A 57,671-nucleotide genomic window follows, 5' to 3' on the forward strand; every position below is an offset into this window, starting at 1 on the left:
CCTTTAGAAATCATTGCTGATAGAGGCAAGGAAAAAGGAATGAAGGTTAATGCTTCACTTAGAATGGACACATTTTATAGTCCATTAATTAACGGATTTTTAAATGGTGCTATGTATAATAAATATTGTAATTTTACTCAAACTGGAAGCTTTTACCTAGACTATTACTATCCAGAAGTCAGAACTTACATAAAAAATGTACTAATGGAAGTAGCATCTTTTAACAACGTTGGAGGCATAACATTAGATTTTTGTAGGTATCCTACAATCTTCGGCGAAAATCGTTCAAATGATGAAAAGATACGCATTATGAATGAATTTTTACGCGATTTAAGGAAAGACCTACCAAAAGACAAGACCATTAACATAAGAACACCTTGCAATGACCCTATTAGCTATGGCTATGATATTAATACTTGGATTAAAGAAGGCTTGCTTGATAAATTAATACCCTCAAGCGTTCGTAGCGAGGAATATTTCAACATTAAACCTTATGTAGACATGGTTAAAAACACAAATGTACAATTATATATTGGTATTTCTGCAGATGTTAGTGGGCATGATATAACAAAACAAGAAGAAGAATTAGTAAAACAAGGTCTATATGTAAATAATAAAGTTTATTTAAATGTCCAACAGTATTTGCTACGAGCTTATGAAGTATATAAAGCTGGTGCTGATGGAGTATTTTTATTCAACTCAAGTTCTAGCCTTCTTGTGGATAACAATGCGCCAATTGAATCAACCTTCATAGGTGATAAAGCATTAATTCAAAAGTGGCGTGAATTTGATTATGTATCAGGCTTTATGATAAATAAAATTAATGTTCAAAAGCCCACCTTTTAAGTACGATATAAGGATTTATTTATTTTCAATAATATACGGATTATTATAAGCATGCCTTATGATGATTCGTATATTTTTTTATACAAAACTTAAATCTCTTATTTCACAAAAGAAGTCCTTGACAGTTTATGATTAGCATGATATATTAAGGTCATAAACTAGTTGCATGCAATTCAATTTTATATATTTAAATTGATGCAAATTAATATATTGCTATATAAGAAAAAACATATATAAGGAGGATTATTAAATTATGAATATTTATGACTTTAAATTTAAAACTATCGATGGAGAGGATGCAGCCTTAGATAAATTCAAAGGCAAAGTATTATTAATTGTAAATACTGCAAGTAAGTGTGGTTTTACACCTCAATATAAAGATTTACAAAAACTATATGAGAAATATAATGCTAAAGGCTTTGAGATACTAGGTTTTCCTTCTAACCAGTTTGCAGACCAAGAACCTTCAAATAATGATGAGGTAAAAAACTTTTGTGAAATTAATTTTGGAGTAACTTTCCCACTTTCTGAAAAAGTTGACGTTAGAGGTAATGATGCACACCCAATATTTAAGTATTTGACACAGCAAGTAGCCTTTGGAGGCTTTGATATTAATAACCCAAGCGGTAAAATGTTACATGCATTTTTACAAGAAAAATTTCCTGAATTCTTATTAGGTGATTCAGTTAAATGGAACTTCACTAAATTTTTGATAGACAAAAGTGGTAATGTTGTAGAAAGATTTGAATCTCCTATAGAACCAATGGATATTGAAGAGAACATTAAGACTCTTCTATAAAACCCATTAAATTTATCCATCTCATTAATTTTACTAGTGTGGACGTAAAACATATTTTTCAAGCTATAATATATGTTTTATGTTCATACCTTTTTTTATTTTAACTACATTTCAGAAGGAAAGTCTCCCACTTCTATAAGTGGGGATCACATACTACAACAAAGAGAAAACTTCAGCGGGGGGGTAACAATTGAGAATTGTTACCTACTCCAGAGGACTACAAAGGGGTAAATCTCCTTCTGAAGTCGTTAATATTGCAGCATCGCAGATGATGATTTAATGACATTTCTAAAGGAAATCCGCCTACTTCTATAAGTGCGTGTCATTAATATTACAGCGTCGAAGATGATGATTTAATAAACCATAAAGGAAGTGATTAAAGTGAACTATGAACCACTTAAATTGGATAACCAATTATGCTTTGCTCTATATGCTTGTTCTCGTGAAATAACAAAATTGTATAAGCCCGCCCTAGATAAACTCGGTATAACCTATACTCAATATATTTCTCTTTTAGTATTATGGGAGAAAGATAATATAACAGTAAAAGAGATGGGAAAAAAATTACATCTTGATTCTGGCACCTTGACTCCACTATTAAAAAAATTAGAGTGTATGGAGCTAGTAAATAGAACTCGAGATACCGTAGATGAAAGAAAAGTATTTGTTAAGTTAACCCAAAAGGGTATTGAATTAAAAGAAATGGCCATTGAAATACCAAATAGAATTCTTTGCTCTACAGGACTTACCCTTCAAAGTGCAGAACTTTTGAAGGAAAATATCACTTCACTATTGCTAAGTTTAACTCCTAGCTATAATAGCAAATAAAAAATATACGGTGTGTTTAATGTATTTACTACATTAAGCACATTGTATATTTTTTTACATTCATAACTTTCTTCTCATTTAGAATTACAATTGATACTGCTTTCAATGCATATTATAGCATCATGAATTTTTTCAAATATGATCCCAGCCACAATCCACACTGGTGCATAAGCCAATGTAATTATTCCACCTATTGATAATGTTTTATTTTCATAGTTCCAAGGACACACACCTAAAACAGATCTAAGCAGTAGTCCGCAAACTAATTCTACTGCAAATATAAGAACCATGTATATACCTCCCCGAGCTATAAGCGGAAGATGTTTTATCCTATAATGCACCGGTTCAAGAAATACAGCAAGCCCATATATAGGAAACATCCAAATACAGGTAGTGCCCCTAAGTAAAACATCACCCCTAAGCATTGCGCCAAAACCATTCCACAAAACCTCTGCGCAGAGACCTAAAAGTCCGTATATAATAAATCTTTTCCACATAAATCTATTGTTTGTATTCCTTTATAAAATATACTGCTAACTTTATTTATTAGTTTAAAAATAAAAATATATTTTTACATTTGCAGTAGATGATACTATAATAAATTTACCATTACTTTTAGAATCAACATATTTATTGTAATATAATGAGATAACGCAAATCATATATAGGTATTTATTCAAACGTAATTAAACAAGGGGCGGATTAAAATGAAATTTAATGCTAGTGTATCGATAATTCCCAAAGATCAATTATGTATATGCGGAAGTGGATTGAATTTTTCTGATTGTTGTATGAAAAAAAATCATACTTATGAAGCGATATTGTTACCTGATACTGGAAGACAAATCATTTATGATCAAACTGAAATTATCACAGCAGTACAAAAAATAAATGGATTTATTGAATCTAGAATTGATTCAATAATTTCTGGATTATCTCCAGAGGAGGCCTCTAGGAAACTCAGACGCCTTTACGAAAAACTTGATAATGCATTAAAGCCTATAGAGAAAGTTACTTCTTGCAAGCAGGGCTGTAATCATTGCTGTTTTTTACCAATATTATCAAGTCAACTTGAAAATGAATTAATAAAAGATTACATGAGTGAGCATTATTCTAAAGATATGATGGCTGAATTTAATTATAAAATCCACCAAAACAAAGAAACTTTATCACGCCTTGTGCATACTAACGGTAGATTTATGGATGAAAATTATAAATTATATGCAAACGCTAATATTCCTTGTGCCTTTTTAGATAGCAATAGCAATTGTACAATCTATTCTGTAAGGCCTTTTATATGCAGAAAATATTTAGTTTTTAATGAGCCAACCCTTTGCGAAAACACTTTAAATAAAACTGATCAGTATTATTCAACTTACCTAACTAAAGTAAAAGATTCTATAATAAAACTTAACGAGCTAACCTATGGTGAGAATTTTCAATACAAACATATATTATCTTGGTTTGTTTAGGCTTAATAATTTTAAAATACCTAGCAATTATAAAGGTTTAGAAAAGTGAAAAGGTCCGCTCCACCTTAAGCTGACCTTTCCAAATCTTTCTCTATATAAGTTTTTCACTAAATATATTAGTTAAATTTAATTTTTCTACTTTTCCCTTTATCTTATCTATATCCAAAGTATAAAGTCCCATTTCCAGCATTCTATTAAAATACTCCGCTCCTGCAAAAGTATATCTATTTGTTCTTCCTTCTTTAGAATTTATTTTTTCATTTGCATAGGCAATTATATCTCCAACGGCTAAGGATCTTGGTAATATAAGTAGTGGCATGCCTAAATAATTTCTTATTGCATTATGTCCAGCTAAAGCACCAGTTATAATGGCTTCTGTATGACCTACAAATAATCCAGCCTTCTCACCTGCACAAAACAAATTATCGAGGCCTACAACCTTCATACTGTTTGTTCTTGGGGCTACGGATAGATACCTTATGGAATTTCCCTTTCCTCCTGCATATGGATCTATATATTTTGCGTTTTCAAGTCCTTTAATTTTTCTTAATTTTTCCAATGGATAATACGAAGTCATTAATTTTGCATGTGCTATGTGAACAGAACTGCAACCTATAAAAAAGTTTTTAAACCCTTGAAAAGTCATAGTTCCACTATGCACTCTTTACTACCCGAGAATACAATAGCTGAAAAAATATACAAATTAAGAATTAGTGGTGGTTATACTCGACGTAACTTTGCGGAGATATGTAACATTGGCTATAGTTCCATTTGCAAATATGAAATAGGTTTATCAACTCCAAATGAAAAAAATATATATAAAATAAGCAAAGCGCTAAATATTGATTTAAATTATTTTATATGTTAAATTCATTTTCTATTTTTAATGTATGGTATTAGACAATACTGAGAATTGATACGTATAAAATTGGCTTGTCTATTCACGGCAACCCAATAAATTTTCATCTATGATTTGCTTAGAAATGATTAATATTAGACAGCAATACAAATAATAGTTAAATCATCACCTGTGGTGCTGCAATATTAACGACTTCAGAAGGAGATTTACCCCTTTGTAGACCTCTGGAGCGGATAACAATTCTCAATTGTTATCCCCCCTCTGAAGTTTTGTCTTTGTTATAGCGTGTAACTCCCACTTATAGCAGTAGGAGACTTTCCTTCTGAAATGTCGTTAAATGGGGATTGCATAGTCAAAATTATGATAATAACCTATATTACCGTATGGGGTACTTTAAAATAAATGTAAATGATCGTTTAAGTACTCCTGTATATTTAAGTACAAACTGAATTTAGCAATAAGGGTAGCTAAATTCAGTTATTCCAGATTGTGCATCTAATTTAGCTATTTGATTTAAGAACTACCCATTAACAAGAATAATTAGAAGTTTAAATATTAAACCTACGTTTAGTAAAATTATCTTAATAAGCCAAATAATGTAGATACCCATTCTTTAGCTATTTACTTTTAATATATAAATTTTTTAATACATCTTTAGCTCTATCTGCTAATTTATATGTATTTGGTGTGATCTCCCTATTCCTTTTTACATATCCATCTTGTGCTAATGATTTACAAATCCCTGTTATAAGTTGATAATTATAATCAATTTCTCCACTTATTACTTTTACTGTAACATTATCCTGAAATTCTTGAGAAAGCATGTTTATAGCATTTATTATTTCAAATTCTTGATTACTCCAAACTGCATTATTACTTTCTTCAATAGCTTTATGCATTAACTTATCATCAAATTTTATTTCACATATCCCTGTTGGACATTCCATACATTTCATTCTAAAATCCTGAATAACTTCTAACTTTTCTATTGGATATATATGTCCACAATTCTTACATATTATTTTTTTATTGTTATTTAAAACTGCCATAATAACATCATCGTATAAGAAACACCTTTGTTGATAATATTTACTATCTGATGTTTTAGGCCTTCCATATAAAACCTTTTCCTCTATACATAGGCCATAATCTAAGGCATAAAGGTAATTAGTTTTATTTTTATACTGTTCTTTTTCTCTACCTTTTGCTGCTAATTTATTTTATGAATAAATCCATTAAACTCCAATTCTTCGATATATGTGCTCATTTCATCAGACAATGTAAAATGACTAGTATATGCTTCTTTAACATTGTTAAAGTATGAATTATCTTCTTTTTCCATCGGTAAATCATACCTATTTTTTTGAGCCATTCTTGTTAATTCTTGTATAATACTATCTTGAACAAACATATCTACTTTTGCTTCCTCAGTATCATACCTTACCCCAGGTTGTTTATTAAAATTAATTCTTACATATTCATTATAGTACTTTTGGCTAGCTTGATTAATAACTGAAATAGTTATTGGTTTTTCATATACAATAGCTTTTGAATAGCAATTATGTAGTATAATACCTAATACTCTTGGTACATTTTGAGATACATAATATAAATATTTAAAATAATCTTCCATACTAGCACTTTTTATATCAAAATATGAATCTATACCATCTTTGCAAAACACAGTTATACTATTTTTTAATATTTTTTTTGTATATTCTATTGCTTTCTGTTGTATATTTGCAATATTATGATCACTTCCATAAACTTCGAATAAATCTATCTGAGTAATTAAATATTTTGCTTTTTCTAATTTTATTGGTTCTACTTTATTAGGATAGCATGCTATTTTAAAATGTATCTTATCAATACCTATATCATACATTGGTAATATAATTGTATCCATAAATACTGTTCTTTTTTGTATATCCAGTTCAGAATAATCATCTATAAATATATATATTGATTTTCTACGACAAATTTTTAGTATATCTAAAAACTTAGTTATTATATTCCCTACTTTAAAAACTCTTGCTAAAATATTTGTATTTTCAGTCTGATTTTGATAACTATCTTCTTTTTTTGCTGAAAATCCTAAATCTAATTCTTTCATCGAACCATTAATCTCTAAACTATCTTTTGATGAAGTAACTATATTTTTATTACTAATATATAGCTTATTTATATTTTCAAATACTTCTGAATCAAGCATATCTTCTAGTTCCATAACAAGATATTCTAAATTAGAATCTCTAAACTTGTTAAGTAACTTTTCGTAAAAGCGATTATTCTCATTTTTAAGTTCTGTTGTCATTCCCTCAATTAAATTATTAATAATATCTTTTATTAATGTTATCTTATACGTTCTTCATAACTACAAGCTAAGTCATTATTTCCTATGTCTATTAAATTTAACTGAGCTTTTTTAAATATTGTCTTTGCATTTATATAAACTGATAGATTTTTCTTTTCTTTATGTATTTGATACTGAGATCTAGCAAAGATAGTTGATTTGCCCGTTCCTCTTCTACCAACCAAAAACGTAGTTTTTTCTTCTAATATAGATTCTAGTATTTCATTATTAGGTAATAAATCTACATATAATTCTTCAATAGCTCCTTTTTTAGATTTATTATCTATATATAATTTATCCTCTGTTATTCTATGATATAAGCTTAAACTTTTTGATACTTTTTTAAAACCACTAACATCCATACCAATATCCCCCTTTAAAGTAATGTATATTACTTAATTTAACCCTCATTATTTTATCCACTCGAGCTACCCATTATTAGGCATAACATCTCATAAGTTACACCCGTTAATTTCATTATTCAAAAAATTAACTTAAATTCCTTTTATGTTTTAAAGCTTTGCTATTACGAAATAAATCTAAAAAAATAAAACGCTCTAATTCTAACCTGAATTTTCAGAGTTTATATGTCTTTTAAACTAAATACTTTCTATATTAAAAAATATCGTAATATATAAAATTGATGACATCTTTTAAAATTTAACCCTATAAAACAACCAAAAATAGTCTGTTAAGTTCTGACAAAATCGAATAAGTTCGTCTCTAACTTCCATCGAAATAAATCCCAAAAAATTTGTGCTTTTCCACATAAGTGGATTTTCTATATTCTTATCATCATCCAGCAAGCCAATACCCCAAATTTTATCGTAAGTACTTTCTTCAATCAGCACTCTATCCTTTGCTGTCAATAAAGATCCTATAAGAATATCATTTTGAATAAACTTTGCATAGTTGCCATTCAATATTAATGAAAAAGGATAGTTCACTAATAAAAAGTGTTAGAGAACTATCCTTGATAATATTTAGAAATTTATTTCTCATTAATTTTACTGTACTTCACTGTCTCTTTTATATAATTATTTTATAACCAGTAGACCCATTTATGGAAGGTATCTCTATACCCCAATTTCCGATAGTTTGTAATATATTATAATTTACATTTTTCAATTGATTCATATGATCACCATATGGATGTCTAGGATTATATGAATTATCACCAGCTGAGATTATCGCATAATTTACACTATCAAGGGTCCTAGCTAATGAGAAACGTTCCATTTTGGAGCAATGGTGAGGAACCATTAAATAATTATAACGCGTTGTTGAAAAGTTTAATCTACTTGGAAACATTGTATATTCACAATCTCCAGGTAGAAGCATACGATTGTCCCCTATTAGTTCAATAATCAAGCCAAAATTATTTGCCTTATTCAGCCCATGCTTCGGTGATGCTGTATTATTACGCCCTATTCCTCTCCATAAATTGAAACCACGTCCACTGCACACTAAATTGCCTAGGAAGCTATCATCAACTAAGTATAATTGATTTTTCCAAAAAAGATATTTTGCTAATCTAGCAGCACTTGCAGATATTTTGGATAATTCATTTAAATTTGGAGCAATCCAAGGATGATCAAACATATTATTTTGTGCAAATGTAACCCCTATAATATGATCCATATCCCAATGGGATAAAATATTAAGATGTGGTTTCATATGCATAATGGAAAATTTCGATCTAGTAATATGATAATCATTCCAATCAGATGAACCAGGATTTTTATTATAGCCTATGTCAAATAGTATTCTCTTATTTTCACTGGTTCGGATATATACACAATTCCCCTGACCAACATTATAAATCCTAGTAATAAAATCATCACTGCTCATAGTTTCATCTATAATTCGGCTCATTTCAATATATTTAGTTGAACTTGGTGAAACTACTGCACCTGAAGTATCATATGTGCTTAAATATTTTGTACTGACTTCAACTGGTACTGTTTTATCTGTAATAGTGAGATATTTACCTGCTATTTTAAATGGGCTGGCGCTAAAGAAAACATCTCCAGGAATAGTATAACCACGTTCATTATGTGGTTTTTCATCACTATAGAATTTCCCAGTCATCCATTTACCTTGGCTTTCCATAAGAAAAGAAAGCGCATTTTTATCAATAGAACTAGAATGGGCATAGAACTCATAAAAATACGGTCGATAATATGCGTCCTTATCCTCTCTCTGAAAAAAATCAGCGTCATAATTTAGCATATCTTCATTAATTAATGATATGTGTATAATATCATCTCGGTTGCTTCCTTCTCCTTTATCCCTATAATTCGAGTCTTTCAGATTATCTTGGTTCACCGTTGGCACGTTAACAACCTTAACATATACTTTTTCACTTCCACCAGGATAAAAAGGATATGGTCTTATTTTGCTTAGAAGTACTTTATGTTCTTTCTTTCTTACTCACTCATCTTTCCCCCTAAATATAAACGCGTTAGTTAATAAGTAGTTTTCTATTATAGACATTAATACTCCACAATAATTTATAATCTGTTAAGTACTACCTCTAAAGTTATTCCATTATTAGCTAATCGCTATAATATTACGTTTTTATCCGTATTTGTTCCGCTTGTTCCAATTTCAATGTACGTATTATTAATACTTTCGATTTATATTATCTAATACTCTTTGATGATATGCTGGATTTTCTTCCTCAGCATCATAAATAACTTGTCTCGAAAAAAACTCTGAGAACTTTGAATAATCATAATCTAAATTATCCGTCCATGAACACAATAATATTTTTTTAATATTTTTATGTTCGAATAAGTTACTAATGGCTTCTTTCTTCATACTTCTGCATAGAGCATCAATTGGATAGAAGATTGCAAAATCAAAGGTACTGCTTGTCCTACTCCAAGTAGATGACGTATTAAAACTATCAAATTCATAATAGTTATTTCCCATTTTAAGTTTTGTTCCAGCAGTGGTTTTTTTTGATAAGCCTATAAAAGCATCATCTGTAATATTATTCATAGAATTAATTCTAAAGAGTATACGAGCATTTTTATAGCTCTTGTTTAAAATATTCATAATCATTTTATGTTTCTCAAATTGATGTGTACCTGTGATTAACATACATTTTTCATCGGATTTTAAGAAATCTACTATCTGTTCTATCGCTTGTTGCTTCCCGTTCATTTATAAGTCCCCCCCTGTACCATTCTATAATATATTTTCTGTTGCTCTAGTCATAGCAGCATATGCTGTCTTAATTTCTCCACTTTCTATAGATTTTGTATTTGACATATTACTGGTCAATTTACCATTCTTACCTATAAGTAAACTTATAGCTTCAAAACACATTCTTTTATAGCATGTATTCTTGAATTAAGATAGTTTTTGATAAATCTCTTTGCATAGAAATATTTTATTGGCTGTTGAAGAAAATCTTCTAGTTTTGTATCTCTTGTTGTAATTTTAATTTCTGAGCCTAATAAAATATTAAGATTGTATTTTTGTTTAAATTCTGAAATCAATAACATGATTCGTTTTTTCCATAAGCGAAGATGTATGTCTGGACATGGCATATTTTTACAAAAATCAAATATAACTTTTCCCCACTGGTTTGAAGTCATAATCTTCTCTATGCGCTGTAATCTATATCATTTAAAATTTGTGAACCTTAATGAAAATTTGAAACAATGCTTTACTTACAATATTAGTAGCTCTTTTAATGGATTTATAATCAGAATCATATGCTGCTTCTGAAAGTAGTTTTGCTGTTTGATATTGCCACGAATTATTTATTTAACTATAATCTTTTTCATTTAAATCACTAAGGAATACAGTTCTATCTCTAAGTTTATTATTATAGATATTACTTACAATTTATAAGTATACTTCCTATAATACTATTATTCTACAAATAATATTAATTTCCTTTGAAATATATAAGTTTCTGTATTTTTAAATATTATTACCAAAGAAAAAAAGAGCTATCACGTTCTAAAAATTACATTCTATTTTGAGACATCTCTCTATTTAAAGACCAAAAGTTAAACCCTATTTAATTCATTTTTTTGTAAAAATGTCAATGTACTGTAGAAATTTATATCGTTCACGTAGTATAATTAGATAACAAGTTGAGAGGAGTGAGTGAGTGAATGAATATTATTATGAGTATAAAAAATAAATTAATTAAGGTTATAAGTAAAAGGAATAATATAACTAAAAATGAGTCTCCTTTTAACATTACCAATAGTGAAGTAAAAATAGCATCTATAACATCTGAATATAAAGATTCTAATGACACAATAGCTATTGCTAAAAACCCTTTTATACTAACGGCTGAGGATTTTAAAAAGATTGCACAAAATTATGATAGTTCCAAATCAAAATTTTCTGTTTCAGTTATGAATGATTGGCAGAAATATAAGAACCCTTACAGTCGAACATTGATGCAAGCAAAACGCATATGCAGGCAACATGGCAAATAAGCTATTAAAATTTTAATATTATAAAAAGAAGTATTAATGGGACGTTAATTGAATTCCCACTACTATTTCTTTTTTTAGCTATAAGTTGTCTGTTTCTATTGATTTGAAATGCAATTAAAGTTCTGCATATACACCAATGCCAACTTTGTACATTAGTTGGCATTGAGTAAATTCCGCATAACTATTGATATGACTATGTTTAAGTAGGTTTTATAAAGTATTATTAGCATTTCAATTATATCCAATGCCTACTAGTTGTATAATTTTCTTATAAGTTAGCATTTAACAGATTTGTTAATATGGAAGTAAATAACAAGACAAGTAGAGGAATTAATAAGGCTGGGTAAGTTGAACTAATAAAAAGTATTAAAGATATATCAGATGTGTACAACCATCTAAATTTATGAAGAAGGCAATAGCACCTTCTTTTTTTATTGCGTTGAATTATATTATAAATTAAGAACTGTGACATCACAATTTTATAAAAATACTGATTTTGTTACGACCGTGGCCAAAAGTGGCAATGGCACAGAGGAAGTCAACTTTCACCAAGATGGTATGTACTGCAATTCACCAATTAGGTTGGAATTGTAAAACACTCCTTCAGTTGATAACCTAAAAAAGGAAAGTTGCAGAAGATGTAACTATGTAATGCTTTATAGTAAATCATATATTTAAATAATTATTCTATATCACTATCTTTTAAAAATTTACTTAAAAATCCAAATATTATATTTCTATCATCCTCATAAGCATTTTCAATAATTTTAATTACTTCATCATTAGTATATTTTATAACTTTATTATTATTATATTCATTCTCAGTAAGCAGCCAATCAATTGAAACCTTAAATGTTTTAGATAATTCTACAAGTATTTCTGCCGATGGACTTACTTCATTATTTTCAATTTTACCTATGCTACTTCTCGCAACCTTAATCGATTCTGAAAGCTCTTTTTGTGTTAAATTGTTTTTTTTTCTCAAATATAATATTCTTTCACCTAACGATTTCATGGAATATACCCCTTAATTCTAATATTTTAGATTTTAGTATTGATTATTCTATTATTTTAGATTATACTATTATTATCGTTAATAATAATTACCACTACAAATAATACTTTACTCAATAAACACTTAATTAATTCAATACATTAAAACCCAACTTTATTTTACCATACCTATTCATAAATTAAAACATGAAAGGAAGATGATTACATGACAAGGTACAGTAATTCTCATACTTATAATATTTTATATAGGAATAACAAGGGAGGTGTTTAATGTGGCGAATAACATTATTAAAGCTAATATCAATGTAGAAGGTACTAGAACATTAATATGGAATAGGTTTAGTGAAGATCGTTTAGATGCAAAAACTAAAAAAAGTGGTACCAAAGGTAATGATCCTAACGAATGGAAAAAGACAGTTCTATTGACGAAAGATAATCAGCTTTATATTATGCCTGAAAGTATATTTAGTTGTATAAAAGAGGGCGGAAAATACACTAAAAACGGTAGGGGCACTATGCAAAATATTGTTACTGCAACCCTACAAATAATTGATAATATAATTCTAACAAATAGATTTTTGCCCGATGAGCTTACAAGAGATCCAACTGAAGATGTATATCTCGACGTGAGGTCAGTACGGAATCCAACTACACGTGGCCGTAATATGCGATATCGCGTTGCTACTAAACCAGAATGGAAAATGGATTTTACAATAATGTGGGATTGCTCATTGATAAGTGAAGAACTAATTGAATCTATAATCATTGACGCTGGGGATTATTGTGGTCTTGGAGATGGGCGAAATATTGGTATGGGGCGCTTTACCCTTAACAAATTTGAGATTATAAGTGAGGATGCTAAAAATGCCAAAAAAACGACAGCCTAGATGTGTTTGGAATAATACGCGTAAATCAGTGTGGGAAAGAGATAATCATAGCTGTAAGCATTGTGGAAAAGAAATAGCTTTAAATAAATGCCACATAGATCATATCAAAAGTGGTAAAAAGGGTTCAAATCGTTTAGATAACTTGCGTACCCTTTGTCCAAGATGTCATGTCCTTAGGAAAGATTTTAGACACAGAGGCATGACCGCTTGGGCAATTAAAAAAGGTTTAATTCCTCCAGATTGGCGTAAGTTAATTTGGTAGGGTTAATATATATATAACGCGGCGAGTACGGGGCTGGGTATGATGCGTCCTGGCTAGGTAAGTTACGGCAAGGCAAGGCATATTATTCACTAATATTCTTAGCTTTTATAGATGTGTTTTCTTTAAATGCTCAATGGGGTTGATTGGCCCCTTTAAAAAAATATTACTCAAGGGAGATTGATGTAAATGGCAAATTTAAATATGAAAACAGTAACACTGAATGCTGAAAATAATAGGTTAATGAATGTTTTTAAAACTATTATAAATAAAGAAGAAACTGCAAATATTTTAGCTAATAAAACTGTTACTAAGGGTATAGAAGAAAACTCCCCTGTTCTACAGCATTTTTATGGAGAAGATGAACCTGCTATTGTTACAGCATCTTGCATAAGTTTTGGCTTAATTAATTTTATGGCGGAGGATTTTTATACTGTGAAAGAAGTACTTGGATATAATTATGTGCTTAAATTATTACACGGTACAAAGAACTTTATCAGTATAGTTAAGTAATTACTAAAATGGCACACAAGTTAGCATTTGACTGCACCACTAGTGCCATTTTGTTACCTTTAAATTATCATTCAAATTTTACCTTTAATATTCTGATAAAATAATTTATCCCCCGTCATTAAGCTTATGCATTCACACGCCATTAATAATAACCTCTTTACATCCATTCCATTATCTACTTCTATATTAATAGTACTTCTTAGCATTCCCGATTTTCTTATATTTTCTTGGTATTCTTTAAATATGGCCTGTACCATTTCTTCCTGCATTTGTCTCTCTTTCATAGGATTATATACATATTCCGTCTGTTTTGGATCTTTTTTTATCTCTTTTACAATTTTAATACCACTCGGTAATTTCATCAATATGTCATTTATATCCATCATCTTTTGACGTTCACTTCCTTTCTATCTTTCATGCCAGTTTCAGCAAAATAATTAAATAAACAATAATAATCAAATTTTATTGTTTTACCTGTAGCTCCATTCCTGTTTTTAAGAATTTTTAATTCAACTTTCCTCACCTCCTTTTCTTTTTCTTTATTTACATCAAATTCTTTTTCTCCTTGATTTTGAAATTGTAGTCCTAATAAAACATCCGATGAATATTCTATAGCCCCACTCTCTTTAAACGCTGCCATACTTATATCTTCATTATAATTTGCTCTATTTAAGCTAGATATTGTAACTACTGGTATTTTATATTCTCTACTTAATCTTTTAAGTTCAAAGACGGATTTATCTGTGTTTTGCTTATCTGTTGCTCTAGCATCAGAAGGTTTTAATATTTGCAAATAATCTATTACTACAATAGGTTTATTTCCCGTTATCTCTACATGTTTTTTAACTGCTTCTTTTATTTGGTCCACTCCAATATCTCCTAACCCTTCACTTAAATATATATGTTTTGCATAACTGCTATATTTTTTTATGGAATCCGCTATTAGACTTATTTCTATTTCACAATAATTTTCATATTTTTTTCCTGCTGTAATTCCCCTAGTAGTTTTTGCGTGATGCTTATTTGTTGCATTTAAAAACGTTAATCGTGAAATACTCTTTGCAATTAGTTCTGTTCTAGACATTTCTAAACTAAAATATAGTATATCTTTCTCCTGCATAGCTATTTGATCACATACTTGTAAAATAAAAGATGTTTTCCCTAAGGATGATATAGCTCCCAATACATAAAGTCCCTCATAGAATCCTCCATCAAGTGTTTCATCTAAATTATCAAATGCTGTTGAAATAGCTGGAGTATCAACACTATCATTTATTTGCCCCGTAAAGTTTTCAATGTATGCTGCTGCAGACATTTTATTATATTCTTCTATTTTTTTCTTCCTTTTCTTTTGAATTTCTACTATTATTGTTAATATTTGCTTATTAATACTTATCCTAAAATCATTTTCATCACTCAAAAACCAATCATTTATATCATTAATTTCATTTGGTAATTGTATATTATAGTAATCATATTTCTCAGTTTCTTTTTTTCCAGCAGCATCGTTGTCAAAAGCAGTTAAAATTAGAATATCTTCTCTTTTGTTCATTTCAATAAATCGTTCAAAATTTTTTATTCCTCCAATAGCTATAGATTTAATTCCAATTGCTTCCAAACTTAATGCATCGAATTCACCTTCAGTGATTATTATGGTTTCACTTTCTGTGGCTTTTTTTAGATAATCTATATTAAAAAATGTTGCATTTCCTGGTGCTTTGTTATATCTTCCATATTTTTTTTCTTGTTCAGGTGTTAATGCCCTTGCATTATAATAAATAGCCTTTCCATCTTGCCATATAGGTATTACTGCTCTTACTCCCCCATATCCTTTAATATCTCCAATACATAACTTATATCTATCTATTAGTTCATCTGTCATACCACGTTTTTTAAAATATCCTTTGTCTTCTTCGGTTTGATTGTTGTACAAGTTTAATATAGTATCCGTGTAATCATTTGCTTTTTCCTCTACTAATGCTTTAGTCTTCTCTAAATTTGTTTCACTCTTTTTATGTTCTGTCGGCTCACCTGCAAGCCTTTTTAATTCTTTAAATGCATCATTTTCATTCATTTTTTTTACCTCCATTAAATATTTATACACACTTCCACCATTACAGCATCCATTAAAGCTAAAATAAGAATTAGTTTTAGAATATATCGTAAAATCCTCTTTTCCTTCACATATTGGGCACGGACTAACCCTATAGGTATCTACTCCCGCACCCTTAACCCTGCAATCTCTTTTAATTAAAGATAATAAATCAATTTTGCTTTCTAATTGTTCTATTGTCATAATTCAACAAATCCTTTCTTCATTTTGTCTATTATAATACACACCCTAAATGTAAATTAGGGGTGTGTATCCTATAAGTATCTATATTACATACATACTTATCATACTAAACTGATATACTTGTAAACGTTGGTACCACTTGCTTTAAATATGTTTTTTTATTTAATTGAATAGATACTTGTACTTGGTATAATAGACACTTATACTTGGTATAATAGACCTTTATACTTGCCGTAATAGATACTTATACGTGGTAATTATTAATAAAATATAGCTATTCCTTTATAAGTTTTACCCTCTTTATATTCCGCAAAATCTTTAATATAGTTTTGTTTTTTCCAACAACTAATTATTTCTCTAACTGATCGTCTTACTTTTTTAGTTTTATCTGCAAATGCCTGGTCCTTAATACTTATTTTTAATCCCAGTTCTATAAAAATACTAATGTAAAGAATTTTATTGCTTTGCTTATTATTATTTTTTAAAGTTTCAATACGTCTAATAAGATATTCCCTAATTACAATTACATCTTCAGTGTTTTTTATAAATTGCTTTGTTTGCAATAATGCAATTGGTATAGTAATTACTTGCTTTGTTTCTTGTGCATACCGATATAATATTGGCTTATCTAATAATTTGTAAGCTTCAGTCATTTTTCCACCAGTTGTTACTATAATTTTTATGGTTGCTAAAATATTTCCTTCAACTATAGCATTTTGTATATTAATTGCCCTAGATCTAGCCTCCTGCGTCCAATCTATTTTGCACCTTATCCTGCTTAATTTATCTAAACTCTTTGTTACTAATGAAACAGCTTGCGGACTTACTTTTTCATTGTTTTTTAGTCCATTCATTGATCTATAGCACATAGCTGCAGTAAACTCATTGTTCTCTGATTGATATAAACTGCATACCGCATTGTGTACAACCCTGTCATATGCAGTAAATTTATAGGTTTTGTTATATATTTGTATCTCTTCAGACCCATAATTTAATTTTACGGTTGTTATCACCTCCTTTTTACATCCCTTACTACTTACGGTTAAATCAATTTCACCTATTCCTACAATGTTTTTCGTTATTTGATTGCATAGCTTATTATTCGGAATTATAAATTTATTTGGTACAATGCTTTTAAGAAATCCTATATTATTCTCAATTATCTGTTCCATTTTTCTATCTTTCTCTCCTATTCTTACGTTATTTTTTAAAATTCACTTCTATATATCAAGTAGGAGAAAAAAATATAAAATTCATCATAATATTTCGTATTGCATAATTCGACATAATATTTAAAATACAAAAAAAGTAGAGCAACTTATATTGTTGTTCTACTTTTTTTCTATATTTCAGTTTAGTTATTAGACTTGATTATTTTTAATAAATATTGATGTATAAGCCAAATAAATAGCTTAACTATGTAAAATTAAAATCATTTCTTAAAGCTGATACTCAAAAATGAATATCAGCTTTTCTAATGAACTATATAAGCTTATTTATGCTTACTAAAACCAAATTAAAGCAAAGTTATATTTTTGAGCCTTAAATAGAACCACGTACTCAATCGCATATTCCAAATTAAAAATAAAGTTTACTTTTTAGCCTAAAAATGAAACTTTTAGTGGTTAACATAAATTTTGAGACCTCGATTCAGCTATTGTTCGTATAATATCTTGCCATTTGAGGATAGCCAGTATAACTTTTGAGCCTTAAGTTATACTCCATATAACATTTCAGCCTCCAATTGAGCAAGCAGTATATCTTCTATATCTTAACTCAATACATATTTTTACAATATAACTCACATTTAAGTTCCATAAAAAATATTTAGCAGTTTTTTATATTATTTATAGTTTTGTTATATATACAAGTAAGGGAGGTTTCACAAGATTGTAATTTGAAAGGGTGAAGTTTAAAAATTAGAGTAAGACATACTGCTTTTAGCTTACACACACAGCTTATGTTGCTAGCTTAGGCAGTAACATAGATCTTTTCAATACAGCCATGACAAGAGGCTTAATACCTTGTACAAAACATTTGAAGGAGATATAAAATATGAAAGAAGATATTGAAGAACAGTTTTTCAATGAATTAGGTAAATATACTCTGTATCACACATTGCTGGATGAGTTAAACAAACATCCCATTAAAACAAATCAGGATATAAATATACAATATTATCATAATCTTTGCGAAAAATTTGAAACAGTCAAAACTAATTTTATAGAAGAAATGATTCATCAAAATAAATTGCAAATTATATCAGATACGGTATTCGAAAATGCCTTAGATCCACTAATTCCCAAGTGCAAATATGATAATAAAACTGAGATTTTCACAATGGATTTTAACTTTGTCCCATATCTAAAAATAGACTATTTAAAAAAATTTGTTAAGATCAAAAATGCCCTTATGTACTTAATCATGGAAGGTATAAAGAGAATGGAAGAGAAACCAAATTATTATAAACAGCCAGTACTTATTATATTCTCTATTGCAAAGCCCATACTATTTGATGTAGACAATATAGAGATTAAATACATCATAGACGCCATGAGGTATTCAAACTTCTTCTATGATGATAGCTATAATTATGTATCCTATTTAGTCCAAGGAAAAGAAACAAAAGAGCACGGTCTTATGACTGTTACAATTGTTAAAAAAAGTGATATAAGGTACATGATATAACAGTGCATAAGTGGTACTATTTTTAAAAACCATTATGTACAAGTTATTAGCTAACGAATAAGCACTACCATTACTCTAAAGCTAAAATGAAGGCTAACCGTGTAATAGCCTTCATTTCAGCTTTGTCCAACACAACTTATTTCATAATAAAATATAGATGAGTGATTTAAGCAAATAATAAGGGGGCTTTTTTACTTTAAGCGTTGCACCACAATAAATTCCTACCACAACACCTCAACAACGCGAACCTCTGTTACCTATAAAACTTTTTGCTGACAAAAGATAAATATTGAAAAATAAATACCCCTATTTTTTATATTAAAAAAGAAAAATGAATATATAAATATGTAAAGAAAAAAAGTGATTATAAAGATAGGAAAGTGGCTGATACTCTCTAATTTATTTTGATATATAGTTTATAAATTAAAAAAGAAATGAAGATATATTTACAATTTGTTTACTAAATAAATAAGAATATGCTTATGTAAATTGTTAAAGAAAAACATAATGTAATAACAATAAATAGAAGGAAATTAATAAAAAAATTATTGAAGGACTTATAGATTAATTTTCTCAAAAATACAAACAAAAAAGGAGATAAAAAAATGATAAAAATAACTGAAAGAGATAAGGAATTTCTGCTGATTCTAAATGAAACTGGTGCTTGTAATTCTAAGATGCCTTTAACTATTTACCCTAACAGATATTGTAGAAGTAAGCTAGAGAGAATGGAGGAAGAAAGGATAATAATTAGGAAATATGATTTGATAATACTAGGTATAAAGGGTAAGGCTTACCTAGAGAGTATAGGTGTGGTTCCAAATATAGTAGCCACTAAACCAGTAGCCGCTCAAAGGCGATTAGCTAGAGCATTGGAGCTAAGGCACCTCCTTTCAAACATGAGGGTTTACACCTCCTCTGAATATAAAAAGGAAAAGAATCTAAATAGGGGAATGCAATTTGTAGCTGCTGCAACAACGGTTGATAAAATAACTTACCTGATCTATGATGTTCCTAAAGTTTTAACAACTGAGGCAAAGACACAAATATTAAGGGAACTGAAAAATAAAAAAAGTCTGATAAACAATGTAATAATATTCACTAGGAATATGGATTTTGTCCAAATATTATCTATAAGTAATATTTATGTGAATGAGCTTTTACTACTACCACCAAGTGATTTCTGCATAAATCTTCTAAATTCAATGGCTCAAGGAGATTTTGATAGGAAAGCAATAGGTACTGCCTTCCCACAATTACTAGAAAATAATGTTTTTTATAAAAAACAAAACCAATATATAGTAGGTGGGCATACGTATATGAACTTAGTTGTAAATAATATTAGTGCCTATAGCATGTTGAGTAATATGGACAAACACGCAATACAAACCAATAATAATTCCAACCAAACTTATAATATCGTGTGCCTAGATTGTCAGGAATATTTCATAAAAGATATAATATCAAAATTGAATTTTAAAAGACTGAATGTCCAAATAAAAACTATAGTTGCTGGTCAAACTTCTTTTTATTAAGAAATTATATGCTTATAGCAGTACAAATAAGATTTTCGTAGAAGCACAAGTAGTCAAAATGATCTTACAAAAAACTAAAAAGCCTGAACAAATTAGGTTCAGGCTTTTTTACCATTTATTAGAACATTTATAATTGCTTATTATCTATAAGTATAGAAATTTTAGCACAATCCAATTTTGGATTGTGCTAAAATTCTTAAAATAAAATGACTGGAACTACTTAAATAGCTCATTTTTCACATTGGCACACTTTATATATCATGTACAGACAACCTATTATTTGATTTTATTTGTTTTGATTGGCGCACATTTTTAGCATGACCTAACTTATTTCTTCAGCCATCATATCCGTTACTTGGAACTCTTTACCACCTCTATCAAGTATTACATAAAACAAGTCACCATCATCAATTACTGTACGGATTACTTCATGTTTTATTGTTGTATCTATATTATAATTTTCAAATCTAGTTTCTAATATTTTAATTTTCATATAAAAAAACTCCTTCTTCATATTACATAACTTATGATACCACACTTTATGCTTAAAACTATTTTAGTTTATGGTAACAACAATCCAATAAAAAAGTACTGACAATAATACTTGCTCAGTACTTTGAGATTATTACCTTTTCTTTTTTAACTTTTTTCTATTTTATTAGTTTCTTTCATAATCTCCATTAGAAATTGAAACTGTAACGGAAAGGTCACTATGTCCTTTCCGCTTATAATTTCTAAAATATTAAGCTCCATAATTCGGGTCACCCCTAGGGGTCTTTGGCGGTCCATTGGGCCGCCTTGCTAGTCATCTTGACTATTTCATTTTTACAGGCTTAAAAACATTCGGTTCAAAAATTAAAAATCTGGACACATTATTAGGTTCAGACTTTTTTACTATTTATTAGAATATATATAATTACTTATTATAGCCGATTTAAACTTATCATTTAAATAACGGAGCGGACATGTCCACTCTCTTCCTTTTACTTAGCATTATTTTGAATGTTCTTAAGGGACTTTCAAAAATCTTATATATATCTCTACGTTTTATTATTTTAATTCAATCAGCATGCACTCTTGTTAATGAATATAAAAGGGATGTAAAAATTTTAGGACAATCCGACTTTGGACACTCCAATTTTTTTATTTAAAATACTTATATAAGTCTACAAAATAAGAACACCACTGTTATTTATTAAGTAAAAAAGATTCTGCTATTAAAGCAAATTAAATGACTGAAACTCCTTAAATAGTTCCTTTTCCAAACACTTTGTCTCCTTTTTTATTTCTATTATCTTTCCTATTATAAGTGCCCGATATTTCAACTATTTAATTAATAGATTTCGTTTATTATCTTTTCCATTTTTCTATGTTATAATCTTCCTTCATTTATTTCACTAGTTTAGCTACCATTTCCTAATAATTAACAACTAATATTTCTTCTTTATTCTCTTTTACATCTTCAATTATTTTTTCAAGTTTTACAGCTATATCATTTTTTAAATAATACTCACCACATTGTTTACAAATATCAGCTGGCACACCTTTAATTATAATTATATATCCACCAAAATCCACTATATGATTAACATTTCCTTCAACTAAATTAGCTTTACATAGCATACAATTCATGCTAATTACCTCCTCATTTTTAAATCTTAACACCATAGTTCTTTATTATAATAATACACTGAACATAAGCATTAATCCCAAAACGAAACTTAAATACTCTTTTTTATTTCCCATACTGATCCCCTTAGAACATATTTTATACTTGATTTACAATAATTTTATCATACATATATTTTAATATAAACAAATAAATGTTTGCTAATGTGCTATTTTTTTTCAAAAGCACTCTGCTTACAAATATATCTTTTACAAAAACTATGATTCAACATCAAGTGCTTCTCTTATAGCTCTTGTTACATTATCACTATAATACTTACCTAACAACATGCTTAATCCATATTTGGCAAAAGACTTTCTGTCAATTTGTTCATTTTGTACTTTCATTCTTAGGATCAACCATTTCACAGCACTAATCCTATTACTTTCACTTTCCCATGTACCATTAGGAACTTCACTATTTATTATTTCCCAGGGACATATATCAATTTGATATACTGCTTTAAATATCTTAAATAAACTAGGATAATAGCTATGCAACGTACCTAACCCATTTTCTTCAAGAACAATCCAAGATAATTTTTCTTTTACATCCTCTGTATTCCACTGCATTTCAACTTCAAATAGGTATTTTAAAGCATCAACTCTATTCTCTTCTTTTGTCCAGTAACTTTGAGGTACTTTATCTTGCTTAAATTACCAAGGTTGATATTTCACTTCTGGATAAGTACATAGTATATAACGAATAGCGGAACGCCCAAATAACTTCGAGGCAGTATGAAGCTTGTACTTGGTTAAGAACCTCTTTGATACTTCTCTTTTTACATCTTCTTTATTAAATTTGAGTATATCATCAATTAAATATCTCAATAACTTAATAGCAACGTCTTTTTCTTCTTGTGCACTTCTATTAGACCAAAACCCCGATGAAAAGTTCGAAATTCTATCTTGTAATAGAAATTTGTATATTTCAATATCATCTAAATAAGTAAGATCAACTTTTATATTGTTACGCATACAAATAACCCCCCTTAACTCTCTAAATTATTGACAAATCTTTTAAATATCAACCTATATTTAAAAATAAAAAAAAGAGTCTAGTATCAATAGACTCTTAGGAGAAGAGATATATTTAATTGGTTAAATATATTAAGTAGTTTGTCCACTTTTCATAAAAATATTCATCATCGCTCTAGAACCCATAGCTCACATTGTTGAGTGTTAAAATATTTTCAACTTCCTAATATAAGAATAGCACTAAACCGCTAGCGCGGTGGTATTCAAAACATAGTTTCTTTAATTTCTCCAGAGCTGATAATCTAAGTATATCAGTTTTTGGTATATATACCCTTTAAAATGGAAAGAATTATAGTTTTAAAGGAGATGTTTTATTTATGACAAAAGAACAAGTTTTAGAAAAGTTAATGTTTGATGTAGAACTCCGAGGTTTAAGCAAACATACTCAGGATGAGTACTATACCAAATGCAAAATATTTCAAAATCACTTTGATAAACCCGCAACTGAACTTAATGAAAAAGACATTAGAGAATTTCTTCACTTCCTTACAACTGAAAAAAAACTTGCCTCTGGAAGTGTTAATTCCTATAATAGTGGGCTTCGTTTTTTGTATGGTGTAACCTTAAATACTAATTTAAACTGCAAACAAATACCTCGTCACCGTAGACATCGTAAATTCCCCAATATTCTTACTCAAGAAGAAATTCAAAGCCTCTTTAATGCCTGTGATAATTTAAGAGATAAATGCATCTTAATGACTATTTACGGCGCCGGATTAAGACTTAGCGAAGTCTCTTGTCTAAAAGTTTCAGATATTGATAGTAATAAAATGCAACTATTTATACGCAATGGTAAAGGCTCCAAAGATAGATATGCATTACTTTCACAAGATAATCTAGAAATACTAAGAGATTACTGGAAATCATACCATCCTAAAGAATGGCTTTTTTATAGCAGAATAAATACCGGCACGCATATTAATCCTAGATCAGTACAGAATATATTTCACAAATACATTAATAAAGCAAATATAACTAAATCAGTTACGGTCCATTCTATGAGGCACAGTTTTGCTACCCACCTACTTGAGTCTGGAACAAGCATATTTCATATTAAACAGCTTCTTGGTCATTCCGATATTAGTACAACCTGTTTTTATTTACATATGGTAAAGATTGAATCCTTAAATGTAAAAAGTCCCCTCGACATGTTGAAAAAATCAAACAAAAAAAATGGAGAAGAACAATGATTGAGGTCCAAGATATTTTTCAACAATATGGCACAGAATATCGTGAAAAACATAAGCTTACGCTTGCCCAACTCAAAGCTATGTCTGCAATTGAAAAGTGTAGGACTGCCCAGTTAGGCGGTCATATAGACAATTGTGAAAGCTGTGGCAATACTCAAATTTCTTATAACTCTTGTCGCAATAGACACTGCCCTAAATGTCAAAGTCTTGCTAAGGAACGTTGGATTGATAATCAAAAAAGTAATTTACTTGACGTTGGATACTTTCATGTGGTATTTACCATTCCAGATACCATAAATTTGATAGTATATCAAAATCAAAAGGAGCTTTATACTATTTTATTTAAAGCTGTCGCTGAAACTCTTACAGAATTAGCATCTGACAAAAAATATCTAGGTGCAACGCTTGGATTTACCTCTATTTTACATACTTGTTATTCCTACTTTTTTATTATTCCGATGTTATCATTATTTTCTTAAACCCATTGTTTTTAAACGATTAGAACAGGACTTTATAAAAAAAATCGGAATAATATATTAACATCATTTGACGATTAACTATTTTAATATATGGTTAAAATAACCATTAAAATAGGAGGTATTATTATGAAACAAGTAACATTGGATCAAACAATCCAAAGGGCTTTAATTTTAATGGAATCGTTAGGTATAGGTAAATCTAATTTAACGACATTCAACAATCGTCACTTTAGTAATATTCAAAAATATTTTGCTGAGCATGGTGAAACTTTGTTTAATATTGATTTATTGGAATGCTATCAAAAGTATCAGGAGACGCGGTTAAGGTGCAAATTAATAGGGAATTGTTACTATACGGTACTGATTAGATCTGTGAAAATACTTATTGAAGTCTATCAGACGGGCACATTTCAGTGGAGGTTCTATGGGTCAGGACCTGAGTTTAAGGTCAATTCATATTTTGAAAAGTGTATAGATAAATTCTTAAGTACTTTGTACCGAAGCACTGAAACCAAGAGACATATAAATTCAAAAATCAGAAGATTTATGAGCTTTCTTGAGAGCCGTGGTCAGGAAGATTTTTTGTTGTTAACTTCAAGCGATTTGACAGAATATCTATCATTTATCTATCCATTTAATAAGGGTGACATGGGACATACTGTTCATGCATTGCACGTTTTTGTTGATTTTCTTGTTAACAGTAGCATTGTAACAAATAAAAATTTAACAGCTCCATTACAGAAACCAGTGACAGCTAGAAAAAGTGTGTCACCTTGTTTTACTCATGATGAAGTAATGTTGATGATGAATCAAACAGACAGAAAATCACCAGATGGCAAACGTGATTACGCAATAATATATCTCGCTTCACATACTGGGCTACGCGCTATAGATATTGCAAATCTGAAGTTTAAAGATATTGATTGGATTAATGACAAAATCAATATCATCCAGAAGAAGACAGGTGGTTATTTATCTCTTCCACTGGAATCTGATACAGGCAACGCAATAGCAGATTATATATTGCATGGGAGACCTGAATCTAAATCGGAACATATCTTTTTAAGAAGCCTTTCTCCATATACAAAACTAGGTAATAACCATTCTGTAGGCATTATTATTGTAAAATATATGAGGATGGCAAACATTGACCATAAAGCATATGATGGAAAAAGTTTTCATGCTTTACGCAGATCAATGGCAACATGGATGCTAGAATCTGATATTCCACTTTCGACTATTTCACAGGTACTGGGGCATAAATCTATGAATTCAGCCAAACCGTATCTTTCGATGAACGAGCGAAAACTTTCTGAATGCGCACTTGGTTTTGAATTCATCCCTATTGAGATGGGGATATATTCATGAATACATTATTTGAAAGCGAATTAGCAACATCAATGGAAGCCATGATAAAATACAAGGAATCTTTAGGATACTCCAGAGTTACCTATGAACCATACTTAAGAATGATTGACAAGTTTTGCTTCGAACATTATCCTCAAGAAACTCGTCTGACAAAGGAACTAGTTTTGAAATGGTCGCAGTTACATCCTCGGGAACAGGCCAATGGATTCAGAAGAAGAATGATTGCTATTCGGGAATTGGGAAAATATCTAAATACTATTGGAATTGAGGCGTATATCTATCCTTCTGAATTCCTAAGTAAAACCCAAAGGTTTGAGCCATATATCTTTACAGATTGTGAATTAAAAGCATTCTTCAATGCCGCTGACATCTTTTCTCGGAGTAAAAATGCACAATACAATCACTATGTTGTACCTGTTATTTATCGATTAATCTACACCTGCGGTTTAAGACCGGGTGAAGTAAGAAATATTAAATGCACAGATGTAAATCTGGTAACTGGGAGAATTTATATACGTGAAAGCAAAGCATATAAAGATCGTATTGTAATAATGTCGAAAGACATGCTACTACTGTGTAATAAATACGAAGAAATAATTAAATCAGTATTGATAAATCGGGAGTACTTCTTTACTAATTCAAAAGGTACAATTATTAGCAAGCAGTCATTAATAGATCATTTTAAGAAATGCTGCGCAAATACAGGCATAATTGGTTTCTGTGGGAGCAGAAAACCACGTGTGTATGATCTACGTCATAATTATGCTACAAGAAAGTTTATGAAATGGCTTGATGAAGGAAGGGATCTATGTGCCGTTCTACCTTACTTGAGTAAATATATGGGACACTATGACTTTTCACAAACATCTTATTATATTCACCTACTTCCTGAAAGACTTATACATTCAAAAGCAATAGATTGGAAACGTTTCTCGGATTTAATACCGGAGGTACAGATGTGATGAAAAAACTCAATGATGAAGGATTATTCCGGTTAATTCATGATTTTCTAAAAATATATATGCCAATTCAGAAACATTTAAGTAGCAACACGGTTAAATCATACAAAGAAACTTTAAATCTTTTTTTTGATTACATCACAAAAGTTAAAGGAATTCGCATGGCGGACATATCGTTTTCAAAAATAAATAGCCAAATTCTTTTCTGTTTTCTTGACTGGATTGAAACTGAACGTCATTGCAGCGTATCCACAAGAAACTTAAGATTGGCCTGTATACGTTCGTTTTATAAGTATGCAAGTACAATGGATTTTACCCTTATGGCTTATAGAAATGAAATATTAAAAGTTCCGCTCAAGAACGATACCTATAAGAATACAGTAGTGAAATACATGTCTGAAGAAGCCGTAAAGGCGATTATGAAACAACCGGATATTACGACGGATAAAGGAATTCGGGATCAGTTCTTCATGATTCTCATGTATGATACAGGTATAAGAGACCGTGAGATATTGGATCTACACCTTAGAAATTTTGATGCTGATTCCAAAACTCCATGTGTTCACGTAACAGGTAAAGGCAACAAACAGAGAGTCTTACCGATCATGCCAAAAACCGTTGAGCATTTTAAGAAATATGTGAAAACTTATCATCTAGATAATAATCCTGACAAATATTTGTTTTATACAGTAAGGCATGAAATGATTCAACAGATGTCTGACGACAATGTAGCTAGATTTATGGACATCTATAGCCGTAGAGCAAAGATTGAATGCAGTGAAGTCCCAGATAATGTACATCCACATATGTGGCGACACTCGCGAGCAATTCATCTTTACAGGGCAGGAATGCCGCTACCTTTGTTGTCAGAATGGCTGGGTCATGCACAACTGGAAACCACTCAAATTTATGCATATGCCGATACAGAAATGAAACGTGATGCCATAAAAAAAGCAACTAATAAAATGAATCCACTTATGGGCATAGAAGAAAAACCCTGTTGGAAAAGCGAAAACAGCGAAGCACTCATCCGAAAGCTCTATGGATTAAGATAATATTATTCCGATTTTATAAAGAAAATAACAGCATAGATAACCATATCTTCATATTTTCAACTTTGTATACATTAAAATCGGAATAATAAAAAAGTAGGAATAACAAGTATTATCCCGACATCGGGATAATACTTGGGGACAAAACCTTATGCACCATCCTCATATTCATTGTATTGTACCCGGTGGAGGATTATCTTCAATAGGAAAATGGATAAATAGCAGAAAGAAGTTTTTCATCCCTGTTAAAGTGCTATCTCGCAAATTCAGAGGCAAATTTTTATATTATCTCAAACAATTATACTCCCAAAATAAGCTTGAATTTCATGGTAGTCAACAATATCTTTGTAATGATAATGAATTTAAAAACCTACTTTCCTCTGTATATTCTAAAGAGTGGATTGTTTACTGCAAACCACCTTTTAAAGAAGCTGCATGTGTAGTCGAATATTTAGGTAGATATACTCACAGAGTTGCTATATCAAATAATCGTATCGTTAATATTGAAAATGGCAATGTTACATTCAAATGGCGCGATTACAAAGATAGTAGCAAATGTAAGTTAATGACTGTTTCTGCTGATGAGTTTATCCGTAGGTTTCTAATTCATATACTTCCAAGTGGATTTATGAAAATAAGACACTATGGTTTACTAGGAAATCGAAACAAAACTACCAAACTTAAGCTTTGCAAACACCTTACTAATACACCTATTTTACTTAAAGAGAAAATATCAACACTCCAATTAATCCAAAAGATTACGGGAAGAGATATATCCAAGTGCCCACGATGTGGTTCGAACAAACTTAGCCGTCATACTTTATTTTCTAAATCTCCTCCTAACTCTTTACAAACTGCATAATATTAAGAGTGTGCTATTTTATGGGGAGGGGGAAACTATGTCTATATATCTAGATGTAATGGTGTTTTTATATGGTTATCACTTTGATTTTAACTATATCCTCAATTAATCCATTAAGTTAGGTAGGGGTGGGGTTATTCAATCCCCATAAGTTCTAATTATACTACCGCGGTTTCGTGCTATTTTAATTATCCAAAGTTAGGCGTACTTCTATATTTTTTTACACTCAGACTCTTATCTAGGGTTTGAGCTTTTTTTCGCGCCTAACTTCGTATAATTCGCTAAGAATAATTAGAAGTTCAAATCGCAATGATATTTGTATATAGTTTAAGTATTTACGACGTGTCAGATTCTTATACGACAGTTTACCAACTATATAAAATGTATTGTTTAGTTCACTTACAATGTATCTCTATAGATATTTATTTCTGTAATGCATTTATTAATATTTGCTTCATAATTCCGTTCATATACTTTTAACCCACTAGGAAACTCAATTAACTTATTTCTAATAATCTTATATATATCTTCTTTACTAATACCATATTGAAAGCAATTCTCAAAATCTATAAGTACAAAATAAAAATAGTAGTCACCGTTAATATAATCACTATCACCACCATGATAGCAACAATTCTGATCATCAAGGCTTAGTTTCTTACGATCCATCAATATCCTATAACAATTATCATTAGTGCAATCAATATTATATTTATTAGAAGTACTGAATTTATGAATTCCTAAATTATCTACTAAATCTGAACATGCTTCACCGCGGATATACCAAACTTTAGGGTATTCTTCTGATTTTTCTTCTGGAAGTACATACAACTTTCCATTTTCTGTTAATAAATTTAGATATTTTCTTTGCTCATCCTTTATATCGTAATTAAACATTTGGAAAGCAGTATCAAATATGATGGCAGCTAAGATAGATTCTTTTAAGCTATTGGACGCACTCCAAGTCAATTTAAATAGTAAATCAACATTAGTTTTGTCTAGTGTAAAATTCGTTATTAACCATTGTTTAGTATTAAATATTTCATTTACTGAATCTTTAACTAACGATAATACTACCATTAGGCAGTAAAATATTGCAAATAATATGTATACATATTTTATATCAGTATTCTCTTTGTTTCCATATTTACGACTTTCTCTAAGAAGTTGAGTTATTTCTTTAGTATAAAAATAAAATATGATAATACTAGTTATTGGAGAAATAATATTTAATAGTTCGGGACTTTCCTTATAATACTGGTTTGAAATGAGATAAGCAAATAATAATATCATTGGAAACTTTGAAAATTGCCTTAATATCTTGAGCGGTGTACTATATTCATTTTTAAATTTTTGTATTTTAGTTTGCAACGGTTTTTTTCGTTTTCTAACTATTAGTTTTAGTAAATTTAAAAATATACATACAAAATTTAATATATTTTTTTGTATAATCACTTTAAATAAAGATACCTTGCTTAGATTTTTTTTTATATTTTTGTTATTAGTGTTTGATATCTTCCTTCTGTTTGATATCTTCCTTCTCTTTGATTTCTTCCTTCTCTTTGATTTCTTATTTTTCATCCTAATCTACACCTTTCTTGAGACTTTGATTAATTTCTAGATGAGTAAATACAAACCTATTAAAAGCTGTAGCATACCTACGGTATGCTCGACTTTCATGAATTAAGTGTTAATTTCGGGGACTACGCATTTTAGACAATATATGAACTTAAATCTAATTCTATATCTTTTATTCTTTTTTTTAGTACTCTCTTCTAATATATCTTTTGATATATCTTTTAGTTTTTTTATATAGTTATCAACTTCTTTTATAGTATTTTCATCATATATGTCCTTATCTCTTTTACGTAAAATATTAACTCTTTATAAATATAACTAAAAGAAGCACCTAAAACTAGGTACTCCCTTCTCTTTTTTAGCTAGTATGACATTCATTACAACAATAATAACAACCATTACTTTTTGTATAATGTTTTTTAGCCTCTTTTACAGCTTCCTTACATGTATTAAATGCTCCTAAGTATAAACAATTTTCTTGATTAGGCTTATGCTCACAAGTAGACTTGTGAACCTCATGGTCTCCATTTGTTTGTGCATTTTTATTTACATAGTATAAATCCACATTAAATTCCCCCTTCTTTTTTCTGTTGCTATTAAAATTAAACCTGTTGTCATTAATATTATACCATTTTTTTATATAAATGCATTATTTATGTTATATTAACTGGTAAATCCTTTATATAGCAATATCTAAATTCAATACATTTAATCCAACATTTCTTAATATAAAAGAAGAAGGGGTACCCTTCACCGATACTCTAATGAGGACATGCTTTGGTGGACTCACTTGTTAATAATAATTATCATAATTACTACTCATTTCTGATCTCATCTCTGCTTCCCATTCTGATTTAACCTCAGCCATTATTTCATTATGGGCCGACATCATTCCATTAATTCCACTTAAGAAAGAAAGCAACTCTTCAAAAAAATTATTCACATTGTCAATATCAAACTTATGCTTCTTCTTAAAATATACATTTAAACTTTTACTGAATGGATATCGAAATAAATCTGCACCTCCATCAATACTATTAAGTTGATGAATATACTTAAATGCATTTTCAGAAGTCTTGTCTCCTTTAGGTGGATTAGCATGTTCTTCAATTTCATCTTTGATTAAATTCCATAGTCCTAAAATTTTATGTTTTTTCTTATTCATTAATTTTAGGGCTGTTTGAAATTCAAACGAACATTCCTCAAATAAAGTTTCCTTTAATGATATTTCAACCGCATTACGATATAGATAACACATAGGTATAAATAAACCATCTTTTAAGGTCTCATCATTACTAATTAATTCATAAAGATATTTTGCTGAATTAGTGTATGCCATAACATATGGATAATACTCTTCAGAATTATACTTATATCCAACAACACTTTGTCCATAATAACTTCCGCCTTTTTCAAGAAAAATAGGTTTTATTTCTTTATTTATTTTATATTTTCCATAACCGTCCTTATATAAGGAATCCAATAATTCATATGCCATAAGCATTTTGTTTCCAAATTTAACTAAGTCTATATGTGTTTGCTCTGTAAAAACGGGGTGTATTGAATATATTTTATTACCAAGCCAATCCTTTTTTGTTGAAATTCCAAATGGATACCTAAATGAATCCGATTCTCTATCAATATCATTAATATCACTAAATAGCTCTAATAACCAGCAAAACGAAACTTCATCTACTTTAATATCTGCTTCAATATATGGTCTTATTTCAAGTAACAAATTGTGTAAATTATGATTTGTTCTTTTTAGAAACTCACTTCTGTCTTCTATATTGGTAATATACTTAAATATAATAGCTTTCAAAATCAACTCAATACTATGTCTAAACAAATAGGCAACAGCAAAAAAATAATTATCCAGGTTACTTATACTAGCTGATTTAAGTAAATACTCAGTAAGTTTATATGCAGATAATTTAAATTTTTCAGCATATAACTTTAATAAAATACTTAAATCATTATTATTTTCTATTTCAACAATTTTACCATTATCAATTTTATAAATATCTGCATTTGATTCAATCCACTTCAATATATCACTCCTCATGGAACATTAATATTACTTTACAATATATTCTTTATTAGCGAAAGATATCTAGACGAAGATTCCTTTGTATGTCTTCATTAATTTTATCTTATATGGATTTCAATAACCTCTTAAGCATAGATACTTCTACTCATATTATCAAACAAACCATTGGTATACAATGCTTTGTGATTTCCAAATAGATATTATTATGTGATTTTCATTAGTATAGATAAAGCTCTATATTTTTCTAAGTAGTAGCAAACATAAGTTGTCCATTGCATTTCCAACTTCTGTCATCACCTCGGAGGTACTTCAAGAAATTAGAATGTAGTGAAGATTTCTTGTTGCTAACTTTCTAACAATCTATTAGAAATATCAATTTTGCAACTTCCAATTATTAGCCTAATTGGTATATGGATAATATGGATTATCAATGTGATACAAATCGAATCTCCCCAGAAAACCGCAGGAATTTATCTTATTAATGAACTCTTGTCTTTCAGATATATCATTGAAATCACTCATATACCACATAATATTCTTTGTATCAAATTTGTTACATATTTCTTTTATATAAATCAAATCAACATCAGAAAAAGAAAACCCATATGAATAAATATTGCTAACATCAATGAGATTATTAAAAAATCCTTGGTGTGAGTTTAATGCTTTTACTGTATTCTTTTTTAAATGATTATGTATGTCTTGAAAAAATGATTCTGTCCCAATTGGGTCATGTCCATCTTCATAATAATCAAAATCTACCCCGTGACCAAAATAAAGTTCTTCCCCCTGTCTTCCATGTATATGACAAACATGTTGAACCTTATATACTATTTCTAAGGTATCTGTATAATTAAATGTTAAAAAGTAATCATTCTTACGATTTATCAACTTATTAAAATCCGGTATTTTTTTCTTCCATTTACTAATTCTGATTTCATTAATCCAGTCTTCAAAGAATTTTGTGATACTCTGTACCGGATATACTATACGTGAAGCAGCATCTTCATAATTATAGGCTGTTTTCCAATCAAGCAAATCACCATCCCTGTCATAGACTTTTTCAACTTCATCCATGCATAAGCCTAGGTCTAGTTTCCCAACTGATTCTTCTACTTTTCTCCACTCAGCACCATCTTCAGCCATATCTATTAAACATTTTATAAAGTCAACAATTTGATTATCATCGTAATAATCACCACCATCTGGATCCATGTGGTATTCCGGTATAATCAATTCTTCCCCTTTTGCTTTGGGATACTTTTTTGAAAGATAATTATAAAAGTGTATGTATTTAGTCTTAAGTTTATGAGCTACATCAAGTCCATTACCGATTATAAATAAATTAGGCATTTAGCATCACTTCCTTTTAGCATTTTTAATATAATCACGAAAAATCTAAATACCGATAGGTGAGCCACCGCTTTTACCACCAAAGGTGGCAGTCAGAGTCGCCTTTCCCCCGGTTCACACCGTACGTGATAGTTTCCCATCATACGGCGTTCCATCTATACAGCTGTTTTTACATGTGAATTCCCAAGTCGTTTCCTAAAACTCTCTATTTTCTTGCGTATTTCTGTTTCTAAGTGGCCAATATTAGCAGTTGCATTTTTGACTAATTCAAAACAATCCTTATCCATTGATGCAAGATTAGATACTTTATTTATTTTATTAATTGGCAGTTGTTGGTTTATTCTGTGTGTATACAATATACCCGTATATAACCATCTTCCACAACACCTGCATTTTACTTTGTCACGATTTAGTGCGTAGGCTCGGTTCATATAGTATTCAAAGTTGTAGTTCTTATCGGTCATACCATTGCCTATTAACATAGATGTCTTTTCAGTTAATATTTCTTCTAATCTTGCATCTCGTCGTTTTTTCTTTGTTCGTTTAAAATATATCTGACGCCCTTCTTCTGTAAAAGGATTTTCATTTTGGTTTTTTTGAAATATTCTTTTCCACTTACAAAATGCTAAATTTGTTACTCCGATATAGATATCACCATATTTTATAGCAGGAATTTTCTGACTGTAATCCATATGAACATTATTGAGATTTTGGGTTTCATTAGCTGGTATCCACGAGCCTTTATATTTCCTCAAACTTTGGCTAGCAACAATTGCTACTCTATGTGCAAACTTTTGCATAACTACATTTACCCATGAACAATTACTATAATAGTTTATTAATCCCCGTATTTTGCTATTAGTCAAATTAATATTATGTATAACCTGCTCCCTGCTAGAATGAATATGGATATTCTTAATCTCTTCACAAATAGAGTCTACTTTAGATTTTAAGCGAATTCTGTCAGGCATTGTTCTTGTAATGTAGCCTTTCTTTGCTCTGCCTTTAACCACTTTGTATTCGCATCCTAGAAAATGTATATAGTTCTTCCGTATATCAGTTATTAGCGTTTTTTCATTTGATAGGCTTAGTTTCATATCATTATATAAAAATTCTTGTATTTTACCTTTTAAGAAATTAGCATGTTCTCTGCTATCTGTTATTACACAAAAGTCGTCTGCATATCTTACCAGATATGCGGGTATTAAGTTTGACCTTTTTCGTAATGCAGACATCTTTCCCCATTGGATGGAGTAATTAAAGTTGGTAGATTTGTTCTCCCATTGTTTAGATAGCCATTCATCTAACATATCCAAATAGGCATTTGCTAGTAACGGTGAAATTATTGAACCCTGTTGAGTTCCATCTTTATTAATTTCACATTCACCCACAATACCTGCTTTAAGCATAGCTTTAATGATTTGGAGTATTCGTCTATCTTTAATCCCCATGTGATACAAGCGTTTGAGTAATATGCCATGATTAATTTTTTCAAAACATTTACATATATCCCCTTCTACTACCCAATAATATCCTGTTTTATGAACTAAATCAGTCAATCGTTGCGTTGCCATTTGTGCATCTCTCATAGGTCTAAACCCATATGAGTGATTAAAGAATTGTGCTTCAAGAATTGGTTCAAGCACTATCCTTATACACTCTTGTACAATCCTATCTCTTATAGAAGGGATACCCAATGGTCGTTTTTCTGCTTTTCCTGGTTTATCAATATACTCACGTCTAATTTTCTGTGGAATGAATCTTATAAACGCACTTTGAATATCTTCTATAACCCATTCATAGGGTTTTTCCAAATAATCCTTCTGCATTGTTTTCGAATCAATTCCAGGGGTCTTACTACCTTTGTTGGACTTAATATTGTGTATTGCAGTAACTATTGTTGTTTCTGATGCCATGATTTCAACTAGCCCTCTAATCGAGGGTCTTTTACCTTCTAATTTCGCTAATTTTGAAGTATTATATAACTCATCTAGTGTTTTTCGCAATCTTGTTTCAGATTTTAGGTAGTCAAATTTTTGTGCCACATTCACCGCCTCCTTTGGATTTGGTATTTATGGTTTTAGTCAGTTTTGCCTACGGCTTCCTTGACAGACTGGTTACATGTTTTACTGTATAGACTATGCCCCTTCACTCTACCACCATTACGGAAGCTTCATCACTACTACAGGCTGCTGCCCTGCAATTTCACCAATCATTTCCTATTGGTTAGAATTGGTATATCACCCATTACGTTTTTTTTTTTTTTTACGTATCCTATTGCAGTTCCCTTGTTCCCGTCACTTTAGCTTTACATAGCAGTTTTAGCTCTACCCTTTAACCCGACTGCCGCTTTTAATCAGTGTGATTTTAATATTAAAAGCCTTGGACCTTTACGGTTTTCAGTTGAATTCCATGGAAGTATATGTAAATCAACGACAGCACCTCACATGAGGCGAGTTTCTTCTTATTTGAAACCCTATAATTTACGAGCCGTACTTTCGGGTATTCGTCAGTCTTTAAGACATTCTAAGCATGACTGTTTTTTAGCTTCCAGCGTACTTACTATCATCACAGATAACATTTTTCGCAACTTCACCGAGCTTCGCACATCAAACATGATATTGTTTGGGCACGTCGGAGTATTAGAAATTTTGTAACCCCTCACACGGGGTCAGGCAGGTACTTCCCCTACCGATTCAAATGACGAGTTCTACTTGCTTTTATCTTTCACTAGTAGTCCGATTTTATTATATATTTCTATATAGATTGTTCGGAAATAAGGCGCACACTTCCCATTATAGACATTATCTACAGTATATTATTTTCTTGCTTATAGTACATTCTATTGCGTACTTTAACATATTAATTCAACATAAATCTATCTTTTCCTGCAACATTTGTAAAATTAGGTAAAAATGAAGCTCTGAGATTAACCCAGAGCTTCATTAACTATAACCTATCTACCTTCATACTCTTTAACCTTCCTATAGAATGTAGCTTTAGACATATTGTTCAATTCCATTGATTTAACTGCTGTTATTTCTCCATTTTTCCATTGTTTATATATAATCTTGAAGTTATCGTTTATCTTAATTGTAGTTGGTCTACCGTAATTATCCCATTCCCCTCTATCCTTCATGGCTTGAATCCCTTCTGTTTGTCTCTTTTGTCTTTTCATCATTTCAGCATGGGCAAATGAAGCATACATTTCTATCAGCATATTATTAATTGTTTCCATCATCATTTCAGCCATATCATTTTTCATACTACTATAATTAACTAATGTAGTAGGAAGCTCCAATATCATAATTCTTATTCCATTGTCCTTAAAGTATCTTAATTCATCTAGTGTGCTTTGTTTATTTCTACCTAATCTGTCAACTTCACTTATAATTATAATATCATTTTTCTTAGCTTGTTTCTTAAGTTGAACATAGTCTGGTCTATTAAAATTCTTTCCTGTAGCTTGGTCGGTAAATGTGTATTCTAGTTCCATGTTATTTATAGTACAATATTCTTTAATTGCATTTATACCTCTATCTAAATGTTGTTCTTGTGTAGATGTTCTATGATAACCATATACCCTCATATAATTAATACCTCTCTTTAAATAATTAACTAAGTATATTATATCATATGCGACTCTTAATGTAAGCACTTTTTAGTGATACGTATTAAATGTCATATGCATATATTATGATACTTCAAATATGTTGATGTATGGTAATGCTAACAGTGTATCAAATTGTATACTTTATGATACGTAGTTATAATAGATCTTTCGACTATAGACATATCTATGGTATTTTATCTTATTTTTACATATATGTAAATATAATCACCCAAGAGGTGCTTCCGAAGGAGGAACGATTGAGTTTGTTATCCTTAGTGTCAAAATAATCTCCAACAAAATCTATGTAACCTTGGTTGATGATTTCGCCCACAATTAGGATGTTCTATTGGTGGAGGCGAAGCACGACATTTAAACTCCACTAATTAAAAACTATATTTATCATATGCTTTTGCTCTCTCTCTAACTAAATAGTTATTATCTACTGAATATTTTTCTATAACATATTTAAATATACTTTTCTTTTGCTGCTTGTCTATATTATTTAATATAGCTAATTTTACTCTATAGTCTAAATCGTTACTAATTATACTAATATATTTGTGTACAACTTCATCAGTGAATTTTCCAATAAATTCAAATAAACAATTAGCAGTTCTATATTTCACTTCATAATTCTTATCACTAATATATCTAGATACAAATTGTAATAATATAATATAAATCTCTTTTTTAATTTCCAGTTTTTCACTATTATGCAAAAAAGATTTTATAGCTTCAAGAATTTTTATATTTTCATATACATTATTATCATTATAGTAACTTAATAACTCTAACAGCTCTGTTACCGCTCCATTACCATTGATAATTTTATACATTACATAATTGCCACTAAGTGTTAAGTTACTATCTTTATCAAACAAACCATCAACATATCCCTGCAATAATTTTTCTTCTTCTAATAAGTTATAGTACGTATTCCAATCAAATATTAAGTTTTGTTCTACTGAAATATTTTTCAAGTAAATTAATAATTGTATACAGCTTATTTTTTCAGATATTGTTTGTTTTTCCTTCATTAAACATTCTTTACATGTATCAGTAATTATTTGCAACAAATTATCATCTAATATATTAGCATTTGAAATCATTAAAATTTGTTTAATTATATCTTCAGGATTATATCCATATCCATAATATACTCCATTTCCTTGAACAACATTTCTATGTTTAATTTCTTCTAAATACTTCATTATTGAATTATAATATTCATTATCATTTTCTGAAACCTCTAAAATATAAGATTCTTTTATTTCATCCCAGTATTCATCTATAATCTCATCTATTATCTTACTGTGTTCTATTCTTGTTTTTCTTAAATAAATTATACAATATTCCAATTTATTATATCTTGCCTTTTGTTCTTTATCTTTTACTATATTTATTACTATATCAATTATTTCTTTAATCATTTCTTCATCTATTTCATTATTAGGAATTAGCGTAATTATTTTAAATACATCATCATAAAACCTATAATATTTTTTATTAAGTACTGCAATTAAGAATCCCACTATTTTTCTTTTATTAATTCTATGTACATTAGATAGTATTGATTTAAAAACATCTTGTCCTAAAAATAAACTTGAATTATTAGAATATAACCATTCATTAAATATGTTAAAAATTTCGTTTTCTATATTACTATAACCATCATCTGAAAAATAATATCCAAGGTAGTTAAAGACATTTATTTTCAACTTAATCTTACTGTATTTTCCATCCATTTTGTCTGATAAATAATACAACGCTTCTATCTTATCCCTGCTACATACTGCAATAACATTTGAATTTCTATCACAAATATCCTTAATAAACTTTGAATTCTCATTTAAAATGCTGTACCTTAATGCCTCAAATCCCCATTCATTCGTATTGTATATTTTATAAAAATTATAAAATATATCTTGTAATAGTCTTCTCACTATCTTTATATGAGTATATGATCCATAATAAACTGCCCATATAAAATACTCACTAACACTCTCTAAAATTTTATCTATTCCCGTTCCTACATGTGAAGTATATGGTGTGCTCATTTCTGCCTTGGTTTTTTCTTCAATTATGATCTTATATATTTCTTGTGCTAACCTATCTAAAACTGGATAATATAATATGTTTTGATTTTTTTTTAAAGTATTTTGTGCCTGACTCTCATTAAAAACATTATTTATATTATTTGATAAGTATTCTAAATTTCCCTTATCTATTAATATATCATTAAGAATCCATTCAGCTACTTTTTCCTTTATCCCTTCTTTATATGCTTCATCTAAACTATTAATAGCCCCTTGTACATTATCATTATAACAATATTTAATGCTTTCCCATTTCTTTCTCACTACTTCTTTATTAACCTCTACGTGAGAGTCTATTATCAAATTTATTAAATCATTAAATTCAGCATCTTTAAATTCTTCCTCACATGATATTAATTTAGCGAAATATAAAAAACTCTTCTCTAAGTCATTAGGACTTTCTGTCTTCTGTCTTCTGTCTTCTACAAAACTTGTTTTTTCCTTTGAAATAGTTATATATATTAGTAACACTATTTAGTAGACTTTTTTTCATCTGGTACTTTTCTATTTCATTTAATATAACAGTTACATTATCATCTAAATTTGTTATATCTTCTTCTATAATCCCCATATTATTTAATCTACCCCTACAATAATCCTTATATATAGAAAAAATGTCCTCAATTACGCTCTGATATCCTTTCGCTATAAACTCTTTAATATTATTTACAAAAATAAATTTAGGACCATGAGGCCCATATAAACTCTTTTGAACGGTTGTTTCTTCTTTTTCAGGTTTATTAAAAAATAAATATATTGATTTTTTATGTAAATCTTTTGCTCTTAGATATTCTTTCATAACACCTTCCGGGAATTTTTCATCTTCATTATCAATTAAAAATAACACTAAATCACAATCATCTAATTTACCTAAATATGAATCTATCGCACTCTTACTATATGCACACGAAGCTTCAAATACATATATATCCATGAAACCAGTATCCTCTAACCTACATTTTAAAGCTTCTCTCACAATATCATATTTCTCTATTCCACACTTTGAACTTATAAAAATTTTTATTTTTTCTTTAATATTCATACTTTCTCCCCACCTTCCCTTAGTCCAAGTTCACACTTTGGATACTTATGATTGCAATCTCTGTCGTTTCTCCCGTAAAGATAATATCTTTTAATTTTTCCTTATTGAACCTAAATCTCCTGTTTTTATTACAGAAATAATAAAAGACATTACCATCACATCTTAATATAAATTTTTTATCAAATTATTAGTTTTTATAAAATCCACCCTATATATAAATCCTTTTATCAACCTCAACTATCTGATCATTATTATTAATATAATAAACAAGTAAATCTTCTCTAATTCTTTGCAGATCGTTCCGGTGACCATCATCAAACCTAAATGATAAATCATCAATTAAAATTATATATCTCGGCTTACCATCTTGTGTTTCGCTGTAGAAGTCCACTAGCCCAAACTGTCTTTGCATTTTAATATTTGTTCGCCCCTGCTCTTTTTCATATTGATAAATCAAATCTTCATACTTATTTATAATGATTCTCTTATTTGTGGAGTTATCAGGCACTAGCGTTATCTTTAAAACTTTTTTAGGAGGTCTCATCTGAATAGTTCTTTCTCTATTTATTTCCTCAATCCTAATTTCCTTTTTTTCTTCAATCTCAATAAGCCTTGTATTCATCTGATTTATCAATGCACTATTATTATTCTCTACATTTGTAGATCTATATTTTGATAGTTTTTCAATTGTATCTTTATATTGAGCTTCAAAAGTACGCCTCAAGAATTCACTTTTCTTATCCAATTTTTCACTTTTTGTATTTTTCTCAATAATTAACTTTTCCTCCGTATATTTTATAGCATATGACGTTAGAATATTCTTTTGTTCACTCTCCATTCTAGCTCTGGAGTCCATATTTATATATTGCATAAAATATGGGTCTACTTTAAATATTTCATTTCCCTCTGAAGTTGCTACATACAATAATTCATTTAATATTTCTCTTCCAGTACCATCACTAATGCTAATTTCATAAATTTCTATATCTAGCTTTTCTAAGGTTGGATAATGAACTTCAACTTTTTGCATTGCAATTTTTTCAAGTTCACTTTCTGTTAAAAGCATTGATAACTTAAATAATGAATGGTCATCTTGCATAATTGCTATATCTTCACTTTGATATTCCATCAAATTTTCTTCTTCATTTGTATATTTTATATTTGAGTCACTGAATCCCATATTTAATTTCTTTCTAGCAAAATCTCTTATAGATTTTGGAAGTCTATCAATACGATATATACTACCAGATCTTGTTATTTTAACATTTTTATTGGTTAATGTTTTATTTACAAAATCAGTATATACTCTTGATGAAATAGCTTTTAATTTCAATAGATTTTGATTATTTCTCATTCTAGTTAAATCAAAAGCATTATCCTCAAGACTTTCTGCTTTAGTCAATTGTATTAATTTCGCATGTTCCTCTGATAATGTTTTCTCCATTTTACTCACGAGTTCATCTAAATTAGTTCTATTTCTAATTGCCTCTTCCATAAGAGCCGCAAGACTTATATTGTTATCTTCAAGAATTTCTCCAATAAAATCAAATACTAATTCTTTTCCAAGATCCTCTTGCATTTGTTCCATTTTGGTCAGCAACCTATACATAACATCGCCTTCACGCGTATTTTTCGCTACCAAATTGAAAACAACAACATTGTTTTTTTGACCAATTCTATGAATACGTCCCATACGTTGCTCTAGCTTATTTGGATTCCAGGGAATATCGTAATTTACCATCTGATTGCAAAACTGCAGGTTAATTGATTCACCACCAGCATCTGTGGCAAGCATTACAGGTAATTCATTTCTAAATAATTCGACTTGTCGTCTTCTCTCATCCATAGAAAATTTACCGATAATCTTAGCAATTCCTGAAACTCTATCTTTTAGTTTATTTTCAATAAAATTTAATGTATCTACAGCTTCAGTAAATATTATAATTTTCTCACCTTTCTCGATGATGCCATTTTCTCCAAACAAAGTTTTTTCTAATTCAATATATTTCCTTTCAGTTCCTTCTATTCTAATTGCTTCTGCTTTTTTTATAAGTCCTTCTAAAATATCTATTTCTTTAATTAACTCATTAATATCAATGGAATCCTCACTTTTTTCTAATAATTCTTCAATTTCAGCCTGGTCATCATATGACTCGTCATCTAAATCTTCAAAATCAATATCTTCAAGCCGCATATTAATATCATCTTGTGCTTTAATACTGCTTTCTAACAACTTAAATAGGGCTGCATGTCTTCTTTCAAGGGAGAAGTATATTGCATCAATTGATGAGCTTAATCTTCTTTGAAGCAACATCATTGCAAAAGAAGTGCCTTTATTCCCCCTTTGCTCTGCTCTATTAAAATGTTCGCTAACATAATTAGTTACATCCCTATAGAGCTCTAATTCATCATTGCTTAAATCAAACTGCAAAGTTTTAGTTTTTCGCTCTGGGAATATAGGTGTTCCATCGAAATTAACCATTTGTTCTTTTAGCCGCCTTATAACAAATGGATTGCTTTTCTCTTTAATATTTGTATCTACAGATACATTAGCGAATATATCTTCATCTACAAGCTTAAGCAGGTGCCTGTAATTTTCAATATCACCCTTATGAGGTGTTGCAGTTAGCAAAAGTCTATGTTCAGTCTTTTTTAGTATTGCTTCTCCAAGTTGGTAAATCTTTGTTTTCTTTGTTTTTTTCTTTTTTGTTCCTTGGGTATAAGCAGCCATTTTGTGGGCTTCATCCACAATAAGCATATCATAATTTGCTTCTATTAATAATTCCTTTACATCATGTCTTGCAGCCCAATATAAAGATGCCAAGCACAGAGGATACTCATCAAAAGGATTCTTACCATCTCCTTCATTTAGAGTATTCCTTGTTATTATTTTAAAATCCTCATTAAACTTTGACTTTAGTTCTTCCTGCCATTGCTTTAAAACTAATGGAGGTACAAGAATTAAAATACGCTGCGCAATTGCCCTGGCTTTTAATTCCCTTATTAACATGCCTGCCATTATTGTCTTACCCGCTCCCGGATCATCTGCCAGTAGAAACCTAACCTGTGGAGCTTGTAGCATAGTACCATAAACTGCCTCAATTTGATGTGGTAAAGGTATTAAGTTTTTGCCACCTAAAGCTTTTGAAGATGAGTATTTCTGTTCAATTTTAAAATAAAGATATTCTAAGTACCGCTTAAATGTACTTGTATCCATAAATTCATTTTTCGAATCAGAAATGTTTAGCTTCAGAACATTTTCTAATTGGATTTTATCCATAAGTGTCTCATAATATTTATTTGTATTTTTCCCAAGAGCTTCAACTATGAAGTATTCACCATCTATTAGTTCTATTTTTTTTATCTCTACTGTTTCAGGCCATCCAGTTCCCCTTACAATATCCCCAACCTTAATCATGCCGACCTTCCTCTCTATGTTTAAAATGAATCATAAATTTTAAATTCATATTGAATATCTTTATATGATTTTGAACTCTCTATGTCTTCTAGTCTTAATACAACATTTTCACCAACAATATAAGATTTTTCTTGGAATATAAATGTTTTTTCAACTATTCTTTTGGATGCTTCCTCCATGGAACCAAACACAAATATACCTTCATCTGAAATCCTATTTTCCCCTTGATAAAAACCTGCTTTTAAAATTCTTTTTGACAGTTTATCATCAACCTTTTGCTCCTGAAAAAATATCACCTTAAAATTATAACTTGTTATAGTTCTGCTACTAGCAATATTAATGTCAACCTTTTGTTCTTCTTTTCGCTTGCTAACTCCTTTATTCTCTTTGTAACACAATACAGGAATAATAGCCTCTTGAGGCATAGCTCCTCCATGAATAAACCTAAGTCCTCCACCTTTTACTTTGAACCTATTTAGCCCTGTGGCAATAACTGTTTCAGCATTTAATCCTATATAATTTAAATTCATTTTTTTAGTTCCATCAGTGACAATTAAATCTTTACCTATCACAAAACGCCTGTTTCCATCAAATATGTTTCCATTCACAGCTATAGCCTTATATTTTTCTTCTATTTTTTCAGACTGATAAATAAACCCATGATCGCTGGTTACAAATATTCTTACAGCACCATAGCTTCCAAGAAGCTTTTGCATTGCATTTTTAAGTTCATCAATACCAGCTTCAACTGCTTCATAAGTATATGCCTCCGAAGCAGAACTATCCCCCGTTTTATCAATTCTATCGTGGTAGAGATATACAAGTCTCTTACCTTTAATAATCTCTAAACCCTCTAATTTACTAAGTGAAGTCAATTGATTAAGTTTCATAGCAAGGGACCCTTCTTGATAGCTTTTAAGAATCTTCTGCCTATTTTCAGTTCCCATAGTACTTAGTCCATCTATATATACAACACCATTTTCATCAATTGAAAACTCATTATTAGGTAAAAGACTAGCCATACCTAATTGAGTATAAGTAGGTATAGATGCTAGAGCCGGGATTACTTCCACCTCAGAATTTATCCTTTTTTTAAGTTCTTCTTCTAATTCCTTAGCAATTTCATACCTAAAGGCATCTGAAATAATAACAAATACCCGTTCTGTGGTTTTATCCATCAAGGGTTTTATCTTTTCACCATAAAAATCCTTTTGCATAAGCATTTTGTCTATAAAGTAATTGCTCGCTAGTTCTTTATTTACTATTTCATCTGTCCATTCAGCAACTTTTTCAAGATAATAGTTACTATACCAACTAGTAAAATACTCTACAGTTTTAAACAATATTTCTGGCTGATTTGCATTTTTAAACTCACTAATTAGGTTTCTATAAAACCTGTCAACTTTATATAATTGCTCTGAATATTGTTTAGCCCATGCTATAACATTTTCAGGGGCATATTGATTCCCAAACTTTAATTTTTCATTATAAAGCTCCAGTGCTTTTGATAGAATTTTATAATTACTATTTATACCTTCATCATCCATCCAAAAGGAAGACCTTCTATATGATAAAATTTCCTTCCATAACTCATAATTAACTGTTTCATTAAACATCTCTTCAATGGATTTTAAAACTAAAAACTGCTCAATTACTTTAAATGTATGACATTTATAATAATCAAAGTAGGATTGCTTTTTTAAAAGGTTACCTATATCCCACTTAATCTCAAGGCTATTTATGTACTCTTTTATAACAGAGGTACCTTTATTATATTTCATAAAGTCTTCTAAAAAAATATTGCAGGTATTTGGCAGCGTTGAATTAAACATGTGTTTAAAGTCCTTAGTAAAATCAATTTTTAAATTAGAAGTAAAGTGGCAATAAATTATGGTATCCATCAAAAGTTTCAAGCTTTTTTCTTCTGAATTTATACCAAAATAGCTGTAGACTTTCTTCCAAAATATATCAAGACTAAAAAACTTTCTAATATATTCATAGGCTTCATTATCGTTTTCATCAAACCCTTTAATCAAAACAGCCTTAACTACATCTTCTATATTCAAGGAATTTGCCTTTGACAATACACATAATATACCTAATATTAACTCCTCTTCTGATGAAAAATCAGGTAGAAGGCTTTCGAGTTTTTTGCACCTTTTATTATCATTGAAAAATCCTATATAACTTTTTATAAAATCTCTCATATTTAAATGCTCAAGGTGATATCTATCAATTATAAGAGCTACATCATCTGCATTAAATTCTTCAGAGTAAAGCAAAATATCTAAAAGTGGATTTTCCTTTTTATTTGGTCTTTCAAAATCCCCATATAATAAATAATCGCTATCTTTATCTAAAATTTCAACTTGGCATCTAGTTTTAAAGCTATTATTCTCTGTAATTCTAAAGAGTTTTATATTGTTTTTTTCCAGTTCAATAATTAGAGCATCTACATCCCTATCACTATTTTTATCATACCAAAAGACTATTTTTCGCGGGTCGCAATCATTAAACTTTTCCACTAACTTTTCTATTAAATCCATATTTTCACCCTCTATATCTATTTACTAATATCTATAAAAATAGCAGTAGTTGATACCGATTCAACAACTGCCACTTCTCTTTTACTATTTTCTATAAAATAAATTCATTTATAAAATTGTATAATTTTTTAATATCTTCGCTTCCAGTGATTGTTGCCTCACTAACCCACTTATCATCAGATATTGACACTTGATTTGCTTTTCCTGGTTTTAAAATATTTGTCATGCAACCCATCAAAACCTTTTTTTCACTTGATATTGACCATCTATTTTTATATTTAGTATCAACATTTGTAACGTATTCATTAGCAGATACTAATAAATCTTTATATACAACACTGGCACCTTGAAGTAATAAATCTTCCAAGGTACCCTTGCTTTCATTATTGGGGAACATATAAATATCAGCTTTTATGTTTACCCCGTTAAACATTCCAATTTTATTTTCAAAGCAACTTTCATTAAATGATAAATCTCTACTTTCTTTTATCACTTTAATAAAGTGGCTAAATCTCTCTTCTTGCGTACTTTCATCTGCATCACAAAACACTAAAATACCCTCTATTTGTTTTAAGTCCTCTCTGGCAAAAGCAGAAATTGTCAAATCAAGCTCAGATATTAGCTTTGAATCTCCTCCCGCTGATTTTATGGCTACAGACACATTTTCATTTTGATAAAAACTTGGAATTGGACTTACTCTGTCTAATTTATTCTCACTGAATGGATATTTATTAGGAATAAGTTGTTTCCACAAATTAGAAATATCATTAAGTGATCTGATTTCTTTTACACCTAAAAGTTTTAAAACCCTCCCAATCATAGCTACATCATGTGGTCCTTCAACAATAAAATAATAATGTTTCATACTATCGCACATCCAATCCCAAATTGTTTCTAATACCATACAGTTTTTCTCCTGAGATTCTATTTACATACATATCACTGTTATCATCTTCTAACCTATAACAAACAATATCACTTAGATGATCTTTTGAACCCTCAAGTATTGCATCAATGGCCTCAACGCTATGAGTAGTAATAAAAACTTGAGTATTATATTTTTTGCATGCATTCACAAACCACTTAAAAAAATCTTTTAATGCACTTGTATGAATTGCAGTCTCTATTTCATCAATAAGTAATACTCCGTCTTTTAAACTTAGTATTGAACATGCTATTAAAATCACTTTTTTAATTCCATCTCCAAATACTGAAAGTGGAATTAGTCCTAATTTATTATGCTGCAAATATGGGACAGTCCTTCTTTCCTCCCCAAGTAATTCTAATCCAATTATATTTTTATCAAAGGCGGTTAGCATTTCAATGATATCATTTTTACCACCGCTTTTTACTGCATTACTAATAACTTTAACTAATTTGTTTTGGGCATAATGATCTACGGGTGATAGATAATCAGTTTTCATCAATCTCAAACTCTCATCATTACTAATTTTAAAACTCTTGTCATTTTCATCAAATTTAAAATTAGATACTGTTTCAACATTTGATTCAATTAATTTAAATTTACCTATAAAAGATTTCATTTCACCATTATTATCACCTAAATCAAATTGATGACTGCAAATTTTTTCATTATCATGTATTTCCATAAGAATTTTTTCTTCATAGCCTTTAATTTCTAAATTTATTGTTTCATCATTTATTTGTGCTTCTAAGCAAATCATTTTGTTTTTGTATTTTTTATTAAACATATTCATGAAGGATTCATAAGGCGTTAACATTCCAAAAGTAGTAAGGGAATATTGAGTTTCTCTCTTTCTCGCAACTTTCACAAAACTTCCAGGTTCTTTAGGATACTCTAAAAGCTGAATGGCTTCCAGTATTGATGTTTTGCCTGAATTATTATCACCAACTAATATATTAATTTGCTGTGTATTAGTTAGTTCAACATTGTTTAACCCTCTAAAATTAACAATATTTAATTTGTTTATATATTGCATTTTTTCACCTTCTTATTAATATTATTAATATTATTTATATAATTCATATTATATCTTATGTTTTTGAAACTAATATATAATTTTTTCTATTTTGATACTTATTATTATACCATTTGTACTATTAAATATCCTAATATTAGGTACTAATTTCAACTAGCTTTAGTACCTTGATAACCCCTATGTATTTGTTTCTTATTTATTTTTTAATATTGTTGTAATCAATTCTTTTATAATCAGATTTTTTCCTTATTCTATTTAATATTTTATTACCTTCCTCATTAGTACAAAACATATTCTCTAAATTCATAAAATTCAAAATAAATCTCCCATGTGCAACTAATTTGATATGAACATTTTTAATTATTTCTATAGTTTCATCAATATCTATTAACCTTGGTTCTATCCATTTACCATTAAATTCTTCAGTACCATCCTTTGACATTTTGCTAAATCCCATCATTCTTGTATATTCAAGACCATTAACTTGAATATTAGCTCTATGTTTGAGGTTATTCGCAAGTTGTTCCCTTAAAAAACTAACATCAGGGTCATCCCTATACTCTTTTAGTTTCGCTTTTAGATCTTTTGCATCTTCATTTTCACCTTCAAGCTTTCCTAGTATTTTTAATATTTGATCATAGTTACATTTCTTTAAATTAAGCAAATAACTTTCTTCACTACTTATTGCTTTAGGATACAATGTGTAGGCAAACCATATTATCTGATAAATATAATCTTCACAAGAATTGTACCAAACGATAGCATTCTTCAGATACTGATACCTCATCCATAATTGACCCTTGTAACCACTATCCCAAGAAATGATATTACTATCATAGAACTTCTCAAAAGCATTTATTAATGCTGATCTAGCACTTGCAATCATTGAATATAATTCAATGAATTTATCTATTGCAATCGAATATTCAATATCATGCATTAGGCTAATTTCTCTTATATTTATATCAATTTTAAAATCCTCCGGCAACTCTATACTATTAATAAAATTAGATTGATCATGGTTCCACTCATCCCAGGTATATATCTTCTCTTTATAAATGAATTTCATCATTGAATAACTCCTCCATTAGATTACTTTCATCTAGTTTAGTACTTCTACTACATTTTCTGTCTTTCAATAATATTACAACCTATTACTTTATCTTAGCAAGTATCCCCTGCATTTTTTTGTAATTTTCAACAACCCCATCATCCAAGTCCAATGCAATCTTACTATTAGCTATTTCATCTAAAACCTTATCAAATGCCAACAGTTCAGTCTGCATTTGAGATAAATTAAGTAATTTCTTATTATAATTTTTTTTATCTGGAACACTCAAATTTTCATTTTCAAGATATTTATTTATCTGCTTTTCTTCATTAATATATTTTGATTGAAGCTGAAGCAGGTAGTTTACTCTTAATGTAGCCAAGGTTTCTGTATTATATCTGTGTATATAAATAAGTGCCCTAAACCCTTTCTTCTTTCCTGAATCCACTAGCCAATATATAGGTCTCTTTTTATATACTTTGCAATGATCAGCATAAAATCCATCTATGAAATATCTTCTTATAGCATCTATCGAAGACTCATCATTTTTCTTTCCAAGAGTTTCAGCAATATAGTCAAGATTTTTATTTAAATTTTCTTCTCCAAAGGTTATTTTTATAAACTCAACTAATCTGGTTGTAACATCATCTTCAAAATAGTTTTGTGATAGAATCGGTAATATTCCATCCGTATCTGCTTGAAATATTTTATATTTTGATGGATCAAATTCCCCACCAGCAAAAATTAGCCCTTCTTCATCAAGTGAATATCTACCAAACATGCAGCCTACAGCATATGATATGAATGATTTTATGTCTCTTTCTCTGTCTGCTTTTCTTATAGTTACATCCTTTTCTTGAACTTCTGGTGTCATTTCATCTTGAAGCCCATATATTCCCATGAAAATTTTGTTTAGTTCTTCTTCGTTAGTCTTTAGTTTAGTAAATTGTTCATTGGTAAATACATTCCAATTAACAAATACCTTCTCAAGTATATCTCCTGAGTATTGTAATTGTAATAATTGGTGTCTTTTAAAATCCCAAGATATCTCAAATGTATTCCAATCTATTTCAGAAATAATTATATTTTCTTTTACTAATTCATCAATTCTTTCTTTAATATTATCCTGTAAGAGTATTATAGGTAAACTTCCTATGTTACCTACTTGAAAGTGCATCGTTGGATTTAGTATATTCAAAAATTCACTTGCTATTTTAGAACATAAAAAACCTGTTAAATATAGTATTAAATCTTTTTCTGGAAAAACCATGGAACCCGTAACATCAAATATAAAACCATCTTTTGAATATCTAACTCCGAAATTTGTAGAACTTATATCAGACCATGTTATTCCCTTTCTAAAGTAATAATTCGGATTCCTTAGAACCGAGCCTCTATAATTATCAACTTCAAGCCCATCCTTTTCCCAATTGATTACAAATTCATTATTTCCATACCATTTTCTAAATGCTCCACCTTTATTATAAGGAAACCATTTTTCATTACTTTGTTTAGCTTCACTTCTTGAATTACACCCAAAAAATATTTTATAATTATTTACTTCATACCATAACCTTAAAAACCTGCTATTATCTCCAGTTTGTAGTCCTACTCTTGGAGCCGCAATGCTAGATAAAGATTTATTACTTTCAAAAATTTCTTTTACATTTTTACTTACCCAATAAGCAATAGGACTCCCTGATATTTTCCTGAAATTATTACAGCTACAAGTATAGCTATAGCTAACATTTTCATCTTTTGTTGCCTCAATAGTTTTTTCTTTTTTCTCCATGGAATCATTAAAATCAACTAATCTTATGTATTTGCCTAAATAATTTTCCACTTTATTTTTTAACATAACAAATGCAGTGGATTGAACAACCTCTCCATTTATTTCTTCAAAGGCTTTTGTACCAAGATGAAGCATAGAATATATAGTCCTTTTGTTTATTATATTTTCTCTTAATTTTCCGGAACTAGATAAAAACATCCAAGAGTGTTGGTTTATCATGGCTAACATGCCATAGGGTTTTACATATATTTCATCAACCTCCATGAACGCAGTACAGGTATCTATTTTAGATTCTTTGTAGTTTTTTTCAAGAAACTTAGATAATTCATCATTCATATATTTGCTTCCCATATAAGGTGGATTAGTCACCAATACATCATACATATTACTCATTATATCAGCTTGTTTTATTAATTTTCCTAATAATTCATCTACTTGTTTGTTTTTTGAAGCTTGATATTCTATCTTTTCTACTGGATTATTAAATATATATTCAGATCTCTTTTCTAAAAATTCTTTATCAAATTCCTCTACCTTTATAAGAGAACCATATATTTTAGCATTTTTAAATTGCTCTATAAAAGCCTTCGTACTTTCATAATTTTCACCTGCGGCTTCCCCTGCTATATAAGCTATATCGTTGTGATCTAATATATCACTTTCATTGGTTGTATCATTATCCTCATATAAAGTATTAGTTTCCTGTATAGACGCTATATTTAGTTTTATTCCTTCTTTTTCTATACTTCTGAGAAGTCTATTATTATATTTCATTCCCTTCATAATAACAGCAAAGCAAGCAAGTTGATAAGCTCTATCGTCTATATCCAGGCCATAAAGATTATTTTCTATGATAAGCTTTGGTATTTCTCTACTCATATATCCACATTCCTCGTATATTTGATATAACACATCAAACATATACACTAATATATGTCCTGAACCACAACATGGGTCAAAACATTTAATGTCCTCAACCTTTAAATCCTTATTTACATATGGTGCTATTTTCTCTTCAAAGTCAGATTCTGGATTAGGGTTTTCAAGATAGAATTCCCATTCCTTCTTTAGTTCATTTTGCTCAGGATGGGACTCCACCCAATACCTTCCTAATGAGTTTTGAACCATATATCTTACTATCCAGTCTGGCGTAAATAGTTGTGTTGCAAAGGGTATTTCTTCTTTTTTATATTTCTTTTTTGCATTGATAACTTCATCTTTTTTATCAGAAATATAGTACTGATAAATCCAACCTATGGTTTCTACTTCATAAAAATCTTCTTCTGCTATATTGTTAACAAGTTTATTTATTATTGATTCTGGTGTTAACAAATTTTCTGGTAGAAGCATATCTGTATAGTCATTTATTTTTTCAAAGAGAAAGGGTAACATTTCACTAAGTTCATTACACTGAGCTATTAGAAGCTTTCTATAGGCTTCTTGATTTTTACCTAATTTAATATAATTATCTATTTCATCAAGATCTAAAGATAAACCAGATTCATCATAATGCTCTAATATATCTGGATACACTTTCCCCTTTATTTCACTGGATAAAATTCTTATATGTGAAGGTAAATAATCATTAACCTCCATAAATCTTAAAGCAATAAATCTGTTAAACCAAGTATAAGCTATCTGTTCCATCAACATGTCGAAGCCTTTATTTGCTTTTGCTTTAAGCAATTTGCTATAAGCTTCTGCATAGCTTGAGTCATATTTATTTCCGTTTATTGTAACATAATCAGTTCCTATAATAATTCCAGTGTCACTGTCTCTATATATTCCAAAACTATTAGCTTTAAGTGTAATCTGGCTTATTAATTCAGTTCTTGCACTGGCTGAAAATTCTTTTAAAATTCTTTTATCCATTAGTTTCACCTCAAAGTCTTATTTTTTTATGACTAAATCTTCTTCCTTTAATATATCTTTTAATTCTTCTTTAAGAGCATCTTTTAAATCCTTTAAATAATCTTCCAGTTTTTGAAGAGAATCAATTTCAATATCTTTTTTAATTAATTTATTTAAAATACTAGTAACAGATATTTCTCTTTTAGCTCTAGTTTTATATTTTTCTGGATTTGGATCATTAACTATAGGTTTAATTGCTGCTAAAGTATCCATATATTCCTGTAAGGATTTTTTAAATATTTCTAATTGTTGGCTTAATATTGAGCTTGATGCAATAATTGACGTAAAACTCTCTAATTTATCAAAGCCTTGGATTTTATCAATAATATTCTTTTTATTCTTCTTTATAAAATCAGATATTTTATCACTGCTCATATAAAACTCTTCAATATCATTAATTTCTTTTTGGACTTTAATTATATTTATACGTTGTGCTTCTCTTTCTTTTTCTCTTTCTTCTATTAATTTTTTATCAAGTTTATCTATTAGTAAAGTGATATCTGGTATTTTACCATAAGGATTTTCATCCTTTAATATCCCTTCTACTTCAGCTTTAACATTTTGAATCTCTATACTTTTAGTAGATACTATATGTATTTCTTCTCTTTTCTCCAAGAGATATTTAACCCCTGTATCAAATACCTTTATAGGGCTTTTAGTGTAAAAGCTACTAAGCTTATCTTGATTTATAAACCAATCTTCCATTTCAAATTCTCTTTCTATAATCTCCTTAACAAATTTCTCCCTATCAGTAATATATAATAATTCATCCACTTCATTTTGTAGCTTCATAATCATCATGTTTCCAGGGTAAGGATAATTAGAATTTTGTAGTTTTTGCGTTGACTTTATTACTTGCAAAGGTTTAATCATTTTCTCATTAATGTTTAATTTTATATTCTCAGCAATTGCATCATAAGTTTGTCCCTGCTCAGATACCTTAAATAGCTTCTTACTCACCCTAATAATCTTACCTTTTAATTCTCTTGGAATTTCTACTTCAAGTTCCACAACAACCTTTTCCTGCTCTGGCACTTTCATCATTCTATCAATAAAATGACTATGTTCTCCACTAAATTTTTCTCCAAGATATTTAAGCTTAATCTTATTATCATTTAACAATAAAGCCACTAAGCTTAATGTATCATTTTCATTCCATCCAAATGGTATATCAGAAAACTTAATAACGATTTCTCTTAAAGTTTTCTTTCCATAAGCGCCTTCAATTTCTAAAAATTTCTTTAGCTCCTCAGTTGCAAGATAATTAGACTTTTGACCGCATACATCTCCTTCATAAGTCGGTCCATTTTTAGCATATTCTAATATTGTTTCCCTAGCTTGTTTAAGAGGAATAACCGTATCAATATAATTGAGCATTGTAAAAGTATTTTTAACTAGCTCCTCAAGTGCCTTATCTATTTGGCTTACTACCTCTCCTGAATATGTATATTCAGTACCTAGAATATAGAATTTTGCATTTTTACAAGCAACCTCCAAAGCCTCTTTCCCTTTTTTATTAAATTCATCTACTTGATCCAGTTTATCATTTAATATTTTCTTTTGTGAATGTGATAAATTTGCCCCAGACTTTATATTGTAAGCTAAAACTTGTTCTCCATACTTAAAAAATCCTTCATAATCTTTAGCTGTTGATGGTAAAAGCATAACCAAATTCCCTGAGTCAGAATCCATTTTAGCCTTTGTTTCCTGTACATCTCCACTATAAACCTGCAGTGTAATGTTATTTATGGCATTTCCTGTTGAATGGTCATTGAATCTTTTATTAAAAGGAAAGTTATTGCTTCTTTCAGTTTTAACGCTAGATTTTGTGTATATTTGACCAAACAAAACTCTCGATATTTTCCCTTTAATTTTTTCGTCTTCCATACCGAACTTCATTATTTCATTATTCATTTCCTGTTCATCATCACTTAAAAATCTATAGGAATCGTCTGCTAGCTTCTCAATAAGCCTTTTAAATGTAAGCTGATTTAAAGAATGTATTACCTGTTTTTCTATATTGTTTTTTACAGCATTTAAATTATCAATAAACAAGGTAGTTATATTATCTAAATTTGCTTTAATAAAGTCCAAATCCTTTATCATATAAAGTGTTTTTAAAACCTTCAAGTCAAAATTATCTAACTCCCCTTTAGTAGCAGCTTTTCTTACAGTATTCACTACAGAGCTATCTAAAAAATTTTCCATGGTATCATAAAAATCCGCAAAAATAGCTAACTTGTCCGTATCCTCATTTCCCATGCCTACAGCAACAACCTGGAAAGCATTAAGCATAGAACGTTCACCATGGGCTAAACTTTTACCTGCTTCGCCCTTTTTTCTAACCTTTTCAAAAACCTGCTGCAAAAGGTTAAATTGATAGGATACAAAAGGATAACTTTCTGAAAACTCATCACTAGATTTGTAACCCGAGAGTAAGGTAGTATTATTTCCATCAAAAGTCAGCATATTTCTTATAGATTGCTCGCGAGTTTCATATTTAGTCTTCAAATAATTGTATTCTGCATCTTTTTTCTCTAGCAAACGTCTCTTTATAACTTCATCTGCGTTAGCACTTGAAAGAGTTAATCTAGTTGCAAATCTTCCTTGAATCTTTGAAAATCCGTCCCCATCTTCTACGTTTAGTTTTTCTTGAGAAGTTACTACAACCCAAGCTTGACCATGAGTAAAATTACCCAAGTCCTCTACTATGGTTTGTAGATTTAACATTAACTCATTATTACCACCTATGTATTGCCCTATTTCATCTATTAGAAAAATTAGCCTATAACCTTTCTCTCTTGACTTACAGTATTTTGCTACAATCTTTGCAAAAGTAGTTGTGTCAATTGAAAAACTCTGCCTTGTTATATCTAAAAAAGTTCTTGCTGATTCGTCATCATATCCAATGGTTGTTAGCGACTCTGTGAATGCCTTTCTTTTTAGAGTTACCCTACTTCTACTGGCTTCCCAGGTTGCTCCTTGAATCTCTTTAAATGCATTTTTAAATTCAATATACTTTCCCTCTTCATCTAACTTTCTTTCTATATCTGCAATCCAATCCGTAGCTGAGTATCCCATGAATTGGTTAAACACTTTTAAAAATACATCTAGCATCTTCTCATTTTCGTTACTATTCGTTGTAGTTTTAGAATCCACATTAAAAAGTATAGAATCACTTTTAGCTTCATCCACCTTTTTCATTAACTCCAGCAAATTATTATTAGTAGTCTTACTGGGAAAGAATGAATATGCAGTTTGCTCACCTACAACTCTATGACCAACTAGATAAGAAAGAATTTTAAGTAAATGTGATTTACCAGAGCCAAAAAAACCTGAAATCCAAACTCCCATTTTATCAGTTGGTTGATTTAAGGTCACCGCATAATGGTTATAGAATTCCTCCATTCTTTTACTAACTTCATCTGTCATTACATACTCATTTAATTCATCTAAAACAATGTCATCCTGTTGCTGTCCTGCCTGTATAACCCCTTGTATATTTCGTTTTATTTCTTTTTTAAAAAGTTCACTTATTTTGATATCATTCCCCATATTAATATTCCCCTTTAATAATTAATTTTAAATGCTCTATAATAATTTTTACTTTCAATTATATTAAACAAATTTAAAACTTCAGTAGTATAAGTACCTGGATAAAACCCTACAACTGGCATCTTAATATTTCTATCTCCAAGTTTAGAAAAAACTTCATGTAATCTTAAAAACTGAAATACACTTCCTACTCCATTAATAAAAAGAATTTCGTAGCCTTCAGCCTTACTTACAATTAAATCTATAAGACATCCTTCTTCAATAACTGGAG

At 29.5% G+C, this 57,671-nt stretch carries 47 protein-coding genes and 3 pseudogenes (2 of these 50 cut by a window edge); 17 read left to right on the forward strand and 33 right to left on the reverse strand.

Translation table 11 applies throughout. The features are described 5' to 3' along the window. The 3 genes from G9F71_RS16080 to G9F71_RS16090 all read left to right on the forward strand — a co-directional run. Nucleotides 1-846, forward strand: the end of a protein-coding gene (locus G9F71_RS16080; RefSeq protein WP_164950142.1) for a hypothetical protein. Its footprint begins 2,103 nt before the window's first position; only the last 846 of its 2,949 coding nucleotides appear in the window; the start codon falls outside the window, past its left edge; its stop codon occupies nucleotides 844-846. A gap of 253 nt (nucleotides 847-1,099) precedes the next feature. Further along, the gene (locus G9F71_RS16085) at nucleotides 1,100-1,645 is read left to right on the forward strand and encodes a glutathione peroxidase (protein WP_164950141.1); all 546 of its coding nucleotides are present in this window, start codon (nucleotides 1,100-1,102) and stop codon (nucleotides 1,643-1,645) included. Between the two features lie 381 nt (nucleotides 1,646-2,026). Then, a complete protein-coding gene (locus G9F71_RS16090; RefSeq protein ID WP_124998944.1) occupies nucleotides 2,027-2,473 on the forward strand; it encodes a MarR family winged helix-turn-helix transcriptional regulator in 447 nt (148 codons plus the stop codon). 74 nt (nucleotides 2,474-2,547) lie between these two features. Here G9F71_RS16090 and G9F71_RS16095 read toward each other — a convergent pair whose 3' ends face one another. Further along, nucleotides 2,548-2,970: a putative ABC transporter permease gene (locus tag G9F71_RS16095; protein ID WP_164950140.1), complete on the reverse strand. Its 423-nt coding sequence runs from the start codon at nucleotides 2,968-2,970 to the stop codon at nucleotides 2,548-2,550. A 210-nt stretch (nucleotides 2,971-3,180) separates the two neighbouring features. On the opposite strand from G9F71_RS16095, the gene G9F71_RS16100 reads away from it, so the two are divergent. Continuing rightward, on the forward strand, nucleotides 3,181-3,945 hold the full coding sequence (locus G9F71_RS16100; RefSeq protein WP_164950276.1) for a YkgJ family cysteine cluster protein: 765 nt from the start codon (nucleotides 3,181-3,183) through the stop codon (nucleotides 3,943-3,945). Between the two features lie 91 nt (nucleotides 3,946-4,036). On the opposite strand, the pseudogene G9F71_RS16105 reads toward G9F71_RS16100, so the two are convergent. Beyond that, nucleotides 4,037-4,534, reverse strand: a pseudogene (locus tag G9F71_RS16105) (FAD-dependent oxidoreductase); the annotation flags it as partial. Between the two features lie 66 nt (nucleotides 4,535-4,600). Here G9F71_RS16105 and G9F71_RS16110 point away from each other — a divergent pair. Beyond that, nucleotides 4,601-4,813 (forward strand): helix-turn-helix domain-containing protein, encoded by a 213-nt coding sequence (locus G9F71_RS16110; protein WP_224626428.1) that lies wholly within the window; start codon nucleotides 4,601-4,603, stop codon nucleotides 4,811-4,813. Between the two features lie 608 nt (nucleotides 4,814-5,421). Here G9F71_RS16110 and G9F71_RS16115 read toward each other — a convergent pair. The 7 genes from G9F71_RS16115 to G9F71_RS16145 all read right to left on the reverse strand — a co-directional run bounded on the left by G9F71_RS16115 (nucleotide 5,422) and on the right by G9F71_RS16145 (nucleotide 10,765). Continuing rightward, a complete protein-coding gene (locus G9F71_RS16115; RefSeq protein WP_164950137.1) occupies nucleotides 5,422-5,853 on the reverse strand; it encodes a hypothetical protein in 432 nt (143 codons plus the stop codon). Nucleotides 5,854-6,014: 161 nt separating this feature from the next. Continuing rightward, nucleotides 6,015-7,118, reverse strand: a complete 1,104-nt coding sequence (locus G9F71_RS16120) for a hypothetical protein (protein ID WP_164950136.1) — start codon at nucleotides 7,116-7,118, stop codon at nucleotides 6,015-6,017. Nucleotides 7,119-7,156: 38 nt separating this feature from the next. Further along, nucleotides 7,157-7,519, reverse strand: coding sequence for a hypothetical protein (locus G9F71_RS16125; RefSeq protein ID WP_164950135.1), 363 nt, complete (start codon nucleotides 7,517-7,519; stop codon nucleotides 7,157-7,159). A 291-nt stretch (nucleotides 7,520-7,810) separates the two neighbouring features. Then, the gene (locus G9F71_RS16130) at nucleotides 7,811-8,104 is read right to left on the reverse strand and encodes an NADAR domain-containing protein (protein WP_164950134.1); all 294 of its coding nucleotides are present in this window, start codon (nucleotides 8,102-8,104) and stop codon (nucleotides 7,811-7,813) included. Nucleotides 8,105-8,186: 82 nt separating this feature from the next. Then, entirely contained in the window at nucleotides 8,187-9,494 is a 1,308-nt protein-coding gene (locus G9F71_RS16135) for a hypothetical protein (protein ID WP_164950133.1), read from the reverse strand. 288 nt (nucleotides 9,495-9,782) lie between these two features. Further along, a complete protein-coding gene (locus G9F71_RS16140; RefSeq protein WP_164950132.1) occupies nucleotides 9,783-10,328 on the reverse strand; it encodes a hypothetical protein in 546 nt (181 codons plus the stop codon). 146 nt (nucleotides 10,329-10,474) lie between these two features. After that, nucleotides 10,475-10,765 (reverse strand): hypothetical protein, encoded by a 291-nt coding sequence (locus G9F71_RS16145; RefSeq protein WP_164950130.1) that lies wholly within the window; start codon nucleotides 10,763-10,765, stop codon nucleotides 10,475-10,477. A gap of 528 nt (nucleotides 10,766-11,293) precedes the next feature. Between G9F71_RS16145 and G9F71_RS16150 the strand changes: the two genes are divergently transcribed. Next, nucleotides 11,294-11,626 (forward strand): hypothetical protein, encoded by a 333-nt coding sequence (locus tag G9F71_RS16150; protein WP_164950129.1) that lies wholly within the window; start codon nucleotides 11,294-11,296, stop codon nucleotides 11,624-11,626. A gap of 682 nt (nucleotides 11,627-12,308) precedes the next feature. Here G9F71_RS16150 and G9F71_RS16155 read toward each other — a convergent pair. Continuing rightward, nucleotides 12,309-12,641: a helix-turn-helix domain-containing protein gene (locus tag G9F71_RS16155; RefSeq protein WP_164950128.1), complete on the reverse strand. Its 333-nt coding sequence runs from the start codon at nucleotides 12,639-12,641 to the stop codon at nucleotides 12,309-12,311. A gap of 271 nt (nucleotides 12,642-12,912) precedes the next feature. On the opposite strand from G9F71_RS16155, the gene G9F71_RS16160 reads away from it, so the two are divergent. The 3 genes from G9F71_RS16160 to G9F71_RS16170 all read left to right on the forward strand — a co-directional run bounded on the left by G9F71_RS16160 (nucleotide 12,913) and on the right by G9F71_RS16170 (nucleotide 14,299). Continuing rightward, on the forward strand, nucleotides 12,913-13,527 hold the full coding sequence (locus G9F71_RS16160; RefSeq protein ID WP_164950127.1) for a hypothetical protein: 615 nt from the start codon (nucleotides 12,913-12,915) through the stop codon (nucleotides 13,525-13,527). Further along, nucleotides 13,505-13,789, forward strand: coding sequence for an HNH endonuclease (locus tag G9F71_RS16165; RefSeq protein WP_164950126.1), 285 nt, complete (start codon nucleotides 13,505-13,507; stop codon nucleotides 13,787-13,789). Before G9F71_RS16160 ends, G9F71_RS16165 begins: the two co-directional genes overlap by 23 nt. Before the next feature lie 186 nt (nucleotides 13,790-13,975). After that, on the forward strand, nucleotides 13,976-14,299 hold the full coding sequence (locus G9F71_RS16170; protein ID WP_164950125.1) for a hypothetical protein: 324 nt from the start codon (nucleotides 13,976-13,978) through the stop codon (nucleotides 14,297-14,299). A gap of 71 nt (nucleotides 14,300-14,370) precedes the next feature. Here the strand turns inward: G9F71_RS16170 and G9F71_RS16175 are convergent, their stop codons facing one another. From G9F71_RS16175 to G9F71_RS16185, 3 genes are all read right to left on the reverse strand, one after another. Next, nucleotides 14,371-14,685, reverse strand: a complete 315-nt coding sequence (locus G9F71_RS16175) for a hypothetical protein (protein WP_164950124.1) — start codon at nucleotides 14,683-14,685, stop codon at nucleotides 14,371-14,373. Next, nucleotides 14,682-16,595: a DnaB-like helicase C-terminal domain-containing protein gene (locus G9F71_RS16180; protein ID WP_164950123.1), complete on the reverse strand. Its 1,914-nt coding sequence runs from the start codon at nucleotides 16,593-16,595 to the stop codon at nucleotides 14,682-14,684. Before G9F71_RS16180 ends, G9F71_RS16175 begins: the two co-directional genes overlap by 4 nt. A 260-nt stretch (nucleotides 16,596-16,855) precedes the next feature. After that, entirely contained in the window at nucleotides 16,856-17,767 is a 912-nt protein-coding gene (locus G9F71_RS16185; RefSeq protein WP_164950122.1) for a hypothetical protein, read from the reverse strand. 883 nt (nucleotides 17,768-18,650) lie between these two features. On the opposite strand from G9F71_RS16185, the gene G9F71_RS16190 reads away from it, so the two are divergent. Both G9F71_RS16190 and G9F71_RS16195 read left to right on the forward strand, forming a co-directional pair. Continuing rightward, nucleotides 18,651-19,283: a hypothetical protein gene (locus tag G9F71_RS16190; RefSeq protein WP_164950121.1), complete on the forward strand. Its 633-nt coding sequence runs from the start codon at nucleotides 18,651-18,653 to the stop codon at nucleotides 19,281-19,283. A 605-nt stretch (nucleotides 19,284-19,888) separates the two neighbouring features. Then, nucleotides 19,889-20,818 carry a hypothetical protein gene (locus tag G9F71_RS16195; RefSeq protein WP_164950120.1) on the forward strand — a complete coding sequence of 310 codons (930 nt, stop codon included), beginning with the start codon at nucleotides 19,889-19,891 and terminating at the stop codon, nucleotides 20,816-20,818. Nucleotides 20,819-21,140: 322 nt separating this feature from the next. On the opposite strand, the gene G9F71_RS16200 is transcribed toward G9F71_RS16195, so the two are convergent. The 4 genes from G9F71_RS16200 to G9F71_RS16215 all read right to left on the reverse strand — a co-directional run bounded on the left by G9F71_RS16200 (nucleotide 21,141) and on the right by G9F71_RS16215 (nucleotide 23,464). Next, nucleotides 21,141-21,311 carry a hypothetical protein gene (locus G9F71_RS16200; protein ID WP_164950119.1) on the reverse strand — a complete coding sequence of 57 codons (171 nt, stop codon included), beginning with the start codon at nucleotides 21,309-21,311 and terminating at the stop codon, nucleotides 21,141-21,143. Between the two features lie 923 nt (nucleotides 21,312-22,234). After that, nucleotides 22,235-22,450 carry a type II toxin-antitoxin system MqsA family antitoxin gene (locus G9F71_RS16205; protein WP_164950118.1) on the reverse strand — a complete coding sequence of 72 codons (216 nt, stop codon included), beginning with the start codon at nucleotides 22,448-22,450 and terminating at the stop codon, nucleotides 22,235-22,237. Nucleotides 22,451-22,705: 255 nt separating this feature from the next. Next, entirely contained in the window at nucleotides 22,706-23,059 is a 354-nt protein-coding gene (locus tag G9F71_RS16210; RefSeq protein ID WP_164950117.1) for a hypothetical protein, read from the reverse strand. An 84-nt stretch (nucleotides 23,060-23,143) separates the two neighbouring features. After that, entirely contained in the window at nucleotides 23,144-23,464 is a 321-nt protein-coding gene (locus G9F71_RS16215; RefSeq protein ID WP_164950116.1) for a DUF4046 domain-containing protein, read from the reverse strand. A 377-nt stretch (nucleotides 23,465-23,841) separates the two neighbouring features. Here G9F71_RS16215 and G9F71_RS16220 point away from each other — a divergent pair, with 377 nt between their 5' ends. The 6 genes and pseudogenes from G9F71_RS16220 to G9F71_RS16245 form a co-directional block, all read left to right on the forward strand. Further along, on the forward strand, nucleotides 23,842-24,714 hold the full coding sequence (locus tag G9F71_RS16220; protein ID WP_224626364.1) for a tyrosine-type recombinase/integrase: 873 nt from the start codon (nucleotides 23,842-23,844) through the stop codon (nucleotides 24,712-24,714). Beyond that, nucleotides 24,711-25,145, forward strand: a pseudogene (locus tag G9F71_RS16225) (transposase zinc-binding domain-containing protein); the annotation flags it as partial. The gene G9F71_RS16220 and the pseudogene G9F71_RS16225, both read left to right, overlap by 4 nt. Before the next feature lie 174 nt (nucleotides 25,146-25,319). Continuing rightward, nucleotides 25,320-26,561 (forward strand): site-specific integrase, encoded by a 1,242-nt coding sequence (locus G9F71_RS16230; RefSeq protein ID WP_224626360.1) that lies wholly within the window; start codon nucleotides 25,320-25,322, stop codon nucleotides 26,559-26,561. Continuing rightward, a complete protein-coding gene (locus G9F71_RS16235; protein WP_224626362.1) occupies nucleotides 26,558-27,523 on the forward strand; it encodes a tyrosine-type recombinase/integrase in 966 nt (321 codons plus the stop codon). Before G9F71_RS16230 ends, G9F71_RS16235 begins: the two co-directional genes overlap by 4 nt. Next, nucleotides 27,523-28,575 (forward strand): tyrosine-type recombinase/integrase, encoded by a 1,053-nt coding sequence (locus G9F71_RS16240; protein ID WP_224626679.1) that lies wholly within the window; start codon nucleotides 27,523-27,525, stop codon nucleotides 28,573-28,575. The genes G9F71_RS16235 and G9F71_RS16240 overlap by 1 nt, the downstream gene beginning before the upstream one ends. Before the next feature lie 127 nt (nucleotides 28,576-28,702). Then, nucleotides 28,703-29,434: pseudogene (locus G9F71_RS16245) on the forward strand (transposase); the annotation flags it as partial. A 399-nt stretch (nucleotides 29,435-29,833) separates the two neighbouring features. On the opposite strand, the gene G9F71_RS16250 reads toward G9F71_RS16245, so the two are convergent. The 16 genes from G9F71_RS16250 to G9F71_RS16325 form a co-directional block, all read right to left on the reverse strand. Continuing rightward, the gene (locus tag G9F71_RS16250) at nucleotides 29,834-31,015 is read right to left on the reverse strand and encodes a hypothetical protein (protein ID WP_164950937.1); all 1,182 of its coding nucleotides are present in this window, start codon (nucleotides 31,013-31,015) and stop codon (nucleotides 29,834-29,836) included. A 355-nt stretch (nucleotides 31,016-31,370) separates the two neighbouring features. Then, on the reverse strand, nucleotides 31,371-31,577 hold the full coding sequence (locus G9F71_RS16255; RefSeq protein ID WP_164950936.1) for a hypothetical protein: 207 nt from the start codon (nucleotides 31,575-31,577) through the stop codon (nucleotides 31,371-31,373). Between the two features lie 228 nt (nucleotides 31,578-31,805). Next, on the reverse strand, nucleotides 31,806-33,062 hold the full coding sequence (locus tag G9F71_RS16260; RefSeq protein ID WP_164950935.1) for a hypothetical protein: 1,257 nt from the start codon (nucleotides 33,060-33,062) through the stop codon (nucleotides 31,806-31,808). Nucleotides 33,063-33,461: 399 nt separating this feature from the next. Continuing rightward, nucleotides 33,462-34,415, reverse strand: coding sequence for a bacteriophage abortive infection AbiH family protein (locus G9F71_RS16265; protein ID WP_164950934.1), 954 nt, complete (start codon nucleotides 34,413-34,415; stop codon nucleotides 33,462-33,464). Between the two features lie 155 nt (nucleotides 34,416-34,570). Continuing rightward, nucleotides 34,571-36,460, reverse strand: coding sequence for a reverse transcriptase domain-containing protein (locus tag G9F71_RS16270; protein ID WP_164950933.1), 1,890 nt, complete (start codon nucleotides 36,458-36,460; stop codon nucleotides 34,571-34,573). Between the two features lie 911 nt (nucleotides 36,461-37,371). Beyond that, a complete protein-coding gene (locus tag G9F71_RS16275; RefSeq protein ID WP_164950932.1) occupies nucleotides 37,372-38,004 on the reverse strand; it encodes a recombinase family protein in 633 nt (210 codons plus the stop codon). A 407-nt stretch (nucleotides 38,005-38,411) separates the two neighbouring features. After that, nucleotides 38,412-40,595: a hypothetical protein gene (locus tag G9F71_RS16280; RefSeq protein ID WP_164950931.1), complete on the reverse strand. Its 2,184-nt coding sequence runs from the start codon at nucleotides 40,593-40,595 to the stop codon at nucleotides 38,412-38,414. Beyond that, nucleotides 40,516-41,166, reverse strand: coding sequence for a hypothetical protein (locus G9F71_RS16285; protein WP_164950930.1), 651 nt, complete (start codon nucleotides 41,164-41,166; stop codon nucleotides 40,516-40,518). The genes G9F71_RS16280 and G9F71_RS16285 overlap by 80 nt, the downstream gene beginning before the upstream one ends. Before the next feature lie 208 nt (nucleotides 41,167-41,374). Further along, entirely contained in the window at nucleotides 41,375-44,584 is a 3,210-nt protein-coding gene (locus G9F71_RS16290) for a helicase-related protein (RefSeq protein ID WP_164950929.1), read from the reverse strand. Between the two features lie 20 nt (nucleotides 44,585-44,604). Next, on the reverse strand, nucleotides 44,605-47,130 hold the full coding sequence (pglZ, locus tag G9F71_RS16295; protein WP_164950928.1) for a BREX-1 system phosphatase PglZ type A: 2,526 nt from the start codon (nucleotides 47,128-47,130) through the stop codon (nucleotides 44,605-44,607). A 91-nt stretch (nucleotides 47,131-47,221) separates the two neighbouring features. Further along, nucleotides 47,222-48,034 (reverse strand): DUF3226 domain-containing protein, encoded by an 813-nt coding sequence (locus G9F71_RS16300; protein ID WP_164950927.1) that lies wholly within the window; start codon nucleotides 48,032-48,034, stop codon nucleotides 47,222-47,224. Further along, nucleotides 47,997-49,091, reverse strand: a complete 1,095-nt coding sequence (locus tag G9F71_RS16305; protein WP_164950926.1) for an AAA family ATPase — start codon at nucleotides 49,089-49,091, stop codon at nucleotides 47,997-47,999. The genes G9F71_RS16300 and G9F71_RS16305 overlap by 38 nt, the downstream gene beginning before the upstream one ends. Before the next feature lie 196 nt (nucleotides 49,092-49,287). Further along, entirely contained in the window at nucleotides 49,288-50,163 is an 876-nt protein-coding gene (locus tag G9F71_RS16310; protein WP_164950925.1) for a hypothetical protein, read from the reverse strand. 82 nt (nucleotides 50,164-50,245) lie between these two features. Continuing rightward, nucleotides 50,246-53,806, reverse strand: a complete 3,561-nt coding sequence (gene pglX, locus G9F71_RS16315) for a BREX-1 system adenine-specific DNA-methyltransferase PglX (RefSeq protein ID WP_164950924.1) — start codon at nucleotides 53,804-53,806, stop codon at nucleotides 50,246-50,248. An 18-nt stretch (nucleotides 53,807-53,824) separates the two neighbouring features. Next, nucleotides 53,825-57,400 (reverse strand): BREX system P-loop protein BrxC, encoded by a 3,576-nt coding sequence (gene brxC, locus G9F71_RS16320; RefSeq protein WP_164950923.1) that lies wholly within the window; start codon nucleotides 57,398-57,400, stop codon nucleotides 53,825-53,827. Nucleotides 57,401-57,414: 14 nt separating this feature from the next. Continuing rightward, nucleotides 57,415-57,671, reverse strand: partial view of a BREX protein BrxB domain-containing protein gene (locus G9F71_RS16325; protein WP_164950922.1) — the final stretch only. It continues 274 nt past the right edge of the window; only the last 257 of its 531 coding nucleotides appear in the window; its start codon lies off the right edge, out of view; the stop codon is at nucleotides 57,415-57,417.

Source organism: Clostridium sp. FP2 (assembly GCF_011065955.2).
Lineage (GTDB): Bacteria > Bacillota > Clostridia > Clostridiales > Clostridiaceae > Clostridium_AD > Clostridium_AD tagluense.

What these genes read in the sequence shown, in the direction of transcription:
- G9F71_RS16085 (WP_164950141.1), top strand. Translation starts at nt 1,100, where the DNA reads ATGAATATTTATGACTTTAAATTTAAAACTATCGATGGAGAGGATGCA.
- G9F71_RS16095 (WP_164950140.1), bottom strand. Translation starts at nt 2,970, where the DNA reads ATGTGGAAAAGATTTATTATATACGGACTTTTAGGTCTCTGCGCAGAG.
- G9F71_RS16100 (WP_164950276.1), top strand. Translation starts at nt 3,181, where the DNA reads ATGAAATTTAATGCTAGTGTATCGATAATTCCCAAAGATCAATTATGT.
- G9F71_RS16110 (WP_224626428.1), top strand. Translation starts at nt 4,601, where the DNA reads ATGCACTCTTTACTACCCGAGAATACAATAGCTGAAAAAATATACAAA.
- G9F71_RS16115 (WP_164950137.1), bottom strand. Translation starts at nt 5,853, where the DNA reads ATGGCAGTTTTAAATAACAATAAAAAAATAATATGTAAGAATTGTGGA.
- G9F71_RS16120 (WP_164950136.1), bottom strand. Translation starts at nt 7,118, where the DNA reads ATGACAACAGAACTTAAAAATGAGAATAATCGCTTTTACGAAAAGTTA.
- G9F71_RS16125 (WP_164950135.1), bottom strand. Translation starts at nt 7,519, where the DNA reads ATGGATGTTAGTGGTTTTAAAAAAGTATCAAAAAGTTTAAGCTTATAT.
- G9F71_RS16140 (WP_164950132.1), bottom strand. Translation starts at nt 10,328, where the DNA reads ATGAACGGGAAGCAACAAGCGATAGAACAGATAGTAGATTTCTTAAAA.
- G9F71_RS16145 (WP_164950130.1), bottom strand. Translation starts at nt 10,765, where the DNA reads ATGACTTCAAACCAGTGGGGAAAAGTTATATTTGATTTTTGTAAAAAT.
- G9F71_RS16150 (WP_164950129.1), top strand. Translation starts at nt 11,294, where the DNA reads ATGAATATTATTATGAGTATAAAAAATAAATTAATTAAGGTTATAAGT.
- G9F71_RS16155 (WP_164950128.1), bottom strand. Translation starts at nt 12,641, where the DNA reads ATGAAATCGTTAGGTGAAAGAATATTATATTTGAGAAAAAAAAACAAT.
- G9F71_RS16165 (WP_164950126.1), top strand. Translation starts at nt 13,505, where the DNA reads ATGCCAAAAAAACGACAGCCTAGATGTGTTTGGAATAATACGCGTAAA.
- G9F71_RS16170 (WP_164950125.1), top strand. Translation starts at nt 13,976, where the DNA reads ATGGCAAATTTAAATATGAAAACAGTAACACTGAATGCTGAAAATAAT.
- G9F71_RS16175 (WP_164950124.1), bottom strand. Translation starts at nt 14,685, where the DNA reads ATGATGGATATAAATGACATATTGATGAAATTACCGAGTGGTATTAAA.
- G9F71_RS16180 (WP_164950123.1), bottom strand. Translation starts at nt 16,595, where the DNA reads ATGACAATAGAACAATTAGAAAGCAAAATTGATTTATTATCTTTAATT.
- G9F71_RS16185 (WP_164950122.1), bottom strand. Translation starts at nt 17,767, where the DNA reads ATGGAACAGATAATTGAGAATAATATAGGATTTCTTAAAAGCATTGTA.
- G9F71_RS16190 (WP_164950121.1), top strand. Translation starts at nt 18,651, where the DNA reads ATGAAAGAAGATATTGAAGAACAGTTTTTCAATGAATTAGGTAAATAT.
- G9F71_RS16195 (WP_164950120.1), top strand. Translation starts at nt 19,889, where the DNA reads ATGATAAAAATAACTGAAAGAGATAAGGAATTTCTGCTGATTCTAAAT.
- G9F71_RS16200 (WP_164950119.1), bottom strand. Translation starts at nt 21,311, where the DNA reads ATGAAAATTAAAATATTAGAAACTAGATTTGAAAATTATAATATAGAT.
- G9F71_RS16205 (WP_164950118.1), bottom strand. Translation starts at nt 22,450, where the DNA reads ATGAATTGTATGCTATGTAAAGCTAATTTAGTTGAAGGAAATGTTAAT.
- G9F71_RS16210 (WP_164950117.1), bottom strand. Translation starts at nt 23,059, where the DNA reads ATGCAGTGGAATACAGAGGATGTAAAAGAAAAATTATCTTGGATTGTT.
- G9F71_RS16215 (WP_164950116.1), bottom strand. Translation starts at nt 23,464, where the DNA reads ATGCGTAACAATATAAAAGTTGATCTTACTTATTTAGATGATATTGAA.
- G9F71_RS16220 (WP_224626364.1), top strand. Translation starts at nt 23,842, where the DNA reads ATGACAAAAGAACAAGTTTTAGAAAAGTTAATGTTTGATGTAGAACTC.
- G9F71_RS16230 (WP_224626360.1), top strand. Translation starts at nt 25,320, where the DNA reads ATGAAACAAGTAACATTGGATCAAACAATCCAAAGGGCTTTAATTTTA.
- G9F71_RS16235 (WP_224626362.1), top strand. Translation starts at nt 26,558, where the DNA reads ATGAATACATTATTTGAAAGCGAATTAGCAACATCAATGGAAGCCATG.
- G9F71_RS16240 (WP_224626679.1), top strand. Translation starts at nt 27,523, where the DNA reads ATGAAAAAACTCAATGATGAAGGATTATTCCGGTTAATTCATGATTTT.
- G9F71_RS16250 (WP_164950937.1), bottom strand. Translation starts at nt 31,015, where the DNA reads ATGAAAAATAAGAAATCAAAGAGAAGGAAGAAATCAAAGAGAAGGAAG.
- G9F71_RS16265 (WP_164950934.1), bottom strand. Translation starts at nt 34,415, where the DNA reads ATGCCTAATTTATTTATAATCGGTAATGGACTTGATGTAGCTCATAAA.
- G9F71_RS16275 (WP_164950932.1), bottom strand. Translation starts at nt 38,004, where the DNA reads ATGAGGGTATATGGTTATCATAGAACATCTACACAAGAACAACATTTA.
- G9F71_RS16285 (WP_164950930.1), bottom strand. Translation starts at nt 41,166, where the DNA reads ATGAATATTAAAGAAAAAATAAAAATTTTTATAAGTTCAAAGTGTGGA.
- G9F71_RS16290 (WP_164950929.1), bottom strand. Translation starts at nt 44,584, where the DNA reads ATGATTAAGGTTGGGGATATTGTAAGGGGAACTGGATGGCCTGAAACA.
- pglZ (WP_164950928.1), bottom strand. Translation starts at nt 47,130, where the DNA reads ATGGATTTAATAGAAAAGTTAGTGGAAAAGTTTAATGATTGCGACCCG.
- G9F71_RS16300 (WP_164950927.1), bottom strand. Translation starts at nt 48,034, where the DNA reads ATGGTATTAGAAACAATTTGGGATTGGATGTGCGATAGTATGAAACAT.
- G9F71_RS16305 (WP_164950926.1), bottom strand. Translation starts at nt 49,091, where the DNA reads ATGCAATATATAAACAAATTAAATATTGTTAATTTTAGAGGGTTAAAC.
- G9F71_RS16310 (WP_164950925.1), bottom strand. Translation starts at nt 50,163, where the DNA reads ATGATGAAATTCATTTATAAAGAGAAGATATATACCTGGGATGAGTGG.
- pglX (WP_164950924.1), bottom strand. Translation starts at nt 53,806, where the DNA reads ATGGATAAAAGAATTTTAAAAGAATTTTCAGCCAGTGCAAGAACTGAA.
- brxC (WP_164950923.1), bottom strand. Translation starts at nt 57,400, where the DNA reads ATGGGGAATGATATCAAAATAAGTGAACTTTTTAAAAAAGAAATAAAA.